47 protein-coding genes and 4 tRNA genes (1 of these 51 only partly in view) are annotated in these 57,671 nt (G+C 54.6%); 16 read left to right on the plus strand and 35 right to left on the minus strand.

What is annotated here, in order from left to right; genetic code table 11:
- Nucleotides 1-130 precede the first annotated feature (130 nt).
- From ACXJJY_RS03085 to ACXJJY_RS03095, 3 genes are all read right to left on the minus strand, one after another.
- Complete coding sequence (locus tag ACXJJY_RS03085) at nt 131-895, minus strand: succinate dehydrogenase/fumarate reductase iron-sulfur subunit (RefSeq protein ID WP_456385245.1); 765 nt, start codon at nt 893-895, stop codon at nt 131-133.
- An 18-nt stretch (nt 896-913) separates the two neighbouring features.
- Nucleotides 914-2,842, minus strand: coding sequence for a fumarate reductase/succinate dehydrogenase flavoprotein subunit (locus ACXJJY_RS03090; RefSeq protein WP_456385246.1), 1,929 nt, complete (start codon nt 2,840-2,842; stop codon nt 914-916).
- 79 nt (nt 2,843-2,921) lie between these two features.
- A complete protein-coding gene (locus tag ACXJJY_RS03095) occupies nt 2,922-3,584 on the minus strand; it encodes a succinate dehydrogenase cytochrome b subunit (protein WP_456385247.1) in 663 nt (220 codons plus the stop codon).
- A gap of 185 nt (nt 3,585-3,769) precedes the next feature.
- Here ACXJJY_RS03095 and ACXJJY_RS03100 point away from each other — a divergent pair, with 185 nt between their 5' ends.
- From ACXJJY_RS03100 to trpA, 4 genes are all read left to right on the plus strand, one after another.
- Nucleotides 3,770-4,738, plus strand: a complete 969-nt coding sequence (locus ACXJJY_RS03100) for a radical SAM protein (protein ID WP_456385248.1) — start codon at nt 3,770-3,772, stop codon at nt 4,736-4,738.
- A gap of 220 nt (nt 4,739-4,958) precedes the next feature.
- Nucleotides 4,959-6,584, plus strand: a complete 1,626-nt coding sequence (locus ACXJJY_RS03105) for a hypothetical protein (protein WP_456385249.1) — start codon at nt 4,959-4,961, stop codon at nt 6,582-6,584.
- Nucleotides 6,585-6,720: 136 nt separating this feature from the next.
- Nucleotides 6,721-7,956 (plus strand): tryptophan synthase subunit beta, encoded by a 1,236-nt coding sequence (trpB, locus tag ACXJJY_RS03110; RefSeq protein WP_456385250.1) that lies wholly within the window; start codon nt 6,721-6,723, stop codon nt 7,954-7,956.
- 204 nt (nt 7,957-8,160) lie between these two features.
- Nucleotides 8,161-8,931 carry a tryptophan synthase subunit alpha gene (gene trpA, locus ACXJJY_RS03115; protein ID WP_456385251.1) on the plus strand — a complete coding sequence of 257 codons (771 nt, stop codon included), beginning with the start codon at nt 8,161-8,163 and terminating at the stop codon, nt 8,929-8,931.
- Nucleotides 8,932-8,980: 49 nt separating this feature from the next.
- Here trpA and ACXJJY_RS03120 read toward each other — a convergent pair whose 3' ends face one another.
- Nucleotides 8,981-11,107, minus strand: a complete 2,127-nt coding sequence (locus ACXJJY_RS03120; RefSeq protein ID WP_456385252.1) for a hybrid sensor histidine kinase/response regulator — start codon at nt 11,105-11,107, stop codon at nt 8,981-8,983.
- Nucleotides 11,108-11,306: 199 nt separating this feature from the next.
- Here ACXJJY_RS03120 and ACXJJY_RS03125 point away from each other — a divergent pair, with 199 nt between their 5' ends.
- Nucleotides 11,307-13,103, plus strand: coding sequence for a M3 family oligoendopeptidase (locus ACXJJY_RS03125; protein WP_456385253.1), 1,797 nt, complete (start codon nt 11,307-11,309; stop codon nt 13,101-13,103).
- Here ACXJJY_RS03125 and ACXJJY_RS03130 read toward each other — a convergent pair.
- The 3 genes from ACXJJY_RS03130 to ACXJJY_RS03140 form a co-directional block, all read right to left on the minus strand.
- On the minus strand, nt 13,100-14,002 hold the full coding sequence (locus ACXJJY_RS03130) for a DMT family transporter (protein WP_456385254.1): 903 nt from the start codon (nt 14,000-14,002) through the stop codon (nt 13,100-13,102). The genes ACXJJY_RS03125 and ACXJJY_RS03130 overlap by 4 nt on opposite strands.
- A gap of 92 nt (nt 14,003-14,094) precedes the next feature.
- Nucleotides 14,095-14,913 carry an inositol monophosphatase family protein gene (locus tag ACXJJY_RS03135; RefSeq protein WP_456385255.1) on the minus strand — a complete coding sequence of 273 codons (819 nt, stop codon included), beginning with the start codon at nt 14,911-14,913 and terminating at the stop codon, nt 14,095-14,097.
- A gap of 11 nt (nt 14,914-14,924) precedes the next feature.
- A complete protein-coding gene (locus ACXJJY_RS03140) occupies nt 14,925-15,491 on the minus strand; it encodes an HDIG domain-containing metalloprotein (RefSeq protein ID WP_456385256.1) in 567 nt (188 codons plus the stop codon).
- A 520-nt stretch (nt 15,492-16,011) separates the two neighbouring features.
- On the opposite strand from ACXJJY_RS03140, the gene ACXJJY_RS03145 reads away from it, so the two are divergent.
- Nucleotides 16,012-17,343 carry an ammonia-forming cytochrome c nitrite reductase subunit c552 gene (locus ACXJJY_RS03145; RefSeq protein WP_456385257.1) on the plus strand — a complete coding sequence of 444 codons (1,332 nt, stop codon included), beginning with the start codon at nt 16,012-16,014 and terminating at the stop codon, nt 17,341-17,343.
- 134 nt (nt 17,344-17,477) lie between these two features.
- Here the strand turns inward: ACXJJY_RS03145 and ACXJJY_RS03150 are convergent, their stop codons facing one another.
- From ACXJJY_RS03150 to zwf, 14 genes are all read right to left on the minus strand, one after another.
- On the minus strand, nt 17,478-18,050 hold the full coding sequence (locus ACXJJY_RS03150) for a tetratricopeptide repeat protein (RefSeq protein ID WP_456385258.1): 573 nt from the start codon (nt 18,048-18,050) through the stop codon (nt 17,478-17,480).
- Nucleotides 18,043-18,198 (minus strand): CcmD family protein, encoded by a 156-nt coding sequence (locus tag ACXJJY_RS03155; RefSeq protein WP_456385259.1) that lies wholly within the window; start codon nt 18,196-18,198, stop codon nt 18,043-18,045. Before ACXJJY_RS03155 ends, ACXJJY_RS03150 begins: the two co-directional genes overlap by 8 nt.
- Entirely contained in the window at nt 18,195-18,881 is a 687-nt protein-coding gene (locus ACXJJY_RS03160) for a cytochrome c biogenesis protein (RefSeq protein WP_456385260.1), read from the minus strand. The genes ACXJJY_RS03155 and ACXJJY_RS03160 overlap by 4 nt, the downstream gene beginning before the upstream one ends.
- Nucleotides 18,882-18,920: 39 nt before the next feature.
- Complete coding sequence (locus ACXJJY_RS03165) at nt 18,921-19,589, minus strand: heme exporter protein CcmB (RefSeq protein WP_456385261.1); 669 nt, start codon at nt 19,587-19,589, stop codon at nt 18,921-18,923.
- Complete coding sequence (ccmA, locus tag ACXJJY_RS03170; RefSeq protein WP_456385262.1) at nt 19,586-20,305, minus strand: heme ABC exporter ATP-binding protein CcmA; 720 nt, start codon at nt 20,303-20,305, stop codon at nt 19,586-19,588. Before ccmA ends, ACXJJY_RS03165 begins: the two co-directional genes overlap by 4 nt.
- Entirely contained in the window at nt 20,298-20,819 is a 522-nt protein-coding gene (locus ACXJJY_RS03175) for a hypothetical protein (protein ID WP_456385263.1), read from the minus strand. The genes ccmA and ACXJJY_RS03175 overlap by 8 nt, the downstream gene beginning before the upstream one ends.
- Complete coding sequence (locus tag ACXJJY_RS03180; RefSeq protein WP_456385264.1) at nt 20,816-21,286, minus strand: cytochrome c-type biogenesis protein; 471 nt, start codon at nt 21,284-21,286, stop codon at nt 20,816-20,818. The genes ACXJJY_RS03175 and ACXJJY_RS03180 overlap by 4 nt, the downstream gene beginning before the upstream one ends.
- Nucleotides 21,283-23,241, minus strand: coding sequence for a heme lyase CcmF/NrfE family subunit (locus ACXJJY_RS03185; protein WP_456385265.1), 1,959 nt, complete (start codon nt 23,239-23,241; stop codon nt 21,283-21,285). The genes ACXJJY_RS03180 and ACXJJY_RS03185 overlap by 4 nt, the downstream gene beginning before the upstream one ends.
- The gene (locus ACXJJY_RS03190) at nt 23,238-23,657 is read right to left on the minus strand and encodes a cytochrome c maturation protein CcmE (RefSeq protein WP_456385266.1); all 420 of its coding nucleotides are present in this window, start codon (nt 23,655-23,657) and stop codon (nt 23,238-23,240) included. Before ACXJJY_RS03190 ends, ACXJJY_RS03185 begins: the two co-directional genes overlap by 4 nt.
- Nucleotides 23,658-24,025: 368 nt before the next feature.
- Nucleotides 24,026-24,769: a hypothetical protein gene (locus ACXJJY_RS03195; RefSeq protein WP_456385267.1), complete on the minus strand. Its 744-nt coding sequence runs from the start codon at nt 24,767-24,769 to the stop codon at nt 24,026-24,028.
- Nucleotides 24,770-24,807: 38 nt separating this feature from the next.
- Entirely contained in the window at nt 24,808-25,452 is a 645-nt protein-coding gene (locus ACXJJY_RS03200; protein ID WP_456385268.1) for a bifunctional 4-hydroxy-2-oxoglutarate aldolase/2-dehydro-3-deoxy-phosphogluconate aldolase, read from the minus strand.
- 36 nt (nt 25,453-25,488) lie between these two features.
- Nucleotides 25,489-27,345 (minus strand): phosphogluconate dehydratase, encoded by a 1,857-nt coding sequence (gene edd / locus ACXJJY_RS03205; protein WP_456385269.1) that lies wholly within the window; start codon nt 27,343-27,345, stop codon nt 25,489-25,491.
- Nucleotides 27,346-27,358: 13 nt separating this feature from the next.
- On the minus strand, nt 27,359-28,057 hold the full coding sequence (gene pgl / locus ACXJJY_RS03210; RefSeq protein ID WP_456385270.1) for a 6-phosphogluconolactonase: 699 nt from the start codon (nt 28,055-28,057) through the stop codon (nt 27,359-27,361).
- Nucleotides 28,058-28,234: 177 nt separating this feature from the next.
- Nucleotides 28,235-29,701, minus strand: a complete 1,467-nt coding sequence (gene zwf, locus ACXJJY_RS03215) for a glucose-6-phosphate dehydrogenase (protein WP_456385271.1) — start codon at nt 29,699-29,701, stop codon at nt 28,235-28,237.
- A 577-nt stretch (nt 29,702-30,278) separates the two neighbouring features.
- Between zwf and ACXJJY_RS03220 the strand changes: the two genes are divergently transcribed.
- Together ACXJJY_RS03220 and ACXJJY_RS03225 are read left to right on the plus strand one after the other, a co-directional pair.
- Complete coding sequence (locus tag ACXJJY_RS03220) at nt 30,279-31,172, plus strand: ABC transporter substrate-binding protein (protein ID WP_456385272.1); 894 nt, start codon at nt 30,279-30,281, stop codon at nt 31,170-31,172.
- Nucleotides 31,173-31,182: 10 nt separating this feature from the next.
- Nucleotides 31,183-34,221: a PAS domain S-box protein gene (locus ACXJJY_RS03225; protein WP_456385273.1), complete on the plus strand. Its 3,039-nt coding sequence runs from the start codon at nt 31,183-31,185 to the stop codon at nt 34,219-34,221.
- Between the two features lie 18 nt (nt 34,222-34,239).
- Here ACXJJY_RS03225 and ACXJJY_RS03230 read toward each other — a convergent pair whose 3' ends face one another.
- From ACXJJY_RS03230 to ACXJJY_RS03260, 7 genes are all read right to left on the minus strand, one after another.
- On the minus strand, nt 34,240-35,625 hold the full coding sequence (locus tag ACXJJY_RS03230; protein WP_456385274.1) for a sigma-54-dependent transcriptional regulator: 1,386 nt from the start codon (nt 35,623-35,625) through the stop codon (nt 34,240-34,242).
- A gap of 32 nt (nt 35,626-35,657) precedes the next feature.
- Nucleotides 35,658-37,151, minus strand: coding sequence for an ATP-binding protein (locus ACXJJY_RS03235; RefSeq protein WP_456385275.1), 1,494 nt, complete (start codon nt 37,149-37,151; stop codon nt 35,658-35,660).
- 42 nt (nt 37,152-37,193) lie between these two features.
- Nucleotides 37,194-38,051 carry a 16S rRNA (cytidine(1402)-2'-O)-methyltransferase gene (gene rsmI, locus ACXJJY_RS03240; RefSeq protein ID WP_456385276.1) on the minus strand — a complete coding sequence of 286 codons (858 nt, stop codon included), beginning with the start codon at nt 38,049-38,051 and terminating at the stop codon, nt 37,194-37,196.
- Between the two features lie 23 nt (nt 38,052-38,074).
- On the minus strand, nt 38,075-39,550 hold the full coding sequence (locus ACXJJY_RS03245; RefSeq protein ID WP_456385277.1) for a GGDEF domain-containing protein: 1,476 nt from the start codon (nt 39,548-39,550) through the stop codon (nt 38,075-38,077).
- Between the two features lie 157 nt (nt 39,551-39,707).
- Entirely contained in the window at nt 39,708-40,121 is a 414-nt protein-coding gene (locus tag ACXJJY_RS03250) for a secondary thiamine-phosphate synthase enzyme YjbQ (protein WP_456385278.1), read from the minus strand.
- Nucleotides 40,122-40,137: 16 nt separating this feature from the next.
- Complete coding sequence (locus ACXJJY_RS03255; protein WP_456385279.1) at nt 40,138-41,307, minus strand: MBL fold metallo-hydrolase; 1,170 nt, start codon at nt 41,305-41,307, stop codon at nt 40,138-40,140.
- A gap of 516 nt (nt 41,308-41,823) precedes the next feature.
- Nucleotides 41,824-41,911: transfer RNA gene (locus ACXJJY_RS03260), tRNA-Leu, on the minus strand.
- Between the two features lie 263 nt (nt 41,912-42,174).
- Here ACXJJY_RS03260 and ACXJJY_RS03265 point away from each other — a divergent pair.
- The gene (locus tag ACXJJY_RS03265) at nt 42,175-43,161 is read left to right on the plus strand and encodes a potassium channel family protein (protein WP_456385280.1); all 987 of its coding nucleotides are present in this window, start codon (nt 42,175-42,177) and stop codon (nt 43,159-43,161) included.
- On the opposite strand, the gene ACXJJY_RS03270 is transcribed toward ACXJJY_RS03265, so the two are convergent.
- Genes ACXJJY_RS03270 through ACXJJY_RS03280 form a run of 3 tightly spaced genes read right to left on the minus strand, consistent with a single transcriptional unit; the run spans nt 43,136 to nt 46,256 of the window.
- On the minus strand, nt 43,136-44,320 hold the full coding sequence (locus ACXJJY_RS03270) for a pyridoxine 5'-phosphate synthase (RefSeq protein ID WP_456385281.1): 1,185 nt from the start codon (nt 44,318-44,320) through the stop codon (nt 43,136-43,138). The genes ACXJJY_RS03265 and ACXJJY_RS03270 overlap by 26 nt on opposite strands.
- A gap of 6 nt (nt 44,321-44,326) precedes the next feature.
- Nucleotides 44,327-45,370, minus strand: coding sequence for a PhoH family protein (locus ACXJJY_RS03275; protein WP_456385282.1), 1,044 nt, complete (start codon nt 45,368-45,370; stop codon nt 44,327-44,329).
- A gap of 1 nt (nt 45,371) precedes the next feature.
- A complete protein-coding gene (locus ACXJJY_RS03280) occupies nt 45,372-46,256 on the minus strand; it encodes a thioredoxin domain-containing protein (protein WP_456385283.1) in 885 nt (294 codons plus the stop codon).
- 347 nt (nt 46,257-46,603) lie between these two features.
- Here ACXJJY_RS03280 and ACXJJY_RS03285 point away from each other — a divergent pair.
- The 7 genes from ACXJJY_RS03285 to ACXJJY_RS03315 all read left to right on the plus strand — a co-directional run bounded on the left by ACXJJY_RS03285 (nt 46,604) and on the right by ACXJJY_RS03315 (nt 53,076).
- Nucleotides 46,604-46,689, plus strand: a tRNA-Leu gene (locus ACXJJY_RS03285).
- A 129-nt stretch (nt 46,690-46,818) separates the two neighbouring features.
- Nucleotides 46,819-48,159, plus strand: a complete 1,341-nt coding sequence (gene tig / locus ACXJJY_RS03290) for a trigger factor (RefSeq protein WP_456385284.1) — start codon at nt 46,819-46,821, stop codon at nt 48,157-48,159.
- Between the two features lie 87 nt (nt 48,160-48,246).
- Nucleotides 48,247-48,846 (plus strand): ATP-dependent Clp endopeptidase proteolytic subunit ClpP, encoded by a 600-nt coding sequence (gene clpP / locus ACXJJY_RS03295; RefSeq protein WP_456385285.1) that lies wholly within the window; start codon nt 48,247-48,249, stop codon nt 48,844-48,846.
- A 2-nt stretch (nt 48,847-48,848) separates the two neighbouring features.
- Nucleotides 48,849-50,120: an ATP-dependent Clp protease ATP-binding subunit ClpX gene (gene clpX, locus ACXJJY_RS03300; protein ID WP_456385286.1), complete on the plus strand. Its 1,272-nt coding sequence runs from the start codon at nt 48,849-48,851 to the stop codon at nt 50,118-50,120.
- A 299-nt stretch (nt 50,121-50,419) separates the two neighbouring features.
- Complete coding sequence (gene lon, locus ACXJJY_RS03305) at nt 50,420-52,825, plus strand: endopeptidase La (RefSeq protein WP_456385287.1); 2,406 nt, start codon at nt 50,420-50,422, stop codon at nt 52,823-52,825.
- Nucleotides 52,826-52,915: 90 nt separating this feature from the next.
- Nucleotides 52,916-52,991, plus strand: a tRNA-Val gene (locus ACXJJY_RS03310).
- Between the two features lie 8 nt (nt 52,992-52,999).
- Nucleotides 53,000-53,076, plus strand: a tRNA-Asp gene (locus ACXJJY_RS03315).
- A 333-nt stretch (nt 53,077-53,409) separates the two neighbouring features.
- On the opposite strand, the gene ACXJJY_RS03320 is transcribed toward ACXJJY_RS03315, so the two are convergent.
- From ACXJJY_RS03320 to ACXJJY_RS03335, 4 genes are all read right to left on the minus strand, one after another.
- Nucleotides 53,410-54,171 (minus strand): tyrosine-type recombinase/integrase, encoded by a 762-nt coding sequence (locus tag ACXJJY_RS03320; RefSeq protein WP_456385288.1) that lies wholly within the window; start codon nt 54,169-54,171, stop codon nt 53,410-53,412.
- Nucleotides 54,172-54,238: 67 nt separating this feature from the next.
- Nucleotides 54,239-54,571: a helix-turn-helix domain-containing protein gene (locus ACXJJY_RS03325; protein WP_456385289.1), complete on the minus strand. Its 333-nt coding sequence runs from the start codon at nt 54,569-54,571 to the stop codon at nt 54,239-54,241.
- On the minus strand, nt 54,568-55,884 hold the full coding sequence (locus ACXJJY_RS03330; protein ID WP_456385290.1) for a hypothetical protein: 1,317 nt from the start codon (nt 55,882-55,884) through the stop codon (nt 54,568-54,570). The genes ACXJJY_RS03325 and ACXJJY_RS03330 overlap by 4 nt, the downstream gene beginning before the upstream one ends.
- A gap of 305 nt (nt 55,885-56,189) precedes the next feature.
- Nucleotides 56,190-57,671: the 3' portion of a secretin GspD/PilQ domain-containing protein gene (locus ACXJJY_RS03335; RefSeq protein WP_456385291.1), read on the minus strand. 63 nt of this gene lie beyond the right edge of the window; only the last 1,482 of its 1,545 coding nucleotides appear in the window; its start codon lies off the right edge, out of view — the gene reads right to left on this strand; its stop codon occupies nt 56,190-56,192.

The raw sequence follows: 57,671 nt of genomic DNA on the forward strand, positions 1-57,671 counted from the left end.
TCAAGTATTGAGGGGGCGAGCTGGAACCGGGAGAGCCGGCAGTGTGACTGGTGTCTGTCCAAAAATGATTTTTCGGAGTCTTTGCTTACCTGATCTCGGGTGAAAATCCTCATTTTTGGCCAGACACTGACTAATCGTCTGCGGTAAAGGCTGCGCGCAGGTATTCACGATTGAGCCTTGCGATGTTGCGTATGGAGATGCCCTTGGGGCAGACGTTTTCACATTCGCGTTCATTGCTGCAGTTGCCGAACCCTTCCCGGTCCATGGCCTCGACCATGGCCAGGGCCCGGCTTTTGCGCTCAGGCTGCCCCTGTGGCAGCAGGGCCAGTTGGGAGATCTTGGCCGAGACAAAGAGCATGGCCGCCGCATTGGGACAGGCGGCGACACAGGCTCCGCAGCCGATGCAGGCGGCGGCGTCCATAGCCTGCTCGGCTCTGTTCTGGGCTACCGGGAGGTTATTGGCGTCCTGGGGAGAGCCGGTGTTGACCGAGACAAAGCCGCCGGACTGTATGATCCGGTCAAAGGCGGACCGATCCACCACCAGGTCCTTGATCAGCGGAAAAGCTCTGGCCCGGAAAGGCTCGATGATAATGGTCTGGCCATCCTGGAAGTGACGCATGTGCAGTTGACAGAGAGTGGTCTCCTTTTCAGGACCATGGGCAATCCCGTTGACAACCGCTCCGCACATGCCGCAGATTCCCTCGCGGCAGTCATGGTCAAAGGCTACAGGCTCTCTCCCTTCAAGGGTCAACTGATCATTGAGCACATCGAGCATTTCCAGAAAGGACATATCCGTGGAAATGTTTTGCAGCTGATATGTTTCCAGTGCGCCTGGCTGCTCTGGTCCGGCCTGGCGCCAGACCTTGACCGTGAGATTGATTTTTTTTGCTGCCATGGTGGTTGTGTCAGGTTGTTATTTGTAGCTGCGCTGTGAGGGTGTCACGTTTTCAAAGTGCAGCGCTTCCTTGTGCAGGGCCGGCCTCTTTTCCTCGCCCCGGTACTCCCAGACCGCGACATGGGAGAAATGCTCATCATCCCGCTTGGCCTCGTGCTCTTCGGTTTGGCTCTCCTCGCGCAGGTGGCAGCCGCAGGATTCCTCCCGAGCCAGAGCATCCAGGACCATGACCTCGGCAAACTCGAGAAAATCCGCTATCCGGCCTGCCCGCTCGAGAGACTGGTTGAGTTCCTGTCCGCTGCCTGGCACCAGCAGGTTGTCCCAGAATTCTTCCCGGATTTCGGGGATCAGCTCCAGGGCCCGGGTCAATCCTTCCCTGTTACGGGCCATGCCGCAGTAGTCCCAGAGAACCTTGCCGAGCCTGCGGTGGTAATAGTCCACCGGCTGGAGCCCGGAGCGGCGGGTGTTGTGGTTTTTCAGCAGGGCCTGGATACGTTTCCGGACCGAGGTTTCGGCCGTATCGTATTCCGGACGATCACTGTCCACAGAGAACATGCCCTGCTGGCCAAAGTAGTTGCCGATGGTGTAGGGCAGGACAAAATATCCGTCCGCCAGTCCCTGCATGAGGGCTGAGGCGCCCAGCCGGTTGGCCCCGTGATCCGAGAAATTGGCCTCGCCGAGGACAAAGAGACCAGGGATCGTGGACTGGAGCTCGTAATCCACCCACAGACCGCCCATGGTATAGTGGACCGCCGGATAGATCATCATCGGTTCCTTGCTGGGATCCTGGTCGGTGATCTTCTGGTACATATGAAAGAGGTTGCCGTATTTCTTCAGAATCATCTCCAGACCGTCGCGTTCGATGGCGTCGCGGAAATCGAGATAAACGGCCAGCCCGGTTTCACCCACGCCCCGGCCCTCGTCACAGACCTCCTTGGCATTGCGGGAGGCTACGTCCCGCGGCACCAGATTGCCGAAACTCGGGTACTTGCGCTCGAGATAATAGTCCCGCTGGTCTTCCGGGATATCGTTCGGGTTTCTTGTGTCGCCGGGCTTTTTCGGAACCCAGACCCGGCCATCATTGCGCAGGCTTTCACTCATCAGGGTGAGCTTGGACTGGTAGTCTCCATGGACCGGGATACAGGTCGGGTGGATCTGGACAAAACAGGGGTTGGCAAAACCGGCCCCCTTCTTGTAGGCCCGCCAGGAAGCGGTCACATTGGAGGCCATTGCGTTGGTGGAAAGGAAAAACACGTTGCCGTATCCGCCGGTGGCCAGCACCACGGCATGGGCTGAGTAGCGCTCCAGTTCTCCGGTGATCATGTTACGGCAGATGATGCCCCTGGCATGGCCGTCCACCACGACCAGGTCCATCATTTCCCGGCGGGGATAGATAGTGACCTTGCCAAGCTTGACCTGCCGCATCATGGCCGAATAGGCCCCGAGCAGCAACTGTTGCCCTGTCTGGCCCCGGGCGTAGAAAGTGCGCGATACCTGGGCCCCGCCAAAGGAACGGTTGGCCAGCATGCCGCCATACTCCCTGGCAAAAGGAATACCCTGGGCCACGCACTGGTCGATGATGTTGTTGGAAACCTGGGCCAGCCGGTAGACGTTGCCCTCCCGGGCCCGGAAGTCACCGCCCTTGATGGTGTCATAGAACAGGCGGAAGATGGAGTCGCCGTCATTCTGGTAGTTCTTGGCCGCGTTGATGCCGCCCTGGGCCGCAATGGAGTGGGCTCGCCGGGGACTGTCCTGGAGACAGAATGATTTCACGTTGTAACCGAGTTCTGCCAGCGAGGCGGCAGCCGAGGCCCCCGCCAGGCCGGTGCCCACCACAATGATATCGTATTTGCGTTTGTTGGCCGGGTTGACCAGTTTGTACTCAAACCGGGCCCGGTCCCATTTTCCGGCCAGTGGTCCTGGTGGGATTTTCGCGTCAAGCTGCATGGTTACTCATCCGATGGGTGTCCGTGATTGACTGCTATAAAAACAAAAAACAGCAAAAAAACAGGATACAATGGTATAGTTACGCAAGTTGGCCAAGCCAGTTCCTGTTGCTGATGAGCAGCAGGACAATAACAAAAAAGATAGAGATTATGAGTCCGCATCCGATCCAGGCGCTGACACGGATCAACCGGTCGTAGCGGGGATGGTTGAGGCCAATGCTCTGAAACATGGACCAGAAGCCGTGGCTGATATGCAGGGTCAGGGCCAGCAGGCCCAGGCTGTAGAGTACGGTGTAGGCGGGGTTGACCAGGATGGTGGAGACTATGTCGGCAATGGTTGTGTTCCGGTGGTCGGTGAAGTGGACATTTTGCAGATGCACCCAGATGAAACCCAGGATCACCAAGCCGGTGTAGGGCATGGTCCGGGAACCAATGGTTCGGCCTCCGGCGGAGTGCTGTGCGACGTAGCGGCTCGATCGGGCCTTGATGTTTTCCAGGGCCAGGGCCAGTCCGGTCACCACGTGGAGGGAGAAGACGGTAAGGAGAATGATTTCAAAAACAGAGATAAACGGGCCCAGGGCATGCAAATGTTCGGCATAGGAGAGAAATGCGTCCCTTCCCCAGAAGATGGAGCTGTTGCCGGCAGCGTGGACGAGCAGGAATCCGCCGAGCAACAGTCCGGTTGAGGCCATGATGTATTTTTTGCCAACAGAGGTGTTGCAAAAAGAAGTAAACCACGACATAGACTGTGCTTTCCTGATGAATGGTTGTATGAAAATCGTTCTCCGGCACAACGGTGTCAGGAAAGGATTTTCATGGTCGAAGTCTCAGCGTATCTCGTTGCGGCCAAACCGTTTCGTTCTTCGGTACGGCCCTGCCTGGTGCCTGGATTTTGCCTGCAATGTATATAAGAACAGGTGAGATGACAATGGAAAAAACAGGAAAAAAATCAGCTCGTCCCGGGGGCAGGCACAATGTGGTTGACGGTCGGAGCAATCGGGCCTTGAGCCTTTTGCAGCCATGTTTTGTTTGTCCACGAAGTTGTGGGGTCAACCGGCTTGATGATCAGGTCGGGCTCTGCCAGGTTGGGCGTTGTGCCCGGGTAGCCAGTTTTGGACCTCATTTTGGCGAGGAAGCACCCCTGGTGGGGCGTAACGGCTCAGGGACCATTTTTTTCGAAGGCTGTAACCTGCGCTGCGTATTCTGCCAGAACTATGATATCAGTCATATTGAGGACCAAGGTCTCTCTCCGGACAGCGAAGTCGATGATCGGCAGTTGGCCCAGATCATGCTCAGGTTGCAGTCCATGGGCTGTCATAATATCAATCTGGTGACCCCGTCCCACGTGGTGCCCCAGATCCTTGCCGGGCTGGAGACAGCCCTGGCGGAAGGACTCGATATTCCGATTGTATACAATACATCGGCGTATGACAGCCTCGAAACTCTTCGGCTGCTGGACGGGATAGTCGATATCTACATGCCAGACTGCAAGTTCTGGTCTCCTGATTCCGCCGGCACCTATGCCGGTGCCCGTGATTATCCCGATATTATGCGCCAGGCAGTGCGGGAGATGCACCGCCAGGTGGGCGATTTGGAGATCGGTTCCGACGGCCTGGCCTGTCGAGGCATGCTGGTCCGCCACCTGGTCATGCCGGGCATGCTTGATGAAACCGGTGCTATCCTGTCCTGGCTGGCAGATGAAATATCCCCTGCCACGTATGTCAATATCATGGACCAGTACCATCCCTGCGGCCAGGCGCAGCTGTATCCGGAAATAGACCGGACCCTGCAGCCCGGGGAGTATGCCAAAGCCCTGGAGCTTGCCCGCAGGGCCGGACTCACCCGCCTGGACCAGCGTGATTTCAAAACTCTTTTAGAGCGGCTGGGTATTTTGTGAAGCAGAGCTGCAAAAAAAGGCCGGGACTCAATTAGGGATGAATTACTGATGGTTTTGGTCTATTATCAGGCCGTTGAAAAAAACATCTGCCCCAGGTGCAGGATTGTTGAAGCCAGGCCCGGGTACGGGTTTCAACAGCTTGTTACGCCTGGAAGCAAGAGGCAGGTGTCACCGGCACAGTGCTGGAGCAAGGGAATCTATAACCTGCAAACAGAAAAAAATGACTGAAGAACAGACGCTGCGTACATCGGTCACCCCGAACGGAACATTCAGAGTCGGTGTTCACCGGCCCTCCTACAGTGTCGTGAATCTGCGAGAGCAGGATTTCATCGCTGAACTGGGCACCATGCCCGACGGGAGCAGTCTTGATAATGCGGTGAACTTTCCTGATGGCGACGTGCACGAGGGGGCGGCTCGCTGGATCTATGAAATTCCCAACGCACTCTTTTTCCGTGGTGCAACCTATATAGATTCAGGATGGGCCGCAGCCCGGGCGGTGAATCCCTCCTCCATAAGGATCAAAAAGCCGTCTTCCTGTTCACTGCTGGCAGTTCTCGGGCGGCATCTCAAGCCCGATCAGGCCCGCCGAATTCTCGGAGAACTGCCCCGTCCGGTTCTCTATGACCTGGCAGCCAATTCCACGGATCCGGAAGAGCTGGTAATGCTGGCCGGATTTTGCTGCCGGATGACCTTTGACAAAAACGGACAGCCCGCCGGTCTTGTCTACAGAAAAAAAGACGGCACTGTGCGGGCTGATATCGATGATTTTGAACTCTTTGAAACCATTGCCAACAATCCCTGTCTGCCGGACCGGTACAAGGAGATCATGGTCCTCAGGCCTGGGGTACAGGGGAGCAGTGAGATAGTAGGTGAGTTTCGCCAGGGTTCCACCCATGTCTTTGAGTACCTGCGTCGTAACAGTTATATTCCCTGGGGTCATTTTGCCGCAAATATGGCCCATGACGCCATTCGTTACCGCACCAGTGAGCTTTCCCTGCAGGATATGCAGGGGTTGCGGCATCTTTACTACCAGCGGACCTTTTGTGTGCTCGCCGATCGGCTGGGTCTGAATCTTCCCCGGCGGCGCAAATCACTTTCAGTGGATGAACTGGAAACCTTGCGCCAGAAGATTCTGCGCATGGCCCGACTGCTGCCCGAGCACCCGGCGACTCTCTGGGGCTGGAATTTCGGCTATGACTTTTCGGGCTCCGGCTACCGGCTGCATGCCTCGCATCAGATGATTCATCAGCAGTACGCCATGGTTCCGGAAGAAGTGGAACAGTCCGGCGGCGGGACTATGGCCGCCTACAGCGCCGGAGACCTGGTGGCAGACGCCGCCGGTTATTACCGGGCCGAACATGGCAGTGATTTCTTTACCGACTATCTGCGCTGTCTTTTTGCCAATGGGCGCACCGATGGCGGACAGGGACCTGATAACCTGATTGTCTGGCAGGATGAAAATGTTTTACTCTTTGTGCCCAAGGCCCAGGTTTCCCAGTGGGAGCTGCAGCTTATGGTCGTTGCCGACACGGACGAGGGACCGGTGGGTAATGTGATCGAGGCCCGGACTGCGGTCCGCCAGTCCATAGACTCTGCTATCCTTGTGGCCCAGAGGATCTATGCCGGGCTTGGGGCCCGGATGGTAACCTCCATTGAGTATGCCAAAAGGCTGGGTCGTCAGAACGGGCAGCGGCTTCTTTACAGTTTTCTGCCCAAGCTGCCCTGGTCCATGGGTGCTTTCAGCGAGGCCCAGCTTCGTTTTATCTGTGGACACTTCCCTGAAGACTTTGCAGTTGCCTGCCGTCTGCAGCTGGACAGGTTTGTTGATGATATAGAGCAAGAATGAGGTTGTGGCTGTTCTTGAACCATATCGCTTTCAGTACTGTTTTGTCTGCGCTGCCAGTCGTTTGGGGACCAAGAATGATCGCAGGGCAGGATTATGATTCGGGCTCTGTTTAACTTCATCTTTTGGAATGATTTCTATGAAAAAAGGATATTTTGGCCAGTGGGGAGGTGCGTTTATCCCCGAGGTTCTGCATCAGACGTTTGAAGAACTCAACCGGGCCTACGAGGCAGCCCGCGCCGATAGGGATTTCTGGGAGGAGTATGTGGCCCTGATGGGTAATTACTCATGCCGACCCACGCCGCTGACCTTTGCCGAAAATCTCAGCGATTATCTCGGTGGAGCCCGGATCTATATCAAGCGCGAAGATCTCAATCACACCGGGGCCCATAAGGCAAATAATGTCATGGGCCAGGGTTTGCTGGTCCGGCGTATGGGTAAGAAGCGGGTTATAGCCGAGACCGGGGCCGGCCAGCACGGTGTGGCCACGGCCACCATGGCGGCCAGGTTCGGTTTTGAATGCACCATTTACATGGGCGAGGAAGATGTGGCCCGCCAGCGGCCCAACGTGTTCTGGATGGAAAAACTGGGCGCCGCAGTGATCCCGGTGACAGACGGGGCCCGGACCCTCAAGGACGCCATCAACGAGGCCTTCCGTGACTGGGTCACCCGGATGGATGACACCCACTATGTACTCGGTACGGTCTGTGGCCCCCATCCCTTTCCGGAAATGGTCGCCTGGTTCCAGTCCATCATCGGCCAGGAAGCGAAAAAACAGATTCTCGCCCAGCACGGCCGAATGCCGGATCGGGTTTATGCCTGTGTAGGGGGTGGGTCCAATGCCATGGGCATCTTCCAGGGATTTCTGGACGAGGACGGGGTGGAACTGGTCGGGGTCGAGGCCGGGGGCAAGGGCGTGGACACGGACATGCATGCCGCCCGGATGAAAGGTGACCGGGCCGCTGCCGGGGTGGCCCAGGGCTACAAGACCATGTTTCTCCAGGACAGTGACGGGCAGATGCTCGATACCCATTCCATCGCCGCCGGCCTTGACTATGTGGGGATCTCTCCCATCCTGGCGGATCTTGGCGAAAAGGGACGGGTTCGTTTCGAGGCCGCCACCGACGAGGAGGTCATGGAAGCACTGAGCCTGACCATGCGGACCGAGGGAATAATCCCGGCCCTTGAGTCAGCTCACGCCTTTGTGCAGGCCATCAGGGAGGCGCCCGCCATGGGACGGGATCAGGCTATCATTATCAACATGTCCGGCCGGGGAGACAAGGATATTTTCACCATTGCCCATGCCTTTGACGATCCGTCCTGGAAGGAGTTTATCATCGGCCGGGCCGAGAAATATAAAATAGACAGAAAATGATGGCCTCCGGGTTCGGCCTGCCGGCTGACTCGGGGTAAGCTGACCACGTACCACGTGCAAGTTCCGGGTACGTGAAATCGCATGGTTACCAACCATGTGACGAAAGAAGACTCAGGGTGTTTGCGCTGGTGACGTCCGGAGTCCGGGACACGGGAAGGGGAGTGTATCCTTGATTTTCTTAATCAAACTATTTCATAGATGACCATGACCTTACAGGAAGATATAGAAAAACGGCTGGAGAAGAAAAAAATACTGCTGATGACCCATCTGGTTCTGGGGTACCCCTCGCTTGAAGTGAACCGGCAGGTTATCGCCCAGATGGTGGAAAACGGTGTCGACTGCATCGAGTTGCAGATTCCTTTTTCCGAGCCAATGGCCGATGGACCTGTGATTCTCAAGGCCAATCAAGATGCCCTGGCCGGCGGTATACGAGTTGCCGACTGCCTGGCCTTTGCCAGGGAGATGGTCGCGACCCATCCCGGGGTGAATTTTCTCTTTATGACCTATTATAATATTGTCTTTCGCTACTCCACCCCCGCATTCCTGAAGGAGGCGGCCGATATGGGGATCCGGGGCTGCATTATTCCGGACCTTCCGCCGGAAGAAGGCGGGGAGTATCTGGAGATGTGCCGTGAACACCGGCTGGCGCCGATCATGTTTTTTACCCCCACCTCCACCGATGATCGTATGCGCGAGGTCGCTGCCCGGGGAGAGGGCTTCGTCTACTGCGTGGCCCGGCGCGGGGTGACCGGAGCCCATACCGAGATGGATGCAGGGCTGGTCCGCTACCTGGAGCGGTGCCGGGCGGCAACGAACCTGCCTCTGGCTGTGGGCTTTGGGATCGGCCGGCGCGCAGACGTGACCATTCTGGAGGGAAGAGCGGACATGGCGGTCATCGGTACTGCCACTATCCGACTGGTGGACGAGAAGGGACCTGCCGCAGTAGGTCCCTTTATCCGAGACATGGTGGGATAAGCAACCGCTGTGTGTCGATCCTGAACGGGCGCCGGGCAGTGGGGGCAGTTCACGTATTTTCTTTTTCAAGGGCCGCCTGGACCGCCAGTCCCAGTTCATCCAGGTCAAAAGGTTTGCAGAGAGCGGCTCTGAAGCCGTGTTCCCGGTGTCGCGACATGACCGCATCGTGGGAATACCCCGAGGCAACTATCAACCTGGCGTCAGGGTCCAGAGCCAGTATCTTTTCCGCCGCCTCCCGGCCGCCCATACCTCCGGGTATGGTGAGGTCCATGATAACCGCATCGATTTTCCGGCCGGATTCCAATGCATTCCTGTACAGTTTCACCGCGTCCAGGCCGTCGCGGGTCAGTATTGCTGTATAGCCAAGCCTGTTCAGCATCAGTTTGCAGATATCCAGGATCATCTCCTCGTCGTCCATGACTAAAACAGTGCCACTGCCCGTGCTGGCCCGCAGGGGAGCCGTTTCCTCGACCGGGACCGCCTCGGGGCGGGCAGGCAGGAGAATTGTAAATGTCGTTCCCTTGTCCATCTCTGAGCTGACTGAAATGTGGCCCCCGTGTCTCTGGATTATGGAATGGACCACTGCCAGCCCAAGGCCGGTACCATGACAGCGGGTTGTGAAATAGGGATCAAAGATGCGGTTGATGTTTTCCGGATCAATGCCCTGGCCGGTATCCGTCACCTGAATTCGGATCCAGGGCCCGGATCCGTGGCCTGGAACATTGAGCTCTTCTCCATCCGGTACATTGCCCGCGGAGATGGTGATCGTTCCTTCTGATGTCATGGCCTGGCGGGCATTGAGGACGAGGTTCTGGATCACCTGGCTGAACTGATCCCGGTCGATGTTGACAGGCCAGAGATCCGGATCCAGGTGAAAAACGCAGTCTGTTTTTGAGCCGTGGAGGACAAAGTCAGCTGATTCGATGATCAGGCCTTCCACGCTGGAAACCTCCTTGACCGGCGCCCCACCCTGGGAAAAGACAAGGAGTTGTCGGGTCAGTCCCCTTGCCCTTACAGTGGCTTTCTGAGCATTTTCCAGCCGGGTCCGAATCTGATCTTGCTTCATGTCCTGGTCCAGGCCCTGCAGGACCAGGCTTATGTTGCCCAGGATGGCGCCCAGGAAGTTGTTGAAGTCGTGGGCAATGCCGCCAGCCAGAACTCCAACGGATTCCAGTTTCCGGGCGTTGAGCAGGTCCTGCTCCATCTTGAGCTGTTTTGTGACATCCCGGAACACCATTACTGCTCCGGTTATGTCACCGCTTTTTTCCTGTATTGGAGCACAGGAAGTCGATATCAGGCGGCGGGTTCCGTCCCTTGCGACCAGGACCGTTGATCTGTCGAGCTTGATTGTTCTGCCTGTTTGCAGGACTTCTGTCACCGGGTTTGGACGGGGGGCGCCACTTTTTTCATCCTGAAGATGAAAGATTTTTTCTAATTTCTGGCCCTGGGCTTTCTCCATGCTCCACCCTGTGAGCTCTTCGGAGGCGATATTCTGCAGTATGACCCGCTCCTGACAGTCGACAGTGATAACCCCTTCGCCGATGGAGCGCAGGGTGACCAGCAATTGTTCCTTTTCCCGGGCCAGGGCCAGTTCAGCCTGTTTGCGCTGGTCGATGTCACGGATCACGGCGATCATATGGGCCTGGCCGCCGTAACGGGCAAGTTTGAGGCTGATATCGCTCCAGAAGAATTCACCATTTTTGCGGCGGGAAAGCCATTCGAAGTTCTGCGGCCCGTGTTTCAGGGTGCGGGCAACCCATTTTTTGGCCGTGGATTTATCCCAGGGCGGTTCCCCCTGGCTGATGTCTGTGGCCTTGAGGGATTTGATTTCGGCCCGACTGTAGCCATACATGTCGAGCATGGCCTGGTTGACTTCCAGTATCCGACCGGTACGGTGATCGTATATGATGATGGCGTCACCCGGGGCGTTGAAGATTTCGCGATATTTTTCTTCATTTTCCAGCAGGACACTGTTGGTATGACACAGTTCGTCCACCTTGGCCTGCCAGCGCTCTTTCATTGTTCCCAGAAGATAACCGGCCACCGACCCGACGACCATGGGGACCAGGTAACGGTACAGGTCTCCTTCATGACCGGTTCCGGCCAGGGCAAGGCGCCCAAACAGCGGGACGAGACAGCCACCGACAACCGCGTATTTTTGCTTCAGATTCAACATGGTCGGATCAGAGGCGTAAGCAGGGAAGAGGTTGGAGTCTTATTTTGAATTATCAGTGTATATGATTAAAAGATCAAGTAAGAGTTATGTGCTCGTGGCGGGATATTGGCCCTGATTTTGGTTAGAAGGGGTTTTGCCCGGGTAAAATTTTTTTGGTCATGAAATGGAAAAATCTGGAAATACTGGTGAGGAAGAATTGATGACAGCAGGAAACAGACAGGAAAAACAAAGAAACGATGCAGGAACAGACAAGGTGCTCTGGTCTCTGGAGGACCTTTATTCCGGGATGGACGATCCGGTCCTGGAGGAGGACATGGAGCTGTGTCGCCGGGAAGCGGACACTCTGGCCCGGAAGTATGGCGGCGGGGTTGCAGGGCTCGATGACGGTGGACTGCTGGAGCTGATCACCCGGCTCGAACAGCTTGACGAGCTCCTCGGCCGGCTGGCCACCTACAGTTTTCTTTCTTTCACCACCCGCACCGGCGATCACCGGGCCTCGGCCCTGCTGCAACGGGTAGAGGAGCTGACAGCCGCGGTTGGGCGTCAGACCATTTTTTTTCGCCTGGAGTGGAACCGGCTTGACAGGGAGCAGGCCGAGACTCTGCTTGGCTCGGATCTGCTGGGCAAATATCGTCACTACCTGGCTACGCTTCGCAGGTTTGCCCCCCATCAGCTGGACCAGGCCCGGGAGGAGCTTCTCCAGGAGCTTGCCCCGGTGGGGCGCAGTTCCTGGAACGTTCTCTTTGAAAAACTGCTTGGCCAGATGACTTTTGGTGATCGTTGCCGGACCGAGGAAGAGGTTTTGAGTGACCTTTACCAGCCGGACAGGGAAATTCGGCGCCAGGCAGCGGCCGAGATGACCGAAGGGCTGCAACGCCACCTCCACATCCTGACTCATATCTTCAACACCCTGCTGGCGGACAAGATGATCCATGACCGTCTGCGGAGTTATCCCACCTGGATCAGTTCCATGAATCTTGAAAATGAATTGCGCGATGAAACCGTAGACACGCTGGTCGAGGCAGTGACCGGCCGTTATGGCATTGTCCACCGTTACTATGAGATGAAAAGGGAGATACTGGGATTGGAACGACTCTATGATTATGATCGTTACGCCCCGGTGCCAGGTCTGGATGAAAGGGTGATCCCCTGGGATGAGTGTCGACGCATTGTTGTAGACTCATTTGCCGCCTTTTCGGCTGAAATGGCTGCAATTGCCGACCGGTTTTTCCAGGAGAAATGGATTCATGCACCGGTTCTGCCTGGCAAGCGGGGCGGCGCCTTTGCTCACCCCTGTGTCCCGGATGTCCACCCGTATGTCATGGTCAACTATCTGGGTACGCTGCGAGATGTCTCCACTGTGGCCCACGAGCTGGGCCACGGGGTCCACCAGTACCTGGCTGCCGCTCAGGGATATTATAACAGTGATACGCCGCTGGTCCTTGCCGAAACCGCGTCGGTGTTTGCCGAGCTGCTGGTTTTTCGGGCCCAGCTCGAGCTGCTGGAAAGCCGGCAGGCAAAGCGGGCCTTTATCTGCCAGAAGCTCGAATCCATTTTTGCCACTGTGTTCCGCCAGGTGGCAATGAACCGGTTCGAGGATGCCATGCACAGAGGGCGCCGCGAGCAGGGGGAGCTCTCGTCCGACCAGCTGTCCGCCTACTGGCTTGCCACCCAGAAACCCATGTTCGGTGACAGTATCCGGCTGCGTGAAGAGTATGGGATCTGGTGGTCCTATATTCCCCATTTTCTCGGCACACCGGGTTATGTCTACTCCTATGCCTTCGGTGAATTGCTGGTGCTGGCCCTGTACGGTCTGTACCAGGAACAGGGGGAAGGGTTTGTCGACAGGTATCTTGAGCTTCTGTCTGCTGGAGGCAGCCGCAGCCCCTACGAGCTGCTGCAGCCTTTCGGGATAGACCTCGATGACCCGGATTTCTGGCGCCGGGGGCTGGATATCATCGAGCAGATGCTGGAAGAATTGCCATCCGTTCGTTAATCGCTTGCCGGCTGATTCCCGGATTCCCGTACTCTATCCTGGCGCTGGACCACCACCATGGCCGGGATGATCAGCAGGATTCCGGCAAGGGTGCGCAGTGAAGGAAGAGGGTGTCCGGACATGTATTCCAGCCCGATCACCAGCGGCGGATAGAGATAGCTGTAGGCCATGACCCGGGTCGGGCCGATAAAAAGCACCGCGTACTGTGAGAGGAAAAAGGTGATGATGGTGCAGAACACGGCCAGATAGACAATACCGACCCAGACCGACAGGTTGATCTGACTCCACTCCACCTGAAACAGCCGGTTGCCTCCCAGTACCAGCAGCCACCCGCAGCCGGTGACCAGGATCCAGAAGGTCATGAGCGCCATGGACTCGCCCCGGTGCAGGAGTTTGACCAGCGGGGTATACAGGGCCATGAACAGACAGCCGATGAAAAACAGCAGGTCGCCCTGGTTCATTTTCAGGCTCAGGAAGAGCGTGAGGTCCCCCCGGAAGATGACCCATATGGCGCCGACAGTGGCCAGGGCCAGGGCCAGCAGCCGGTTACGGCCGAGCCGTTCCCGCAGAATAACTGCGCTGTACAGGCCGGAAATGCCGGGAACCAGGGTAAATATAACCGAGGTGTTCAGGGCGGAGGTGGAACGCAGGGCCTGGAACATGAGCCAGAAAAAACCCACCAGGGCGCCGCTGATAATGGCGTAGCGGCCTAAATCGGCTGGTCGGGGCAGAGCCAGGCCGAATTTTATCTGTATCCAGGGCGCAAAGAGCAGCGCGGCCAGGAAAAATCGCAGCAGGGTCAGGACCGCTGGATCCATGCTGTTGGCGATGGCGTCGCCCACGGTAAAAGAGGTGGATACCAGGGTGGCACACAGGATCATCAGGAGATGGATTGCCACAACAGTAATCCGCGGCTTTGTCGGGGCGTAGAAAAAATCGGTTTCCTGCCCGACGGCAGCAGTACCTTCCGGCCGGCATCTGTTCTCTTTTTTCACGCAATCAACTTGCCCAGCTGTTCGTGCAGCACGCCGTTGCTGGCCAGAATACTGGGCAGAAAGGGCGAGTAGTCGTTGCCGGCAAAATCACTCACTCTGCCGCCTGCCTCGGTCACAAGCAGCCAGCCTGCCGCCGTATCCCAGGGCTTGAGATCCATTTCCCAGAAGCCGTCCAGGCGGCCGCAGGCCACATAGGCCAGGTCCAGGGCCGCTGCGCCGGCCCGGCGGATATCCCGGACTCTGGGCAGGATGGCCCGGAGCTGGGCCAGAATCTGGTCCAGGGCGGCATGGATGTCGTAGGGAAAACCGGTGGCCACCAGGGCCTCGAGGAGAAACCTGGTGTCGGTCACCGCAATGGGCTGGCCGTTGAGCCAGGCTCCGGCACCTTTCACGGCGCAGAAGAGCTCGTCCTGCATGGGGCAGTAGACTACTCCGACCAGAGGACTGCCACGGTCGAGCAGGGCGATGGAGGTCCCGAAAAAAGGGAAACCATGGGCAAAGTTCGTTGTCCCGTCCAGGGGGTCGACGATCCACTGCCGGCCCTGCTCGTCCTCCGGCGTATCGGCGGCCGATTCCTCGGCCAGTACGGCAATACCGGGCGTGTCTTCCTCCAGGGAGGCAAGGATGGCGGTTTCTGAGGCGATATCGGCCTCGGTCACCAGGTTGATGGTTCCTTTCATCTCGATAGTGTGGGGCTTGCCGTACAGCTCCCGAAGTATGGAACCGCCGGTCAGGGCCGCGCGGCAGGCGGCCCGAACCAGGCTTGCCTGCTCCGGATCCTGTAACTGTTTTGTGACTTTCTGGATACGATTCATGTTTTTTCCGGTTACAGGCCCAGGTCATCGGCAACTTCCTGCATGGCGGCCAGGGCCAGATCACAAAAACGGGGCACCTCGAGTCCGAGCTGTTCGCACTCCCGGATGATTTCCCGGTTGGCTCCCCTGGCAAACGCTTTTTCCTTGAAACGTTTACGGACCGATTTGGGCTTGACAGAGGCAAGTTTCTTGTCCGGATAGACAAGCGCCGTGGCAATGACCAGGCCGGTTATGGTTTCTCCGGCAGCCAGGGCGTGGTGAAACCTGGCTGTCCGTTTGTCGTTATGGGCCTCTTCGTTATGCAGACGGATGGCTTCGATGATCTCCGGGTCCACGCCACGTTCACTCAGAATCCGTACTGTTTCGGACGTGTGGGTGGACAGGTCGGGATGGATTTCTGCGTCCAGGTCATGGAGTAGTCCGGCCAGGCCCCATTTTTCCTCGTCTTCTCCCAGTTCCCGGGCCAGAGCCCGGAGTACGGTCTCGCTGGCCAGGCAGTGTTTGTAGAGATTGGGATTTTGCAGGTGGTCCCGCAAAAGGCCCAGGGCTTCGTCGCGGGTTATACCGTATTTGCTCATTGTTCTTTGGCAGACAAATTTCTTGGTTGTGACGTTTCAAGGTGGATTGGCGGTTCCTGGCAGAGGATAGCTCCGGCAAGCGGTCCTGGTTGCGTCTGCATAATAGAGAGCTTGGGGTCCGGTGTCAACCGGCATGTCAACCAGCCAGCTTCCTGCCGTATTCTGGCCAGGCCATTTCATGCCCGGGTGGCCTGGTCTTGGTGTACGCGTTCATGCTTCATCCCTGTGAAACAGTATTGTCTTTTTTTACATAAATGTTACACGTTGTGGTATCCCGAGCGGGTGGTGCAGGTTTGATGAATCGGCTTGTTTCGTAAAAACAAAGGACTGTCAGGAGGATGGCGTTGCCTGCGGTGATGGGTTGTTCATGGGCACGGTTATTGCCATCTATTGCTGGAGACTTGAGAATGGAAAGGTTTGTCATCCTTCAGGGAGTGTTCAGACGAAATTGAACAGTAAAAGGTGCACTGGTGGAAATCGGGTTCCAACGCACCGCAATCATGCAGTAAAGGAGGTATGTGTGAAAAAGTTATACGCGTTTGGGGTCATGGCCCTGCTGGTAACCGGTCTGGCTGGAGCAGCTCTGGCCGAGGCTGACAGGGAGAGTTGTGTCACCTGTCATGAGGAAGAGAACAGGGGATTGTATGAACAGTGGCAGAACTCGGCCCATGGCAGAAACGGGGTCAGTTGCTATGATTGTCACCGGGCTCAGGAAGGGGATGTGGATGCCTTTGAACATGAAGGGGCCCTGATCGCCACCCTGGTAACCCCCAGGGATTGCTCGTCCTGTCATCCCAGGGAGGCTGAACAGGCCATGAACTCCTATCATGCCCATGCCGGCGAAATCCTGGAATCCAAGGATGCCTTTCTGGCGCACGTGGCCGGTGGTAAGCCGGCAGCCATTGTCGGTTGCGAGTCATGCCATGGTGGCAAGGTCAAGATCGACCCTGGGGCAAACAATAAATTGTCCCCGGACACATGGCCCAACTCGGGAATCGGCCGGATCAATCCGGATGGCTCCAAGGGGTCATGTAATGCCTGTCACTCCAGGCATTCCTTTTCCGTGGCCCAGGCCCGGCAGCCCGAGACCTGTGGCAAGTGCCACCTGGGACCGGATCATCCGCAAAAGGAGATCTACGAGGAGTCCAAGCATGGAATCGCCTATTACGCCAATGTCGGCAAGATGAACCTGGAAAGCGATTCCTGGGTGGTGGGCAAGGATTACTACGAGGCTCCCACCTGTGCCACCTGTCACATGTCGGCCACCGAGGGGCAGGCCATCACCCACGACGTGGGCGACCGGATCTCCTGGACTCTGCGGCCGCCCATTTCCAGATACAAGGACAACTGGCAGAAAAAACGGGACGCGATGAAGGAAGTCTGTACGAGCTGTCACCAGGGTAACTTTGTCGACGGTCATTACTACCAGTATGATGCCCTGGTCAGGCTTTACAATGAGAAGTTTGCCATCCCTGCCACCGAGATTTACAACCTGGTCAAGAAAAAGGGGTTACTGGAGCGCAAAGACCTGGCCTTTGGTAACGATATCGACTGGGAATACTGGGAGCTGTGGCACCACGAGGGAAGACGGGCCAGAATGGGCGCAGCCATGATGGGTCCGGACTATACCTGGTGGCACGGTATCTATGATGTGGCCCACAACTTTTACTTCAAGTTCATCCCTTCGGTGCAGAAACTTGGTGATCCTGAGGTCAACAAACGGATCGACGATTTGCTGACCCGGGACGGAATGCATACCTGGTTGAACAAATCCACCACTGAACTCAAGCAGGCCATTCGCTCCGGCGAACTGCAGAAAGTGTACGAGAATTTGTTCAAGAAGGATTCCTGAACAACCTGGGCGATCCTTTCGTTGTCTGTAAAAACAAAAAAACAAAAAAACAAAAAAACAAAACAGGGCCATCCCGTAAGGAGGATGGCCCTGTTTGCGTTTTCCTGGCTGGAGCGGTCTGTTTTCAACGCCTGTTATGGAGCCTGACCTTCCAGGGCCGCTATTTTTTGCTCTACTCTCCTGTTCAACTCAGGCGAGGGACTGGCAGCGAGGATCCGGTTGAAGACCTCCAGGGCCTGTTCCGGCCGGCCGGCGAATTCATGGATCAGGCCGATATAGAACAAGCTGTCCAGGTGAGTCGGATCGATTTTCAGAGCCCTTTGAAAGTTGACCAGGGCCTTGTCCAATATTTTGGTGTTCAGGTAGAGAAGGCCCAGGTCGTTAGCCACATGGGCGTTGGCCGGATCGATCTGCGCGGCCCGTTCAAATATTTCGATGGCTTCCTGGTACCGGCGGCTGTCGAAATAGAGGTCGCCAAGGCCGATGAGGGCCTTGATCGAGTCCGGATTGTTGGCCAGTATACTTTCATAGACCTCTATCTTAGAGGCCAGATCCTGCCCTCCGGACACTTGAGGGGTGTTTTGGCTGTTTGGCTTTGAAGATTGTCTGAGAGTGGTGTTGAGAATGGCGAACAGTATCATTATCCCAATCAGAATCCAGAAAAAGAACTGGACCACCTGCTCCTTTGTAGTGCGAAGATCACTCATCACCCACCTCCCGGCGCCGGACCATTTCTTCCAGGGAGGCCACTTTCCTGGCCAGTTTGTCTTGCTGGCTGTTGACATACAGCAGGTATCCGAACAGGCCGCCCCAGATGATCACATAGGTGGCGATAAGAAACGCTTCGTTGTTCATGTTTTCTCTCCATATAGTTGTTTTTCGAGAAGTTGTATTCTGTTGTGCATGGACAATGTCCGGCTGCGCTGGTAGAGAAGCAGAATCCACAGCATGATAAAGGCAGTCAGGGTTACCAGCAGGGCATGGATCATGGCCGGGGCCATGTCTATGGAATCAGCCCGGATAACCACCGGATGGATCGAGCGCCACAGTCTGGCCGACATAAAGACGATGGGGACATCGACAAATCCGATAATGGTCATCACAGCAAAGAATGTTGCTCGTTTATCTTGCCTGTCCACTGAGAATCTCAGAATGAGGCAGGAAGCGTAAATAAACCAGAGAATGAGCGATGTGGTTAGCCGCGGATCCCATGTCCACCAGGTATTCCAGACCGGCCGCCCCCAGAGCATGCCGGTTACCAGGACCAGGGTGGTGAAGACCAGGCCGATCTCCACGCTGGCCGCCCCCAGAATATCCCATTTCATGTCCCTGCGGACCAGGTAGAAGATACCGCTGACAAAGGCGCACAGAAAGGAGAGAAACCCTGCCAGGGCGCAAGCGAGGTGAAAATAGAATATTTTCTGGATCGACCCCATGATCCGTTCTGTCGGAGCATGGATGAAGACCATGTAGATGGCAGTGGCGAAGACCACGGCTGTCAGGATGATGTAGATCCTATCCCTGAGAGATGTGTGCATGGCGACTCTCCTCCTGCGGCAAAAAACAGATATTCATGGTTACTCCGTTATTATCTGGCCAAACAGCAATACACCAAGGCCGGTAAAGATGAGCCCGTAGGCGGCCATGACATAGAGCCAGGACTGGTACTCGGACACAGCCGCACCGACAAAGATCATACCGGTGGTCTTTACTGTAATGCTGACGAGCGGGATGATCACAGGATAGAAGAGCAGGGGTAAAAGAGCTTCGTTTCTGGCGGTTCCCGCTGTGATGACGGAGAACAGTGTTCCGGTAGCTGTGAATCCGATATTGGCCAGCGTAACGACGACGGTGAACATCGGCAGCGAGTGGAGGGGGATGTCGCCGTATAGAATGAAAAAAAGAGGAATTATGGAAAACTCGGCCAGAAGCAGGAGGACGAGGTTCACAACCATCTTGGCTCCGAACAGGTATTCCGCGGCCAGGGGACTGAGCAGGAGTCCGTCCAGGCATTGATTCTCTTTTTCCCGGCTCATGGTTCTGGCCAGACCAAGGACAAAGGCGAAGGTAATGGACACCCAGAGAACTCCGGCCCTGGTTTCCGGGGCGACCTCTGAACCAGGAGAAGTGGCCAGGTTGAGTACCACCAGGAGCAGAAATCCGAAAAAAAACATGGAGACCAGTGATTCCGGCCGCCTGAGTTCTGTCCGCAGATCCTTGGTGACGATCAGCCACAGTCCATTCATGGGGAGGTGCCTCCCTGGACCCGTTCCTGGTAAAGCTTGGCAAAACCTCGCAGGTCCATGGTCTCGCGATCCTGAAAGTAGACCAGCCGGCCGCCGGCCAGGATACCAACAGTGGTTGCGGCTTCCAGGCCCTGTTCAAGGCTGTGGGTCACCATGATTATTGTTCTCTGCCTGCTTTTCAATACGGTCAGCTGTTCCATCAGCAGGTTTGCCGCATGGGGGTCAAGGCCGGTGAAAGGTTCGTCCAGGAGCAGGAGGGAAGGGTCGTTGACCAGGGCTCTGGCAATGCTGAGCCGTTGACGCATACCTTGGGAAAACTTTTCCACCGGCGAATGTCGCCGGGGATAGAGACCCATCATCTCAAGCAGTTCGCAGGCCCGTTGTTCCGGTTTGTCCACCTGGTAGAGCCTGGCGTAGAAGATCAGGTTCTCCAGGGCACTCATGTGGTTATAGAGCAGTGACTGGTGCGAAATGACACCGAGCTGCCTGCGGAAGGCGTCCTGGTCTGCTCCGAGATCGAAGCCGGACACCTCCACTTCTCCCGAAGTGGGGACAGCCAGGGTGGCGAGGATACGCAGCAGGGTTGATTTTCCAGCCCCATTGGGACCAAAGAGACTCAGAAAGTTACCCCGCCGGAGGGTGAAGTTCACCCTGTTCAGTGCCCTCAGCCCTTCGTAGTCCTTGCAGAGTTCACGGACCGTGAGAAACTCATCCATGTTTGCGTGCCCTGTCTGCAAGCTGTTCCAGAAGGGATTCAAGGATTTCGTTATATGCCGCATGGCGGGACGTGTACTCGTCATCATTGATTTCACCGATGTCCCAGTCGTTTTCCAGGATATCGATTTTTTCCCTGAGTACCGTGATCTCGAGAACCAGTTTCTTCCACTGGTCGTCTGAGAGCTGTTTTTGCTTTTCGTCCTTCTTTTTCGGAACAATCGGGAGCTCGGCAGCTTCATTTTCCAGGTTTTCGAGCCTCTGGATGCTCCGGGCAGCACCTGCACCGTAATGCCGGCGCAGTTCCTGGTAGTCCTGGTCATTGATTTTGTTCGATGCGTGTTCAAACTCAATATCCTTTATGGCCCTAAGGTATGACTGCTTCTCGGTTTCCAGTGCCCTGCGGGCATCTCCGTGGCCTGTTGTCTCCGGCCATGATTCCTTTGCGCGCAGCAAAGGAGTAAGGCCATAAAAGGTGATCAGCATGGTGGTAAGGATGAAAAAGGCCATGCTCATGTGTCGTCCTCCAGTTTTTTCAGTTCGTCTTCAACCCTCTTTTCCATGTCACGGTACAGGGTCTCGTCCTTAGTCTTTTCCATTCCTGTTTTTTTGTCTCTGTGTCCTGCCGCCGCCCATCTCAAAATAAAAAGAGTGGCCACGGCAAGGCCAATGATGAGAGCGACAAAGGGGGCTGCCCAGGCCACCAGATTGAATCCTTTCCGGGACGGAACAGTGAGGATATCTTCGCCAAACTTATCAACAAAGAAGTTGAGAATGGTTTCCTTGTCCTGGCCGAGGGCCAGTCGTCGGTCTATCTCGGCCCGCATCTGGTCGCCGCCGCTGCATCGATCAATGTTGAGGGGTTCGCCCGGGCAGGCGTAACAGATCAGGTTCTTTTCCACTTCGCTCCTGGTCAGGGCATGGGCAGCGGATACCGGGCCAAGCAGGGCGATGAGCAGCATAAACGGGATCACGGTTTTCATTTGTTCTGCCTCCTTGCCAGGGGAGGAATGATGGCCATGACAGCTCCCAGAACCATCAGCCCGCTGCCGATCCATCCCCAGAAAAGAAGCGGGTTGACCGCGGCCCTGATGGTAATTTCATGGTTTTTGCCAATCATCGGCATGGTCAAGTACAGGTCCTCGAGCGGGGTCACCCGGAGGCTGACCTCGGTGGTCGGTTGGTCGGCGTTGATGTAATACCTTCGTTCGGTCATGAGGTCGCCAACAGGATTGCCGTTTTTCATCACTCCAATAGTAGCCGCATAGACGGTCCGGTTTCGTTCCTGAAAGGTGGTGAAATCGTTGTAGGTGAGCTGGTAATGTCCAATGTTCATCGACTGCCCTTTTTCCAGGGTCGTCTCTTTTTCCTGTTTAAAGGCGGTGGATCCGGTGATGCCGACAACCATCAGCACGACACCGAAGTGCACGATGTAACCTCCGTAACGCCTCCGCAGCTTCCAGATAACGCTTGGAAAGGCGATGAGCAGCCCTTCGCCGGTCAGTTTTTTCCTGGCCCTGGCCCCGCCGATGAATTCCAGCAAAATGGTGGCCGAGACAAAGATAGCCAGGGTAAAGGCGGTCAAAGGGTAGAATTCCCGGATGCCCAGGGATGCCAGCGTAATGCCTCCTGCCAGGGCCATGGCGAATGGCAGCATGAAGTTTTTCTTCAGATTGTCCGGAGAGGCTTTACGCCAGCTGATCAGCGGACAAAGTCCGGTGATCAGAAGCAAAAGGAGGAAGAGCGGGGTGTTGACCTGATTGAAAAAAGGCTCACCCACTGTCAGTTTATTTCCGGTTACCACTTCAGAGATCAGGGGAAACACGGTGCCAAACAGGGTGGAGAACGCAATGGCCAGCAGGATGACATTGTTGAAGAGAAAGGTGGACTCCCTGGACAGTAGCGACTCCAGCGAGTGTTTGGAACGCAGGTCGGAATAGCTCTCAGCGATCAGGGAAATACTGCCCAGTGCGACAACCACCATGAAGACCAGAAAGTATCCACCCAGGCCGGTGGCGCCGAAATCATGGACAGACTGAAGGATGCCGCTGCGGACCAGGTAGGTGCCGAAAATACAGGTCAGGAAGGTCAGGACAATCAGTGACATGTTCCATACCTTCATGATATTGCGTCGTTCCTGGATAATGGCCGTGTGGATGAAAGCCGTAGAGATCAGCCAGGGGATAAACGAGGCGTTCTCCACCGGATCCCAGGCCCAGAAACCTCCCCATCCAAGTTCAACGTAGGCCCACTGGCCACCGAGGATGATCCCGATGGTGAGAAAAATCCAGGAAAGGATGTTCCACCGCCTGGTCTTTTTCAGCCAGTCCGGGTCGAGCCGGCCAGAGATCAGGGCGGCGATGGCGTAGGCAAAAGGGATGGTGAAACCGATGTAGCCGAGAAAAAGGGTGGGCGGATGGAAGATCATTCCCGGATTCTGGAGCATGGGGTTTAGCCCCTGGCCGTCCTGCGGGGTAAAGGAGAGGAGAGCAAAGGGAGACGAGATGGTGGTAAGGAGAAGAAGAAAGAAACTCACTGTCCCTGCCAGGATGAGATAGATATAGGGGGTGTTTTTCACCATAGTCTCTTTCCGTGTATTCCAGGCCACCAGAGCGATATAAAGACTAAGAACCCAGGCCCAGAAGAGAAGAGATCCCTTCTGCCCGGCCCAAAAGGCGGTTGCCTTGTAGAAGAGAGGTAGAGCCCGGTCCGAATAGGAGGCCACGTATTCCACCTGGAAGTTATCGTTCATAAACAACCAGGCCAGGGCAAAGGCTGCCATGCTGGTGAAGACCGCTATCCCGATCAGCGCCCTCCGTCCGGACTCGATAAATCGCAGATCATTGCGCATCATGCCGGTTAACAGCAGTACCATTGCCAGCAGGCAGACGGCAAAGGCAGCGGTTTGTGACAGGGCACCAAAAGTTACCATGTTCATTCTCTTTCCTCTTCCAGTTCACTTTCGTATTTTGACGGGCATTTGGCCAGCAGGGTTTCGGCGTGAAACGTATTGGCATTTTTCTCGTAGCGGCCCTCGAGGATCACCTCCACATCTTCCTTGAAGGCATCGGGTTTCACCCCGTTGTATCGGACAAGCATGGTTTTGCTGTCATCCACCATGTCTTTGACCGCAAATGTAAGCAGCAGGTTTTGCTGATCATAGGAGATAGTGCCATCGACCACGTTACCGCTGATCCGCACTCCCCGCTGCCGGGGTTGGGAATCGTCGGTGAGCACTTCGGCCACGGTCTGGTAGTACATCCCGGTGTCGGATATGGATTTCATGATAAGGAAGCCGACCCCTGCGAGGATCAAGGTCAGGGCCAGTATTGTTTTCCTTGAACTTTTTTTCATGGATATCTGGGTTCCTTCATGGGTGCTGTCTTTCCGGCTCCAACCCCCTGACATGAATCATCCCCGGCCACGAGATGGAGACTCCGGCCGGGGATAAGGAGGAGTAGGAGGGTTGCCGGTCAATGGCATAAGTTCCACAGGGGATATGGCAAGAGATATGCCATTGTAACGGGCAGAACATAAAAGGGACTGGAAAATGTCAAAGATAAGCCGGGGAGCAGGGTCCGTCAGGGGATCCGAAGGATGGGAGAGAAGCAGAAAAGGGATGGGTTAGACAGGTTCTTGAACTTCATCGTTGGCGATGCGGGACAGTTTGGGACAGTGGCGGGACAAAATGTCCCGGACAGCATCCCTCGGGTGGTGGTACTTCAGGAAGATTGCTGCCCTGGTGGCGATCCTGGCCGGGAGGCCCATTGCCTGGCAAGCTGCCGGGTCAGGTGGAAGAGGGCTGCCAGTTCCTCCACGGAATCGACGGTTCGCTGTCCCTGGCCACTGTTGTGAACCACCAGCTGGTTGCCCTGCACCTGGACCACAATCCGGGCCCTGATTACAGCAGTCTGTGCACGCAGCAACCGACGCACTTCCGGGCAGAGCGCGTTGACCGTCTGGTCGGGGTCCGCGGCAAAGACAACAAAGCGGTTGTCAAAGGAGCTCTCCCCGGTCAGCATCGGGGCAAGCCCTCCGCTGCCGGCGACTGCGCGGGAAATTTTTGCTGCCAGCCGGTTTTCAACCTCGGTTATCATAAGGTGTGAGACTGTGAAAGGGCGGTTCTGCTCGGCCAGGCAGATGGTGTAGAATCCACCGCGCGAGGTACTGGATATCTTCATTTGGTCAAAGAGATAGAAACGACCGGACGGATCGGTGCGCAGAGCGGCCTGGACCACTGGGTTTCTGGCCATCCCGATAGCGCCGAAGGAGCGGATCTTTGCACGCAGGTCATGGCTCTTATCGACCCTGGGGTCAAAAATGAACCCATGGTGGTTGCTAAATGTTTCCAGAAGCACTGTCCGCTGCTGTTCATGGTTTGCTGAGGCCCTGGTAAGGGCGTAGATGAAGCAGGCAATGAAAGCGAACAGGCCAAGTCCGGCGATGAGAACAATGAGCGGGGGCATGAATCAGGCAGTAGCTCAGTATCAGGGAGAGGTGGGGGTCAGGTAGTGCTGGCCGCTGCCAGGGTCTGGCGGATCAGCAGGGTGATGCCCTCCCAGTCCCGGTCTGCCAGGAGCTGGCCGGGCACGATCCAGGATCCGCCGACACAGGTCACTGTTTCCAGGGCAAGATAGTCGAGATAGTTCTCCCCTGTTATACCGCCGGTGGGGCAGAACCGGACACCGGGAAAGGGGCCGGCCAGGGCGCGGAGCATGGAGATGCCGCCGCTTTTTTCGGCAGGAAAAAACTTGAAGGTGTCGTAGCTCATCTCCAGGCCCTGCATCAATTCCGAGGCTGTGGCAATACCGGGGATGAGCGGTATGTCGCCCTGGTTCGCAGCCCTGAGCAGGGACGGAGTCAACCCGGGACTGATGGCAAATTTTCCTCCGGCCCTGGCTACTGCCTCCAGATCGGCTGGCGAGGTCACGGTCCCGGCTCCGACCAGAGCCTCTGGAACCTCTTGGCCGATGCATTGGATGGCTTCCAGCGCCACGTCACTTCGAAGGGTGATTTCCAGGACCCGGATACCTCCCCTGACGATGGCTTGGGCCAGGTGCACGGCCGGTTCGAGGTCATGGATAACCAGTACGGGGATCAGCGGACCTTCTTCAAGAATTGTCCGGGGTGATATGTTCCAGTTTTGCATCCTGTCTATGCCTCGTTTGTGTGTGTGGGATGATGGTCAGTTGTCCTTGGGGAAGACCACGTGACAACTTTCATGGACATAAGTGAACAGTGAGGTTCCACCCTCTTCGGCACCGAGCAGGTCGCGGCGCAGGGGCGCAAATATCTGGCGGCCACAGCCATACCGGTGCGCCTCCAGGTTCGGGGTGGCGAATTCCCGTGCCTTGAGCTCCCGGTCGTCCACCAGCAGCTCGAGTCGACTGTGGCGGGCATCCATGCGGATGGGGTCTCCGTCACGGACCTTGGCCAGTATCCCGCCGCAAAAGGCCTCGGGGGTGCAGTGGATGGCAAAAGGTACCTTCCCCGATGCTCCCGAAAGCCGGCCGTCGGTGACGAGACCGACAGTGAAGCCGCGATCCATGATGATGGAGAGAAAGGTGATAAGTTTGTGCAGCTCCGGCATCCCGTTGGCCTGGGGGCCCTGGAAGCGGACCACCGCCACCAGGTCCCGGTCCAGCCTGCCGGCGTGGAAGGCCTCTTCCAGTTCCTGCTGGCTGTCAAAAACCATGGCAGGGGCCTCGATCAGGGTATCTTCGCCACGGGCAAGGGAGGATATTTTCATGATTGCCCGGCCCAGGTTGCCGGAGAGCACTTTGATTCCACCCTGCCTGGCAAAGGGCTTGTCGACTGTTGCCATGATCTCGGGATCAGAGGATTCTTCCGGTCCCTCCTCCCATATCAGGCGGTCGTCGCGAAAAACCGGACGTTTAGTATACCTGGAGAATCCGAAACCGGCCACCGTCTGAACATTGTTATGGATCAGGCCGTTTGCCAGCAGCTCACGGACCAGCAGAGCCATGCCTCCGGCCTGCTGGAAGGAGTTGATGTCACCGGGACCATTGGGATAGATTCGAACCAGAAGAGGCACTACCTCCGAGAGATCACTGAAGTCGTCCCAGTTTATGCGGATCCCGGCGGCCCTGGCTATGGCCACAAGATGCATGGTTTCGTTGGTGGAACCGCCGCTGGCCAGCAACCCTACCATGGCGTTGACCACGGATTGTTCACTGATTACCCGGCCCAGGGGTATATACTCCTCACCCAGGTGGGTAATTTCGGTTACCCTTCCGGCTGCGGCCTTGGTGAGTTGTTCGCGCAGGGGCGTGCCAGCGCAGACAAAGGAGGATCCGGGCAGGTGCAGGCCAAGCATTTCGGCCATCAACTGGTTGGAGTTGGCTGTTCCATAAAAGGTGCAGGTCCCGGGGCTGTGATAGGCCTGAAGCTCGGCCGCAAGCATCTCCTTGCGGCTGATCCTGCCTTGGGCATAAAGTTCGCGGATCCGTGCCTTTTCCCGGTTGGGCAGGCCGGAAGGCATGGGGCCGGCCGGGACCAGGACCACAGGAAGGTGGCCAAACTGGAGTGCACCCATGAGCAGGCCGGGCACAATCTTGTCGCAGACTCCGAGCAGCAGGACGCCGTCAAAAACATTATGAGACAACCCGATCACCGTGGACAGTGCGATTACGTCCCGGCTCATCAGACTCAGGTCCATGCCGGGTTCTCCCTGAGTGACACCGTCGCACATGGCTGGCACCCCTCCGGCAACCTGGGCCACCCCTCCGGATTCAGCCACGGCTTCTTTGATGAATTCTGGATAGCGGCCATAGGGCTGATGTGCAGAGACCAGGTCATTATAAGAGGTAATGATGCCGATGGCCGGCACTTTGTCTTCAAGCAGCTTGGCGCACCAGCTGCCCCTGCATCCGGCCAGGTCATGCGCAAGATTGCTGCAGGGCAGTCTGGCCCGAAATACTCCCTGCCCCCGAGCCGCCTCTATCCTTTTGAGATAGGCCTCCCGGCTTGTCCTGCTGCGTTCGATGATACGGTTGGTTACCTGTAGAACGGTCGGATGCATGTTTCTTTCCGGATTATGGTGCCCAGCAGATGGTTACTGGAGTATGGTTTTGTTTCAGAATGTAGCGGATGGGCATTTCACCGGCCGGTCCGTCGGCCATGGCTTTCTCCAGGGTCCGGTATTTTTCAGGTCCGGTGAGATGGAGAAAGATCTGGTGCGTATCAAGAATGGCCGGCAGGGTCAGGGTCATGCGCTCGTGGGCCGCCGAGATCGGGGTCACAGCCATGCAGCATCTCCCTGATTTCATATCTGTCGCTGCGGCCAGGGTATCGGCTCCGGGAAAGAGCGAGGCCGTATGACCGTCGCTGCCCATTCCCAGTACGAGGACATCAAAGGGCCGGGGAACCCGGACCAGGTGTTTTTCGCACCCGGCCTCTCCATCACGGGCGTACAGGGCCTCGTTCTTCAGGCCGACGAAGGTGGCCCTGGCGGCCCGGTCACGGAGGAGATGGGTCCGGACCAGGTGTTCGTTTGAGTCCATACTGGCTGGTTCCACCCAGCGCTCGTCCACCAGGGTTATAATCACCTGTTTCCAGGGGATATCCAGGCGCGCCAACCGCTCGAACAGAGGTACAGGGGTGGAACCACCGGAAACCACAAGGCTGGCAAGGCCACGCGCTGTCATGGCGTTGACGAGAAGATGGCCGATGCGGCCGGCCAGTTCGCCCGCCAGGGTAGCTGAATCGGGAAATTTTTCCACGGGATGTTGCATTGCCTCACCTTTACTGGAGGATGTCTTAACAGGTCGTTGAAAAACTACGGCGCTTGATGATACTGCGTCAAAATTCGGCTTAAAATGGACATGTACTCCATCTACACTTGCTTTTTCACCTCATTTTTCCTTGTCTCGTCTTCGCTCGTTACGTTTTGCAACAGCCTGTTATAGGGGTTACTCTTCCCACTCCCTGCCATCACGGGCCAAGAGCGCCACCGAGGCAACCGGGCCCCAGGAACCGGCCGGATACGGTTTGGCCGGTTCATTATATTGGGCCCAGGCACCCTGGATGGAGTCGATCCATTTCCAGGAAAGCTCAACTTCGTCGCGATGGATGAAAAGGGCCTGGTGGCCGCGCATGATCTCAAGCAGGAGCCGTTCATAGGCATCGGTAATACGTTCAGCGCTGAAAGCTTCGGAAAAGCTCAGGTCCAGCATGGTGCGCTGAAGCTCAATTCCTTCACCAATTCCCGGGACTTTATTGAGCATCTCTATCTCCACTCCCTCGTCTGGCTGAAGACGGATGATCAGCTTGTTGGGTGGCAGTTTGCGGTAAGAATCGGAAAAGATGTTATGGGGCAGACGCTTGAAGTTGATGACCACCTCCGAGCGCTTGGTGGCCATGGCCTTGCCGGTACGCAGGTAAAAAGGAACATCTGCCCAGCGCCAGTTGTCGATGTCCACCCGGATGGCGACAAAAGTTTCAGTGGTGGAATTGGGATTGCCTCCTTTCTCTTCCAGGTAGCCCGGAACAGGTTTGCCCTTGATGAAACCGGGGCCGTACTGGCCGCGAACCACCTTGTTCTCAACGTTTTTCCGGGTGATCGGCCGGAGTGCTTTGAGCACCTTGAGCTTTTCGTTGCGCAGGCTGTCTCCGTTGAGGTCGACCGGAGGCTCCATGGCCACCAGGGTCAGGATCTGCATCAGGTGATTCTGGACCATGTCCCGGAGCTGGCCGGCCTTGTCAAAATAGCCCCATCGCCCCTCAATACCTACCTGTTCGGCCACGGTTATCTGCACGTGGTCGATGGTGTTGTGGTCCCAGTTGGTGGTGAAGATGGAGTTGGCAAACCGCAGGGCGAGGAGGTTCATCACTGTTTCCTTGCCCAGGTAATGGTCGATTCGATATACTTGTCTTTCGGTAAAGACTCTGGCCACTGCGTCATTGATCGCTCTGGAACTTGTCAGGTCCCGTCCAATTGGTTTTTCCAACACCACCCTGCTGGTCGGGGTGGTGAGGCCGGCATGATCCAGGCCGGTGCAGATGTTGCCATAAAGAAAAGGTGAAACGGAAAAATAGTGAATCAGGATCCGTTGTTCCTGGTTCACCACTTCCTTGAGTCTTCGGTACTCCTCGGGTCGATCCAGGTTGATCAGCACATACTGCATCCGTCCAAGCAGCCGGGCGACCACCTCGGGCTCGAGTGGCTCGTCGACAAAGGTTTCCAGGCTCTCCTGCATCTTTGCCATGAAGGTTTCCAGGCTGAGCTCGTGGCGGGCCACGCCGATAATCCTGGTTTTATCGTCAAGCAGCCGGGCCCGGTCGAGCTGATAGAGAGCCGGGATCAGTTTGCGGCGGGAAAGATCGCCAAGGACTCCAAATATTGTGAAATCACAAGCCTCTTTTTCCCTGTTCATCATTTTTCCCCTGTGGGTTCCCCACCTTTATCCAGAGCCTTGCATTGGTGAAGCTGGTTTCGACAACTTGTGATCGGGCACAATTATTGTTAAAGCGATAAGATATCCATGTTTGTTGCAATGCATTGGCCGCTCTGGCTGTCTTTTCCCGGCAGCCAGGTGCCGACAGATATACTATAAGACAGGTACACCCTTTGGGCCACTCAATATTCAGGAACAGGTTCGGCTGTATTTCTGCCGGCAGGACTTTCTTTTTCCGTTACTGTTGCTTCGTCTGGGGATAGGTATTATAGACTCAATTTTTGAGAAGGATAACCAGAACCTTTGGACCCGACACAGAAAGGAGCTGTGATTTTCCATGATAGGTATTTTGTCAGAAGATTGTTGTCAGTGCAGGCCGGGTAAGAAATTTTTTGATCGATTCCCGGGACTGGACAGCGCCGAAACAAGGTTTGACGACACTGCATTGTTCCGGAGGCTGACATCTGGAGGACAGCTCTTCCTTCTTTTTTTCATCCTTTTGTTCTTGTTCACTCCGGTATCCTCATGGGCGGCAAAACAGTACAAGGTCCTGGTGGTCATGAGTTATGAACAGGACTATCCCTGGGCTCAGGCCATCCGCCGGGGCATCGACCAGGTACTGGCCGGGAACAGCGAGATACGGTATTTTTACATGGATACAAAGAAAGATATTACAGGAGGTCGGCAGAAAGGCAGGCAGGCTTTTGAGCTGTACCGCCGGTGGCGCCCGGACGGAGTGATAGCAGTTGACGATAATGCCCAGTCAATGTTTGTCGTGCCTTATTTGCTCGACAAGGTGGATACTCCGGTGATGTTTTGCGGGGTCAACGCCGATCCCCAGCGCTACGGTTATCCTGGCCGCAATGTTTCCGGTATTCTCGAAAGGCTCCATATCCGTGAATCCATCGTCTTCGCCAGCCAGCTTGCCAGGGTCCGTACCGTTTGCTTTCTCATGAAAAAAAGCCCGGTGGCTGCCCTGGTGAGAAACCAGGTGGACCAGGAAAAGGAAACATATCCGGCCAAGACCCTGGGTTTTTATCAGCCATCAACCCTTGATGAAGCCCTGATACGGGTAGATGAGCTCAAACAGCGTTGTGACCTCCTTTTCCTTGAAACTCTGGAAGGTATAGCCGATGCAGCCGGAAAGCCAATGACCAGTAAAGAGGTTGTTCCCCTGGTTGTCAAGGCCTTTGGCGGACCCACCGCCGGGGCTGATCTGTATTCTGTGCAATACGGGGTGCTCTGCTCGGTGATCAAGAGCGGGGAAGAGCAGGGGGAAACCGCTGCTACCATGCTGCTTCAGGCCATGAGCGGAGCCCCGGTCGCAGAGATTCCCATCACCAGAAACTATCGCGGAAAACGGGTTCTCAACGTGACCACCATGAAGAACCTGGGTATCAGGGCCAGGCCCATGCTCCTGCGCGGGACGCAGCTGATCCGGACAACAGATTAGGAGGGGAGAGATGTTGGGGTATCAGTCTCCTGGTTCCATGTCGATCGCGTCCAGGATTCGTTTGTTCAACCGGGTGATAGGTCTGGCGTTTCTGCTTATGGTTCTTGTCATGATCCTGTCACTGTCCTATACACGACAGGTCCTGGTGAACAGTGTAACAGGGAACCTGGAAACCGTGATAAAAAACGCCCAGGTCAGCCGCGACCTTGCCAGGCTGATCGCTGAAAGCAATCTTCTTTTCCACACTTTTTACGGCCAGAGAGAATATCTCAAGACCAAGGGGGATCAGCTACTCCAAATGAGCGGGCAAATCGTCCATCTCTCCACTGATCCGGAGCTTAAACGCGCTGCCAATCATCTTGGAGATCATATTCGATCCATCCTCTCCCGCGCCGCGGAACTCAACAGTCTGCTCGATGAAAAAAAACGTCAGGAGCAGGCAATTTTCAAAGAGATCGACATGTTGGACGAGATCATTGCCGAACAGACCATTAACCAGATCTTTGCCGGCAGGGACACCTCGTTCACAGAGCAGCTTTCTGTCCAGCTTCTGGACTACCGTTACCGCCTGCTCGAAACAGGAAAAAAGTTCTCCGAGCTGGCCAATGGGTACAGGGTGCCGGAGGAGGAGAAAAAAGACCTGCGCAGAAAGCTCGACGAGCTGATCCGTGACCTGCAGATAATGGCGGTTGCGTGTCGAGAAACTTCGGAACACGGTAGTCGCCTTCTTGAACAAGTGACAACTTATCGCGACCTGTTGGATCGCTATCAGCAGAAGTGGGGCGACTTTGAGAGGGAGATAAAAGAGTTCAGCGAAGCCCGAGCTGCGTGCCTGTCTCTGCTTCGGAAAATGGACATGGAGATTGCCGACAGCACCCGGGATGCAGACCGTCATATAACAGGATTTTTTCTAGGTACCGGGGTCTTTCTGCTGGTTATCGCCCTGTTGGGAGTGATCAGTGTAATCATAGCCACTAAAAGGTTTCTCCATTCGACCATCAATGAACCCATGGAGAAGGTTCGGGAAGCCCTCACCGCTTTTACCCGGGGCGATCTTGCAACCCGTGTCAAAATGCATCGCTTCGACGAGTGGAGCCAGATTGAAAAGATGCTCAACACCATGGCCGAAGAACTTCTCGCCTCCCGGAACGATCTGCAGCAGTCCGAGGAAAGATACCGGGAAATATTCAACTCTCCCAGTGATGCCATCCTCATTCATGATGTCCAGACCGGCGAGATTGTCGATGTCAACCAGGCTATGCTTGAGATGTTCGGCTACACCTACGAGGAAGCTCTGGCCCAGAATTTCGGGACTCTCAGCGTGAACGAGCCGCCATACACCTTTGATGATGCTTTTGAAAAGATTACCCGCAGCATCGAATATGGCCCCCAGCGTTTCGACTGGCGTTCCAGGAGGAAAAACGGGGAGCTGTTCTGGTCCGAGGTGGGGCTCAGATACAGAAAGTTTGCCGGTAAACGCTATGTGGTGGCTGTTGTCCGGGACATTACCGAGCGCAAGAAGGCCGAAGAACTTCTGGCCGCAGAAAGAGAACGGCTGGCCGTCACTCTGCGTTCGATCGGCGATGGAGTCATTGCCACAGATACCGATGGATCCATAGCATTGCTGAACAGGGTGGCCGAGCAACTTACCGGCTGGTCCAGTGACGAGGCCCGAGGTCGGCCGGCTTCAGAGGTATTCAATATAGTGAATGAGAAGACCGGGGAGCCGTGTGAAAATCCCATCCAACGGGTTTTGGAAACAGGAAAAATCATCGGGCTTGCCAATCATACAGTACTGATTGCCAGGGATGGCACCAGGCGGAGTATCGCCGACAGCGGAGCACCCATCTGTGACAGTCAGAGTCGAATTATCGGTGTGGTTCTGGTCTTTCGCGATGTCACCAGTGAAAAGCGGATGGAAGAGGAACTGCTCAAGGTTAAAAAATTGGAATCAGTGGGTGTTCTGGCCGCAGGGATTGCTCACGACTTCAACAATATCCTTGCCGCTGTTCTGGGCAACATCGATCTGGCGGCCAGGCTGGTCTCGGGAGAGGAAAAGGCCAGTCGGCTCTTGTCTGAGGCCAGGAAGGCCACCAGCCGTGCCTCCCGGCTGACCCAACAGCTTTTGACTTTTGCCAAGGGTGGTGATCCGGTGCGGGAGACTGCAACCCTGCCCCAGCTGATCCGGGAGGCGGCGGATTTTGTCCTTCATGGCAGCCAGGTTTCCTGCGAGTACGACATCCCTGACGATCTCTGGCCGGTTTCAGTTGATGTGGGTCAGATAAGCCAGGTAATCCAGAACATCATCATCAATGCCCGTCATGCCATGCCCGAGGGTGGGTTGATCAAGGTCAGCTGTGCCAATGTGGAGGATGTGGGAGCCGAGACATTTTTGAGTATTCCTCGGGGAAGATTCGTCAAAATAACTGTCAGGGATCATGGTACAGGTATTCCCTCGGAAATCATCGACAAGATATTTGACCCCTATTACACGACCAAACAGGAAGGGAGCGGTTTGGGGCTGGCCATCTGTCACTCGATCATCACCAAGCATGACGGGTACATCCAGGTACACTCCGAACCTGGTCAGGGTACGGTTTTTGATATTTATCTTCCCGCCTCTGAGCAGGTGGGCCCGGAAGGCAGAGAAATTCCAGACACTGTCTCGGCGGCCACAGGGGCTCGAATAATGGTGATGGATGACGAGGAGATGCTGCGCAGCCTGGTTGCATCACAGCTGGCCCATCTCGGCCATGAAGCCATTCTGGTCCGTGATGGTGAGGAAGCTGTCCGGCGCTATAAAGAACTCCGCGAGGCTGGCACCCCTGTGGATCTTGTTATAATGGATTTGACCATTCCCGGGGGAATGGGAGGTCGGGAGGCGTTGCGCCGTATTCTCGAGGTCGATCCCGAGGCCCGGGTTATAGTGGCCAGCGGCTATTCAAACGATCCGGTCCTGGCGAACTGCCGCGAGTATGGTTTTGTTGCCTCGGTGGCAAAGCCTTTTGATCTCAAGGAACTGCAAACTGTCATCTCGTCCGTTCTCTGAGGAATTGCCGGGTGACGATCATTCGCTGCCAGGCTGTTTTTTTTCATCGGGCGTCTGCTGTTTTTTAAGTTTTCGGAGGATGGTTTTCCGGTTGATCCCCAGCAGGGTGGCTGCTTTTTGCTTGTTCCCCCCGCACCTGTCCAGTACATGGCGGATGTAGTGCTCTTGCATCTCGGCCAGCGGCCGGATAAGTTCCCCGGCAAAAAGGCCGGATTCCCTGCCGGATGTCAGCATTTCCCGGGGCAGATCCTTGAGGGAGATTACCCCGTCCTCGGCCAGGAAAACACATCGCTCGATTACGTTTTCAAGCTCGCGGATATTGCCTGGCCAGGGATAATCGAGAAAAAAACGCATGGCTTCCCGAGAAACCACGGCCTTGTGTCCATCCTTTTCGTGGCGGCTTAAAAAAGCATTTATCAAGAGGGGAATGTCCTCCCGGCGCTCTCGCAGCGGGGGCACTTCGATCTTGAATATGTTGAGCCGATAGTAGAGGTCTTCCCGGAACCTGCCCTGTTCCGCCTCTTTGCGCAGGTTTCTGTTGGTTGCGGCAATGATCCGCGCATCCACGAATATGGAACGATTGGAGCCCACCGGCCGTACGTGGCGTTCCTGGAGGGCTCGGAGAATCTTGGCCTGGACCGCCGGCGGCATCTCTCCTATTTCGTCAAGCAGAATGGTGCCACCGGCCGCTTCCACGAACAGTCCCCTCTTGTCTGCTGTCGCACCGGTAAAAGCCCCCCGGACATGACCAAACAGTTCGCTTTCCAGTAACCCTTCGGGAATGGCGGCGCAGTTGACCGCCACAAATGGAGCCTCCCTGCGATTCGATGTCTGGTGTATGGTCCTGGCAATGACCTCCTTTCCGGTACCGGTTTCACCCTCGAGCAGGACATTGCCTGCCGAGTCGGCTATTCGTTCGATGAAGTGAAAAAGCCGAAGCATGGCCGGACTTTTGCCAACCAGGTCATGAAGCCGGCACCGGTCCCTGGAGATCAGCTCCAGTTCCTGGATTTTCCGGCGCATGGTCAGTTCGGCGGCCGCCCGGTTGACCGCGATGAGAAGTTGCTCCATCTTGAAGGGCTTGATGATATAGTCGTACGCCCCTTGGTTTATCAACCGTATTGCTTCGTCAATGTCGCCAAAGGCGGTGATCAGGATGACGAAGGGCTTGATCATATTCAGGGCACTGATCTCATCGAGCAGGGCCTCTCCGCCCATGACCGGCATTTTCAGATCGGAAACAATAATGGGACAGGGTGTTTTTCCCAGGATATCTAAGGCTTCCCGGCCGTTGGCAGCGGTGTTGACACCATAGCCGTGTTCAGCAAGGACCTCGCGGACAAGCTCACGCATGTCCTGATCATCCTCGACCACCAGTATATCTGTTTTCGTGTGGCTGGCCATGACAGTATGAATCCTGTTGCGGCTTCCTGTTCTTACGCCGCGGCAGAAGTGGTAGTGGTCCGATGCGGATGTGCCGGAAGGTGAATGATGAAACGTGCTCCCCTGCTCACCTCACGGTCCACGGTGATGCGGCCCTGGTGTTCCTGGATGATGCTGGCCACCATGTAGAGGCCCAGACCGGTTCCCTCGCCCACTTCCTTGGTGGTGAAAAAGGGATCGAAAATCCGTTCAGCCAGATCAGCGGGAATGCCCTCGCCGTTGTCCTCGTAGGTGAGGATTAGCTCGCCGGGTTCTTCAGTCTCAGCCGTTCTGCTTGAAACTTTGATGGTGCCGCCGGTCTTCATCGAGTGAAAGGAATTGAGCATCAGGTTGACAAAGAGTTGCCGTAATCCATCGCTGTCAGCGGTCAGTTTTTTGATGCCAAGATCCAGCTCCAGCTCTACGACCGGATGATTTTTACGCTGCTTGAGTCGGCAGAGAGTAAAGGACTCGGTGATGAGCGTTTCCAGCTCGACCTGCTTGAATTGTGCGGTTGGCTTGCGGGAAAAGGCGAGCATCTGCTGGATGATCTTGGTAATCCGTTCTGCCTGGCGGATGATAACCTTGAGGTTTTCTGTCCTGGCCTCGCTGTCTCCTCTTTTCTGGAGAAGATATTCGGCCCGTCCGCTTATCACATTGAGCGGGGTTCCTATTTCATGGGCCAGGCCGCTGGCCAGCTGGCCGATGGAGGCAAGTTTGTCCTGGTGCCTCAATCCTCTTTCCAGGTTGATTTTTTCCCGGAAGAGCTGTTCCTTTTTGCGATTCTGTTTTTCGATATTATGGGCCATGCGGTTGAATTCTTCTATGAGTTCATCAAGCTCTGCGACTCCGCTCTTTCCGATTCGCAAACCCAGATCGCCATGGCCCAGATTTTTGGCAGCCTCTTTGAGCCGACCGATGGGCAGGGTGATGTTCCAGTGGCAGACCAGGTAGAGAATCAACCCGAGCAGCAGGGCTGTCAGGACGATAAAGACGATGAATTTGCGGACCAGTCCGGCCAGGGTATTGTTGATGCTGTCCAGTGACAGGAGGATCTCCACTCCGCCATGCAATGTGCCGCTGCTGTTTTTGATGGGGCTGATCACGGAAAAGTATTCGTGATTACCTTCTGTGATTATTTGCTCGCTTTCTTCTCTGGAGAAATCCACTGGTTTGCGATCCCGCTGAATGGCATGGCGGGTGACTCCGTGTTCAAAGCTGAGATCGACCAGCTTTCCCTGGCTGTCGTATATGTTGATCAACAGATTGTTGACATCCCGATGGGGAGGGATCACTGCATGGATCAGCTCGGCAAGACGCTGGTGCTGGTCGGTGATGTGATAATATTTAAACGTTGTTGCCAGGGTTCTGGCCAGGATCCGGGCCGTCATTTTGGCTTCTTCCATGAGATGTATCCGCTCGTCCCGCACGGATATGCATCCAAGGCCGATGGAACTGAGGATGATCAGAGAGGAAATGTAGAGAAAAAGCCTGGTTGATATTTTCATACTGCCGGACGCCGGGTATCGGAAACTGGATGGTTTCTGTTTTCAGCTATTTTTGTTTTCGTTCCAGATGGACAGGGCTTCCTGATACAGGCGGGATCGGGAAATGCCAAGATCGGAGGCGATGATCCTGACCGCATCCTTGAGCGAGGCCCCTTGGGTGTCCCGGTACCAGCGGAGCAGGTCAGCCGTATTTTCCGGTCTGTCCTCGGCTGTGACGGCGTCGGGCTGGATAATGAACACCAGCTCTCCCCGGACCCGACTGGGCAGAGAATCAAGGATTTTTTTCAGGCTGCCATGCAAACACTCTTCATGGAGCTTGGTCAGTTCCCGGAACAGAAGGACCTGCCGGTTACCAAGCATGGTCAGGGCGTCGGCAAGGCACTCCTTGATCCGGTGTGGTGATTCATAGAAGATGAGCGGACAGGACATGGACCTAAGTTGCCGGAACAGCTTCTTCCGCAGTGTTTTTTTTGCCGGTGGAAAGCCTCCAAAGTAAAAAGAGCTTTCATCAAGTCCTGCTGCGGACAGGGCCGTGGTCAGGGCTGAGGGGCCTGGGACGGGTACCACTGTGATGCCGGAATCCCTGGCCAGCCGAACCAGAACGCTGCCGGGATCGGAGATCCCCGGGGTGCCGGCGTCCGACACAATGGCAATATGTTGGCCCTGGCACAGTTTTTCCAGGAGGATTTTGGCCTTGTGTTGCTCCTTTTCACGGTAATAGCTGGTCAAATTGGTTTGAATGGAAAGATGATTGAGCAGCTTTCTGGTGTGTCTGGTATCCTCGCTGGCAACAAGGTCGACCTCGCCAAGTACCTGGATGGCCCGGCTGGATATGTCCTGGAGGTTGCCGATGGGCGTGGCAACCACGTAGAGAGTTCCCGGTTGGGTAGGTTTTGTCATGGTGTGGTTTTTCAGTCACCGGGTCAGTAATCCGGCCCTTCCCACATGGAGGATTCGAAGCGCACGATACGGTTGCGCCCGGTTTCCTTGGCCCGGTAAAGAGCTACGTCGGCAAATTTAACCGCCTCCCAGAACGCCGAAGTGTCATCGGGAAAAATGCTTATGCCGACGCTGATCGTTTTTTTCAGGACAATGCCGCCAAAACGAAACTGGTTTTCTTCAACTTTTGTCCGGATCTTTTCTGCAACTTTAACGCCATCATCGGGGCAGCAGTCCACCAGGAGGATGAGAAATTCCTCACCTCCGTAACGGATGACCAGGTCTGAGCTGCGGACGCAGTTCTGGAGGATATGGGCTATACCTGTCAGTACCGTGTCGCCGGCTTCGTGACCATGCTCGTCATTGACCTTTTTAAAATAATCCATGTCGCACATAAGGATGGCCATGTGGGAGTCCCGCCTGCGGATTCTGGCAATGAGCGGGTTGATGTTTCCTTCAAGAAATCTACGGTTATAAAGGCCGGTCATGGTGTCGCGGATAGCCATCTGATGCAGGTTTTCGGCCAGTTGTTTGGCGTGTAGTACCGGAAGTGCTTCGCGCAGGTACTGCTGGGCCCGTTGCAGGCTGCGTTTGAGATAGATTTCCCGTTCCGGGCTGTTGACAAAGGGAAAAAGAAACTGCACCACGCCAAGGATCTGGCCTCCCACCATCATCGGCACGCAGGTGTGAGTCATGATATCGGCCAGAGGAAAGACAGGGCAAATACCTGGGTAACCACTGGACATCACCACCTCTCCGGTGCGTTTGGCCCGGCAGGTATTGGCGGCTGTCATCTGACAGGTGTCGTTTTCCAGCTCCAGGGGCCAGCTGTAGACCGGCATAATGGCCTCGCCATTTTCACGTATTTCCCAGATAATGAAAGTGGAAAGTCCCAGTCGGTCGCGGAAGACGTAGGCCAGGCGCTTGTATACCTCATCGGCGGTCTCATCGGCCTCAATGGTTCGCCTGAAGAGAGATACATTACGGATATCGGCAATCAGGCCGTTGACGGTTTGGGCGACAGTGCCGATCTCGTCGTGGGATATGATCGGAATTTCGGATACAGGAGAACACTCGCTGTTATCACCGGTGGATTTGCGCAGGGCATTCAGCCGGGCCGTCATGTCATGCAGGAGGCTGACCAGAGCCTGAACACAGAGAAAGCTGGTGATAGTCAGCATGATCATCACCCCGGTCACCAGAAGGGCGCCGGTGAGCAGGTAGCTGTCAAAGGCATTGACGATCTGACTGATTTCTGGAGATTCGACCTGCTGGGCGATCACTACGAGCTGTTTTTTCAGGTTATTGACAAAGTAGTAGTTGTACAGACCGACGAGCAGAAACCCGAGCAGAAAACTGCTGAGTATCAGGATGAACTTGCCATAGACTGACAGGTCAAAAAAAGGCTGCCAGAGACGTCGCCAGAGCGAAAGCTTACTTTCTTTGTCAGGAATGCTCATTAAGTCATGCAAGGTGTAATGGTTGTCGGCCAGCGGGTTTCATTCAGATCAATTCCTATTATAGAGAGTGGAACAGATAATACAAGGGGGGATGATTTTATTTTAAAAATAACGGATTAACTATTGGGTAGAGCGAAAAAGAGAATAGGAGGGGGTACTATGCTGTGGGATCTGCCAGGGTGGTGCAGACGATCCGACGGATGCGGCGTGGGCCGTCGAATTCGCAGAAAAATATATTCTGCCATTTGGAAAGACCAAGCTTTCCTTCAATGACAGGGATAGTTTCCGAGGGACCGACAAGTCCGGCTTTGAGATGGGCGTCACCGTTGCCATCCTGGCGGTCATGCTCCCACACACCACGGGGGATAAGGTTACCCAGAAGAGTCACCACGTCGTTTTGTACCGATTGGTCCCAGTTTTCCTGGATCATGATGGCACCGGTGGCACCCTGGGCGTAGACGCTGACCAGGCCGTCATGGATACCGGAAGCACGGATCGCCGCTTCAACCAGAGAGGTGATGTCCACCAGAGTTTCACGACGATCCGTGCTGATTTCGATGAGTTGCCGCATGGGACTACTGGTATTCTCAGGCTTGTTTTTCTTTTTCCGCCTGGGCCTTGGCATAAGCGGAAGCAGCACATTCGTTTTTCCCGAGGTCCAGTTCCTCGGCCCGTTCTTCGTCCACCTGCTCAAGGTTTGCATTGACCATCCGGATGGTTTTGTACTCGTCCGGCTGGGGCCGCATGTTTTCCTTGATGAAGGCGATAAAGTCGTCTTCGTTGTCAATGCTGTAGATGGAGTCATTTCGTTTGATTACATCGCCGAGCGGCATGGCAAACTGAAGATCGTCGTTGGCCTCGTCCCAGCTGATGTAATGGCCGGGCAGAACAACCAGGCCGTGATCGAGTTCTTTGATGAGGTTCATGGATTTGAAAAGCATCTTTGCCCAGGGTTCCGCCTGTCCACCAAGATCGGGACGCCCCATGGATTCGATGAACACCATGTCTCCGGAGACCAGGAATCTGTCGTCGATGATAAACGAGGTGGACCCCGGGGTGTGACCGGGAGTGAAAAGAACCCTGACTTCAGGGCCGCCACTGGAAAAGGTGTGCACCTCTCCATCCTGCAGGCTGATATAGTTATTCTTTGAATCCTTGAAATCAGCGTCGTTGGCCAGGAACTCGGCTCCGGACTGCCCGGCTATCATCCGGCTGCCGGCGATATAGTCGGCCTGCAGATGGGTTTCAAAGGTCTTGATGACCGTGCAGTCATTTTCCTTTGCGAACTGGAGGTAGAAATCCACGTTTCGGGACGGGTCGAAAAACATGATTTCCCGGCCGGAAATCAGACCGTAACTGCACGAGGCCTTGCCGGGACGGATAAACTGGTAGAGGGAGTAGGAGTTGTTTTTCTCCACCAGCTTTGGCACCAGCAGATTACCCCAGGTTTTAATTCCCCCTGCCAGGTACCCCACATCCCTGAATCCATGCTTTTCGAGAATTTCAGCCACATATTTTGCCGATCCTTCCTTGGCGCAGACAATCCTTATCGGCTTGTCTGTCGGAATCTTGGCTACGCTTTCATCTTCAATCTCCATAAAATCGTAGTAAGAGACGTTGATCATGTCGAAAGGATAGGGGCTTTCTACCTGAAAACGGGTGAAATCCTTGTCGTTGCGCACATCAAGAACGGTTATCTCTTTCCTGTCGACAAGCCATTCAAAAAGCTGGCTGGCACTATAACTTGAAATTGTCATACTGTATCCTCCGAAATTTGTCGGCAACCGGTTGTCTGTGAGACGTTTTGTCAGTAAGAATGGTTCATTTTGACTTCCACCGACACCCCGCATCGGAGCTTGAAAAGGATATCACCGCTTTGTCCTGGAAAAACATGTCTCTGGTAGAGGTTGTGAGAGCCTGTTTTTTCACGGTCATTGTTAGAATTGCGATGTTATCTGCCGGCTCATCCATTTTTTGAATTTTGATGGTAACTCATATGGTATTTTGTAGAAGTTGATAAAAGGATATGGAAAATCCATATCCATGTCCAGAAAAAAGGTGGAAATCAAAAACAACAGGGAGGAAAAGAGCAAACAGGTCCATGCAGTGGGCAAAAAGAGAGAAAACAGGCGGGGACGGATCTTTGTACCATCTATCCTGACACAGGGGGAATATCAGTCTGGAACAATGGAACAGTATGGAATAAAAAAACCCGCAAACCATTGCTGATTGCGGGTTTATCGGAGCTTAACGGAAGCTCCTGAACCATGTCCTGGTGCCCGGAGCGAGAATCGAACTCGCACAGTGACTAGCACCGAGAGATTTTAAGTCTCTTGCGTCTACCAGTTCCGCCATCCGGGCGCGTCATCTGAAATCCATTTCCGGTACGGGTGGATTCTCTGGTTTCACAATGCGGGATGATAATGGTCGTCCTCGTCCGGCAGTTGAGAAACGGGCGTACTTTACACGCGCGGCCCTGGTTTGTCAATTGAGCAGACGGCAAAGGTCTTATGTTTCAGGATGTTACTGGTACCCGCAGGGTAAGATATGCTATACTTACGGGTGATGGGGCAAGGGTTTATGTGGTGAACGGATGATAATTTTAAAGGTAACCGTTCGATTTTATGCAGAAAATTATTAACATTGTTTTCATGTTGGTGCTGCTCATGCTTGGCGGTGCCTTTGGTTATATGCTGTTTGAGCATACAGGTTTCTGGGAGGGGATGTATCTGACGGTGATAACTATTACCACTGTCGGCTATGGAGATATTGTGCCTGTATATCCCGCCGGAAAGGTGTTTACCGTGTTTCTGGTTTTTGCCGGGGTCGGTCTTGTTTTCTATGTCTTTGGCAAGATAACCGAGAATATGGTAGAGGGCGGTTTTCGTTCAATCATGGAGAAGAGGAAGATGAACAAAAAGATTGCCCGGTTGCGGGATCATTACATTGTCTGCGGTTTTGGCCGTATCGGTCAGGTGATCTGCGGGATTCTCAAGGAAAACAACCGGCCTTTTCTGGTGATTGAGCGGGATGAGGAGGTCATTAAGGAAATTGAAAAGGAGGGGTACATTGAGCTTCACGGCGAAGCCTCGGACGATGATGTCCTGCTTAAGGCAGGAATCCAGCGGGCCAGAGGGCTTATTGCCGTGGTTTCCTCGGACGCGGATAATCTCTACATTACCCTGACCGCGCGCGGTCTCAATCCTGATCTGTTTATCCTGGCTCGCTCCAGCGGTGCCCACGGCGCTGAAACCAAGCTGATGCGGGCCGGGGCTTCCAAAGTGATCTCTCCCTATTACATCGGCGCCAGGCGGATGGCCCAGCTTATCGTCCGCCCCACGGTTATCGATTTTATCGATCTGACCATGCATGCCGGTGAACTGGGCCTGCGGATGGAGGAACTTTTGGTGACAGAGAAGGCCTCCTTTAAAGGAAAAAACCTGATGGAATCGGGCATTCGCCAGAAATATGACGTGATTGTGGTCGCTATCAAGCGGGCCGGCGAGAAAATGCTGTTCAATCCCGGCCCGGATACGGTTCTGTTACCCGGAGATATTCTGGTGGTTCTGGGCCAGTACGAGCAGATCAGCGCTTTGGAAAAGGAGGTCTGATTCGCTCAAGCATTTCCCGGACGGCCTGATCAAGGCCGACAAACACAGACCTTGTTATGATCGCATGGCCAATGGAGAGTTCCTCGATGGTGTCCAGGGCGGCGATTCTCGGGGTTGTCAGATAATTCAATCCATGGCCGGCATTGACCCGCAGCCCGGAAGCAAAAGCAAGCTCCGCGGATTCTTCTATGAGGCGGAATTCCCGGTCTCTCTCTGACTCTGTGGTCGCATCGCAGTAGCGTCCCGTGTGCAGTTCGACAAAAGTGGCTCCCACGTCAATGGCCGCTTCGATCTGGACCGCGTCCGGGTCGATAAACAGGGAGACCGGGATCCCGGCTTTCTCCATTTTGGCTATACATTTGCGAATTTTCTTTTCATTGCCGATTACGTCCAGGCCGCCTTCGGTGGTCAGCTCGCGGCGTTTTTCCGGGACCAGGGTTATCATGTCTGGTTTGATATCCAGGGCAATGCCGATGATTTCCCTGGAGGCGGCCATCTCCAGGTTGAGCTTTGTCTTCACCGTCTGCCGAAGGAGCCGGACATCGCGGTCCTGAATGTGGCGGCGGTCTTCTCGCAGGTGCACCACAATGCCCGAGGCGCCGGCCAACTCACAGATGCCGGCGGCCAGCACCGGGTCAGGTTCGTTGATTCCGCGCGCCTGACGCACGGTGGCTACATGGTCTACATTGATGGCAAGATGAGGCATGGTATCACTCCTTGACTCGTACAGTTGATGGATCAGTTGCAGTTCCCGGTCCCACATGGCTTCTGCCTCGGACTCAGAGCGTTCATGGTCCCAGCCCAGCAGATGCAGAAGACCATGGACGATCAGCCGCGTCAGACGCTGGTGCAGGGTGGTACCTGTCTCTGTTGCCTCCCGGGAGGCAGTATCCACAGAGATGATGATGTCTCCAAGTTCATCCGTCGGGGTCAGGTCGGGTGGCAGCTCTTCTCCTCCGGCGGCAAAGGAAAGCACGTTGGTGGGACCTGTGCGGTGGCGATAGCGGGTATTGTAACCGGCCATGGTTTCGTCATCGACAAGGATAATGCTCAGGTTCTTTTTTTCACAACCGAGTTCTTGCAGCAGCCAGCGGGTCCGTCCGGATAGAAGAGCTGTGCTGACCGGCGCCTGGTGATAGCACTGTATATGGACTGGCATGGGATATTATTCGGCCTGGAGACTGGTGGATTTTTTCTTTTCTTTCTTCTTGCCTGACCGGGCCGCAATCCGGATTTCCTGGTCCTCGTAGGCCTGGATGATTTCCTGAACCAGCGGGTGCCGGACCACGTCGGACTTGGCAAAACTGCTGAAGTGTATGCCGCGGATACCTTCCAGGATATTCTGGGCCTCTATCAGGCCTGACCGGGCCGAGCCGGGCAGGTCGATCTGGGTGATGTCTCCGGTAACCACGGCCTTGGAATCAAAGCCGATTCTGGTGAGAAACATTTTCATCTGTTCCCGGGTGGTGTTCTGGGCCTCGTCCAGGATGATAAATGCATTATTAAGTGTCCTGCCGCGCATGAAGGCCAGTGGCGCGATTTCGATAATCCCGCGCTCCACCAGTTCCTGGGCCTTTTCCTGGCCGAGCATGTCGTTTAAGGCGTCGTAGAGTGGCCGCAGGTAGGGGTCCACCTTCTGGGCCATGTCGCCGGGCAGAAATCCCAGCTTCTCGCCCGCCTCCACCGCCGGCCGGGTAAGGATGATGGATCGGACCTGTTCGCTGGCCAGGGCTGACACCGCCATGGCCACGGCAAGATAGGTTTTTCCGGTTCCGGCCGGACCAATGCCAAAGACTATGTCATTGTGACGAATGGCTTCGATGTAACGTTTCTGGTTGACGCTTTTTGGTGAAACCACTCGGTTTCGCGAGGTGATGTACACCTTGTCGAGAAAGATCTCTTCAAGCTGGGTCCTGGGTGAGGATTCCAGGATTTTGACCCCGAAGGCGATATCCTGGGTAAAGATGGGATAGCCTTTGCGGATCAGTTCGTAGAGCTGCTCCAGGACCGAGGCGGCCAGCCCGACCGCATGGCTGCGGCCTTTGACCTGGAGAAGGTTGCCACGGACGTGGATGGAAACCCCGGTGGCCTGTTCCACGGTTTGCAGGTTCCGGTTGAGGTCGCCAAACAGGACCTGGGCCGCGGCGTTGTCGCTGAAGTCCAGGTCCCGGGTTGTCTGATTGTTTTTTTGTGTGACTGTAATCTTCAAATCAGTTCTGTCTTGTTTCTTTTTCTTCTTTTCTCGCAAGTTCCCTGTCGATCATTTTCTGGATGGCCAACACACTGCGGCTGTTTGATCTGATCAGGTGGCCATTGATGAACATGGTCGGTGTTCCGGATACACTGGCCTGCTGTGCGTCCCGCATGTCCTTTAAGACCCGGGCCCTGGTTTCTGCAGAATTCATGTCCTTTTCGAATTTTTTCATGTTCAGGCCCAGTTCTTCAGCCATCTGCATGATGCTGTCATTGTCCAGGTTTTCGGCTGCGAACAGTTTGTCATGCATCTGCCAGAATTTGCCCTGGTTCTGAGCGGCTACTGCGGCCCGGGCAGCGGGTTCGGCATATTCATGGATGCGGATCAGGGGCAGATGTTTGAAGGCGATTTTCAGGGTCTCAGGGTTGTTTTCAAGCAACTGCTCGAGTACCGGCTGCACCTTGGCACAGTATGGGCACTCGAAGTCAGAAAAAAGGACCAGGGTGACTGGAGCATTTTTCGGCCCCAGGAAAGGTGCCCCGCTGATGTCGATGTTTTGGGTGAAACTGACGTCAATGGCCGTGAAAGATTTTCCGTCCCTGCTGATTGTGTACAGCATTTCTCCCCTGGGGGCTATGTCGATATCGCTGATATTCTTGTCCACGGGGATGGCACCCAGTTTTTTTCCCTGTGCAGTGTAGACATGGACTTTGTGATCGTTCCCCAGGACAAAAACTTTTTTGCCGTCCAGGGTGTGGACTAAATCGAGCGGAGTGGTATCAAGTTTCCAGTTGGTCCTGATTGACCAGTCCACTTCGCCCGCAGTTCCTGATCTCTGCTGCAGGGCATGGGCCTGGACGGGCAACACCAGAAGGGCGCAAAGTGTCAAAGCTTTTTTCATGTCGAGTCCTTTGTATTTCTTTGTATTTATTTGGGAGAAAATCGAAGTTTTCAGTAAAAATTTAACTATAAGACAGAAAATACTGCTTGGCCAGCAGGAAAAAAAGGAGCTCGGTCCCTGCCGGTAATCGTTGACGGGTCGGGGAGCATCCGGGAGAGGACAATGACCTGTGGTTCAGCATGACACACACGTCCTCCCAGAGATTCGTCCATGGCCCGGTCGTTGGGACCGGTTCCTGGAGATGAATTTCTAACTTATAGATTTAGCAGGAAATACATATTTTTATGTCTCCCTCTCTCTTGACGATCATCTCTTAATTGGTTAATAGTCAATGTTTGACATTTAACGCGAGAGTGGCGGAACTGGTAGACGCACTGGACTTAGGATCCAGCGCACCGAGTGCGTGGGGGTTCAACTCCCCCCTCTCGCACCAGATAAATGTAACCGGTGTCAGGTGTGCCATGCACCCGGCGTAACTCATATTGAGCCCGAAGGAAACCCGCTTGAATCAAGCTGAAATCTGACTGCCGATGGCAGGTAACATGAAAAAGGAATTTGGTCCATGGACGTTGTCGTAGAAACCGTATCTGATCTGACCCGCAAGCTCACTATTACTCTTCCGCAAGAGGAGGTTCAGAAAGAACTGGACAAGGCGTATCGCAAGCTGAACAGGGAAGTCACGCTCAAGGGGTTCAGGCGGGGCAAGATTCCCCGGGCCGTGCTTGAGAAAAATTTCAAGGACCAGGTGCAGGCCGATGTGGGCGAGCAGCTTGTCCAGGCCACCTATTTTGATGCCGTCGAGCAGGAAAAGATCGATCCCGTTGTTCACCCCGATATAGTCAAGCATGATTTTCCCGAAGATGGAACCTTTACGTATGTGGCCATGGTGGATGTACGTCCCGAATTCGAAATGAAGGAGTACAAGGGTATTGAGGTGGAAAAACCGGCCACCGAGGTCTCGGACGAGGAGGTTGAAGCCGAGCTTGAGGAGCTGCGCCGCGAGCATGCTGTGCTGCGCTCCGCCGACGAGAACTATGCCATAGCCAGGGATGATATCGCCATTGTTGATTTCCAGGGTTTCCATGAAGGCAAGCCTATGAAGGAAGTCCATAACGAAGATTATTCTGTTGATGTCGGCTCCGGCCGCCTTGGTGAGGATTTCGAGGAAAAACTCATCGGGATGAAAAAGGGCGAGAAGACCCTCTATGAGGTGGATTTTCCGCCTGAGTATCCCAACCCGGTACTTGCCGGTAAAACAGTGGAGTTCAAGGTTGATGTCAAGGATGTCAAGCAGCGTATCAAGCCTGAACTGGACGACGAGTTCGCCAAGGATGTCAGTGGTGAGTACGAGACCCTGGAAGACCTGAAGAAGGGAATCCGCGAAGAGCTGCAGAAGAAGAAGGAAGAAGCGCTGGAAGGCGACCTGGATGACCGGATCATGCACAAGCTCATCGAGCTCAATGAGTTTGACGTTCCCGAGAAGTTGGTCCTTTACGAGATCGAGGAGATGATCAAACAGACCGAGGAAAATCTCAAGCGGGCCGGTCTGACCCTGGAATCCGCCGGTATCACCCGTGAGGAACTGGTGGAGAAAAATCGCGAGGTGGCGGTTAAGCGGGTTAAGGGTGATTTTCTGCTCAAGAAGATCGCTGAACTCGAAGATATCAAGCTGGCCGATGAGGATATCGAACGCGGCTACCAGCGCATCGCTGACCAGTACAACATGAGCGTGCCGGAAGTGAAACAGTTTTTCAAACGGCGGGAAGAGATTCTGCCGTTTTTGAATGAGCTTCTCAACGAAAAGATTCTGCAGTTTCTGCGCGATAATGCCACCTTTATCGAGCCCAGCGAAGATGCTGCGGCCGAAGAAGGCGGAGAGCCGGAATCGGGTGATGATGCCTGATGCGATATTGTCTGTTGTTCCGGCACCAGATCAAAATCAATAAAATATCAGTCAGGCCGGCGGTCTGATTTCGAGGAGTATGAGCCAATGAACCTGGTTCCAATGGTGGTTGAACAGAGCCCGCGCGGTGAGCGGGCTTATGATATCTATTCGCGCCTGCTCAAAGAACGCATTATTTTTCTGGGCACGACGGTAAGCGACGATGTGGCCAGTCTGGTCATAGCCCAGCTGCTCTTTCTGGAGGCCGATGATCCTGACAAGGATATTACCTTTTACATCAACTCGCCTGGTGGCTCGGTGACTGCCGGGCTGGCCATCTATGACACCATGCAGTATATTCGCTGTGATGTTGCCACGCTGTGCATGGGGCAGGCTGCGTCCATGGGCGCGCTGCTTCTTGCTGCCGGTGCAGAGGGAAAACGGTATGCCCTGCCCAATTCCCGGATCATGATCCATCAGCCCATGGGTGGATTCCAGGGGCAGGCAACAGATATCGATATTCATGCCCGGGAAATTCTTCGCATGCGTAAGGACCTCAATGCCATCCTGGCCAGGCATACTGGCCGGACAGTGAAAAAGATCCAGAACGACACCGAGCGGGACAACTTCATGAGCGCTGAAGAGGCCCGGAAGTACGGGATCATTGACAAGGTGCTGGTCCGTCGTGAACAGACGGAGGAGGACTGAATATGAGTGACGAGTTTGTTGACGGGCATGGAATAGCATGCTCCTGCTCGTTCTGCGGGAAAAGCCAGGATGAGGTAGGCAAGCTCATTGCTGGTCCCAATGTCTATATCTGCGATGAGTGCATAGAACTCTGCAACGAAATAGTCCGTGACGCCACCGAAGATGAGGGTCAGGGTGGCAAAGGGGCTGTGCGGGTTCTCAAGCCAAAGGAGATCAAGGCCTATCTCGATGAGTACGTGATCGGCCAGGAGTTCGCCAAACGGGTTCTGTCGGTGGCGGTCCACAACCATTACAAGCGTATTGAGTCCCAGGCGGGTCTGCAGGATGGTGATGTCGAACTTCAGAAATCAAACATCATTCTTATCGGTCCCACGGGCAGCGGTAAGACCCTCATGGCTCAGACCCTGGCCAGAATCCTTAATGTCCCCTTTACTATAGCAGACGCAACCACCCTTACCGAAGCCGGCTATGTGGGTGATGATGTGGAAAATATCCTGGTCAACCTGCTTCAGGCGGCAGACTATGATATTGACCTGGCCGAACGGGGTATTATCTATATAGACGAGATAGACAAGATTGCCCGTAAATCGGACTCCCCTTCTCTCACCCGGGACGTCTCAGGTGAAGGCGTACAGCAGGCCCTGCTCAAGATTATTGAGGGTACTGTTGCCTCTGTTCCGCCCAAGGGGGGACGGAAGCACCCCCAGCAGGAACTGGTGCGGATAGATACTTCCAATATTCTGTTTATCTGTGGCGGCGCTTTTGTCGGCCTTGATTCCGTGATCAAGAAACGGACCGGGACCAAGGCTATAGGCTTTGGTGCCAAGGTGGTCAGCGAAAGCAAAAAAACCATTGGCGAGGTGCTCGCCGGGATACAGCCCGAAGACTTGCTTAAATTTGGTTTGATTCCCGAGCTGGTCGGCCGGCTGCCGGTCATCGCAACCATGGAGGAACTTGAGCAAGAGGATCTGATCCGGATACTCAAGGAGCCTCGGAATGCGCTGACCAAGCAGTATCAGAAGCTTTTCGCCTTTGAAAACGTCAAGCTCCGGTTCACTGAAGGTGCGCTTAAGGCCATTGCCAGAAAGGCGTTGGACCGCAAATCCGGTGCCCGGGGCCTGCGATCGGTCATGGAAGAGGCCATGCTTGAGGTCATGTATGAGCTTCCATCCGAGGAAGGAGTTGCCGAGTGTGTGGTCAATGAACAGGTCATCACCAGTGGTGAATATCCTGTTGTTTTATACGACTCTCAGACAACCAAAAAGAGTGCGTGATACTCTCTGGTTCAAGTTAACGGTGTGCTGGCTTTGCGCCGCTTTCCTGCCTTCTTCCGAGCAAAGACAAAACCGTAGCCATCTCGACTTGTGACTTGTTGCCGGACGCCTGATCCGGAAGATGAAAATCAATGGTGTTTCCGATATCCGGCCTGCAGGTTAAGCGCTGCACGAATATCCGAACTGTGGTGCCCAGGGCTGTGGCTGGATAACCTGTCCGGTCCGGCCCCTTCCCGGGCTTGCGTACCCGTACCGCAGGCTGATCAATATATTGAACTCAACTTCTTGAAACTTTATAAATGAAAGAGACGATACGTATGCCCTATCCCCTGATGCCCCTCCGGGACATTGTTATTTTTCCCGGCATGGTGGCTCCTCTTGTGGTTGGACGTAAAAAGTCCATCCAGGCTTTGGAAGATGCCATGGAGAACCGGACCCCGGTTTTCCTGGTGACCCAGAAGGATAGTGCTGTCGACGATCCCCGGGAGGAACATCTGTACACTGTCGGTACCCTGGCCTCGGTCATGCAGCTGTTGCGCCTGCCCGACGGCACTATCAAGGCGCTGGTGGAAGGCAAAAAAAGGGCTCGGATCGTTGATTTTGATGAGACCGGTGAGTTCTATTCGGTCCAGGTGGAAGAAGTTCCGGATAAGGACGGAGAAAGTTCTGAGGTTATTGCCTATGCTCGTGAACTGCGGCGTTCTTTTGAGCAGTATACCCAGGTGAACCGCAAAATCCCCAAGGAAGTCCTCAGCGCGGTCAACAAAATTGAGGATCCTGCCCGGCTGGTGGATACCATTGCCACACATCTTCCGCTGAAAACAGAAGAAAAACAGACCTTTCTGGAGACTGTCTCTCTGCCCGAGCGTATCAGCCTGGTTCTTGAGACCATCTACCGTGAGATGGAACTGGCCGAGCTGGAGAAGACAATTCACGCCAAGGTCAAGAAGCGGATGGGCACAACCCAGCGCAACTACTATCTGAGCGAGAAGATCCGCGCTATCCAGGAAGAGATGGGCCAGGGGGATGTGGCCGATGACCTGGCCGAGCTGGAGCAGGCCATAACCGAGAAGGATTTGCCTGAGGCTGTACGCGAGAAGGCGATCAAGGAGATCAAAAAGCTCAAGCAGATGCCGCCCATGTCTGCTGAAACTACGGTGGTGCGCAATTATATCGATACTATCCTCAGCTTGCCCTGGTCCGAGAAGAGCGAGTCCGAGATCGATATTGTTGAGGCTGAAAAGATTCTTGATGAGGATCATTATGGGCTCAGTAAGCCCAAGGAGCGGATCCTTGAGTATCTGGCGGTACAGGCCCAGGTCAAGAAGATAAAGGGTCCGGTTCTCTGCCTGGTGGGGCCGCCGGGTGTGGGGAAGACATCGGTCTGTAAATCCATCGCCCGGGCCATGAACCGGAAGTTCATTCGTCTGTCTCTGGGAGGGGTCCGCGACGAGGCCGAGATCCGCGGCCATCGCCGTACCTATATAGGCGCTATGCCCGGAAAGATCATCCACTCCATGCAGAAGGCCGGGGTGATCAATCCCGTCTTCTGTCTGGACGAGGTGGACAAGATGAGCGTTGATTTCAGGGGCGATCCATCGGCGGCACTCCTGGAAGTTCTTGATCCGGAACAGAATTTTGCCTTCAATGATCACTATCTGGACCTGGATTATGACCTGTCTGAGGTTTTTTTCATCACCACGGCCAACAATCTCCACGGAATTCCCCTGCCATTGCAGGACCGGATGGAGATCATCAGGCTTTCCGGCTATACAGAGGAGGAAAAACGCAATATTGCACTGGGGTATCTGATTCCCAAACAGCTGGTGGCCAATGGCTTCAAACCGGGTGATATCCAGTTCAGCGATAATGCGATTCTCGAGATCATCCGTCGCTACACAAAAGAGGCCGGGGTGCGGAATCTGGAGCGGACCATTGCCGCCATTTGCCGTAAGGTGGCGCGAGACCGGCTCAAGAAAAAGACCCTGGACAAAACGTACCGTATCTCCAGGCAGTCGGTAACCCGCTATCTTGGAGTGCCCAGGTATCGCTACGGTCTTGCCGAAGAGCACCATGAAATCGGTCTGGCCACCGGCATGGCTTGGACCGAGGTCGGGGGCGAGCTGCTGCAGATTGAGGCCACCCTGATGCCTGGTTCCGGGAAGCTTACCGTCACCGGTAAGCTTGGTGATGTAATGCAGGAGTCAGCGCAGGCAGCTATGTCTTATGTCCGATCCCGGGCCATACGCCTCGGCCTGGAACCTGATTTTTACCAGAAGATAGATATTCATGTCCATGTGCCCGAGGGTGCCATTCCCAAGGACGGACCCTCTGCCGGTATCACTATCGCCACCTCCATTGTCTCGGCTCTGCTGAAGATTCCGGTGAACCGGCAACTGGCAATGACCGGGGAGATCACTCTCCGGGGCAGGGTTCTGCCCATCGGCGGTCTGACAGAGAAGCTGCTGGCTGCTCGTCGGGGTAATATCACCCAGGTGCTGATTCCAGCTGAAAACGAAAGGGACCTCAAAGAGGTGCCTCAGAAGATCCGCAACAGCCTGAATATCGAATTGGTATCACACGTCGACGAGGTGCTCCAGAAAGCCCTTCTTCTCAAGGAAGGAGAGGAGCTGTTTCAGGATGTATCTCTGGAGTCTATTTATAATGACTTCACGGTCTCAGCCCATAACACTCCTGCCCAGTGAGGTGGAAGAAATAATTGGCAAGAGTTGTCCTTGGCGACCTTTTTTCCTTGACGGACAGACTCTATCCTGATAAATACACCACATCATTTGGGGCGGATAGCTCAGTTGGGAGAGCACCGGCCTTACAAGCCGGGGGTCACAGGTTCGAGCCCTGTTCCGCCCACCAAATATACTGGGGTCGTAGTTCAGTTGGTTAGAATGCCGGCCTGTCACGCCGGAGGTCGCGAGTTCGAGTCTCGTCGGCCCCGCCAGTATAATCAGGGACTTAGCTAAAGCTGCTAAGTCCCTTTTCTTTTTCAGGAGGGCCTTCAGGTGGGCCTTTTTCAGGAAACCAAAGTTAACATGGGTTGCCTGACATGCTCCACCCGAATCGAGCCAGTATCCCAATAACGCTGATACCTGTCCGGGTCAACAGTACGATCACGCCAAGCCTTAACAGCAGAACGGCGAGATCGGAATACATGCGCCTGAGCCCTATCTTCAGAACAACCCCAACCATTACCAGTGAAACAAAAATAGAGTGTCCTGGGCGGTTCATGTCCACTGGACCAGCACAGCAAATATCCATTCTTCATAAATAGACCTCATTCTAAAACTTCCAGGGCTGACCGGACACTGGCCAGCCGGTGAATGTAACGTTCCGTGGTGGTCAATTTCTTGTGTCGCAGGATGGTTTGAATATCGATCAAAGAGACATCATTCTTGACCAGGATAGACGCAGTCAGGTGACGAATCGCATGGAGGCCGAACGGCTTGACATTGGCCAGCCGGCAGAGACGAGGCATCCATTTCTGACGGGCAATATATGGAATCCCTGTATCCGGATTGGGAAAAACCCATTCGGAAGATCCGGAACTGGATAAATGGTTATCCAGCTCAAAAGACAGACGCTTAGTCATGGGGAGCCAGTCATATTCCAAAGATCCATCCCGGCGCTTGCGGGTGTACAATCTGATCTGATGCTGCTTGAAATCCACATCTTCCCTGCGGAGGTAGAATATTTCATTTCGCCTGGCGGCAAGGTGGAGAAAGCAAAGAAGCATGAGGCGATCCTGTTCAGACTCCGCAACATCATATACTTTCCAGAAATCAGACTCAGGAGGAACATACCTGGGTGACCTGGTCTCGGGGAAGCGATCAACCAGGAAAGGATTGGACCCTGGAAAATCCGGAATGTATTTCTGTGCCCAGTTCCAGGCGGCGATCAAATTTTTGCGATCTTTGTTCGCCGCATTGCCAGAACGTTCCTGAGCCTGCTGTTGCAGATGAAAAAGTACCGCCCCCTGGTGCAACTCCCCAACTGGTAACCGGGGATCCACCGAGGAAAAAAGGAGACGAAACGCCAATTTTTTCTCATGGTACGTTTTTGAAGCATGTTTTGACTTGGAGTAATCAAGGTACCGGGTAGCAAACTCAAGCAACGAGACCGTGGGGATCCTCGAGGTGGTTTCGATTAACTGAAGATCTTCGCGCTTTCTGACTTCCCATTTCTTCGCTTCTGTCTTGCTTTGGTGGAAAGATCGGTATTTTCGTTTCTTGTACTTTATCTGAGCGACCCAGACCTTTTTCTGTTTGTCGAAGTACGGCATCAATCAATCTGTTCTCAAAAAACCTGTACGCCCGGCCGATTCGAATACCGCCAAGCAATTTATAATTACGGTACACTGTCGAAATATCGCATCGCAAAAATTCAGCAACTTCGGCAGCTGACAGAGGACGACCCAGGTGTTTTTCTAATAAAGTCATGACTGGCCACTCATGAGATAAGAAGAAGGATACCCATGAACCTCGCAAAAGCCATGAGGCCAGCATTCAAGCACTTTCTGATTATATTTAGCAATCAGAACAGATTGTCCCCGTTTATCTATCTCATGAGATTTAATGCGGCACCAGGTATCGATGATAGCTTGCAGATGGGTGGTAATATGGTCGATGGTGGGCTTACATCGATCGATAGCAGCGATATTGAGAGCACAACCGACCATCATATCAATGAGCTGATGCTGATCCTTTTGGGGAAGAGGTTGCTTACGGACAACAGGTTGATAAGATAACCAGTCCACGCACTGGACGAGTGACCACCAAGGGTGAATGACAGCGCGATCCTGATGACGGTTTTTTCTGTCAATAACCACCATGGAAAATCGAGCCCAACGGTCAGAACAATATTCCCAGATACCACCGATCTTTTCATGAAGATTGAAAAGATCATGCACACCGAGCTGACGCAAAACCGGACGACGTAGCTGGAACTCGACCCTGGTAACCGGAACATCATCATATTCGTCCTTTCCCCAAACTGATGCGAATACACTCTGTTTAGCACCATGAGACCGAAGCTCATGGGTCTTGTCGTAGATCCGCAAGGCTATATCACCTTCACCGACAGAAAGACCGGTTTCCGAGGCATAGCCGACCTGGTCATAGGGGGAATCACTGATACCGAGGCGACCTTCAGATTGATCCAGACCAATACCGGTAAACTTGACGCGATCAGCAAACGAACGGAACTTATTGGCGCGAGTGATCCAACGGGAATAGTCATGAATACCAAGTTCCTCGATCTCCAGGCCAATACAGTCGACGCAGAGATGAACTTCGGACAAGCCAACCTTGCGGATTTTCCCACCGAAGAGAAACACCAGGTCATTGACGTGTTCAATGACAGCCTGGTATCCGGGGGACCAGCAGGACATGGAGCCTATATCGACCCAGACGTTAGGAGTGGACATATAATCTTCACGGACAGAAACAAAGATATGGACATCGGCACGGGACAGATGGAAGGCGAAGCCGCCACGGCGACCGGTGGAGTGAATGATATACTCATGATCCTGGCGTCCCTCAAAGGTGATCGGGACAGGTGAATGGACCTGTTGCGCTTTATTTTTTCCAGCGCCCAGGACATCAAAAAAAGTTTCATCGGACCACTCAACGTGCAATCCGTACTTGAGCCTGTCAAGACCCCTGGCGAGTTGACCCCCCCATGTTATTCCAGCTTGGGACAACGCATCTAATTTCCCTTTGACATCTCCAGTGAATGTACCTAAATTGCCCATCGTATCACCTCATGTGGTACGTGCCCTGGTCATGCTGGTCCGCCAAGAACAACGATGACCAGGGCTTTTTCAATGTTGAATTCACCAAAAACTGTCTGAAGCCGATCACTCCCGGAATGACCCGATGACTTTCAGAACAATCACAAGCGCCGGTCGTGTGCCGAGCACGAACGGTAATTCACAACCAAAAAACCTGCACAAAGAGCGCAAGAACCGAATTCCAAAATAGGTACGGAGGGAATGCAAGGAATTACCGTCCGTGCTCCGGCCTTGATTAGTCAAGCCATTCTCCACATGATTTTTTTTTAAATTGTTTTGCCAACAACATTGACACGCAGGGAAACAACCAGGTGACGGGTCTCGACCTGGTCAACGTCATAACTGAAGAGGCGACCGATAAGAGGCAGTTCCCCCAGGAAAGGGATGTAATCGGTCGCATGTCCCTGCTCTTCGGTCCTCAGGCCACCAAGAAAAATGGTATCGCCGTTACCGACGAGAACCGTGGAGGAAATCTCTTTCTTGTCAAACACGATATCGACGGCATCCTGACTGAGTTCTGAATCATCGGTGACGTGAGATAGCTCCTGATAGACTTGAAGATGGATGAAATCACCGCCAGGCTCAATTGAAGGAGTGATACGAAATGAAAGGCCAATATCCTGTCTCTTGATAGATGTGCCGGTTTCGGTGCCATCGTTTTTATCGAAATTCGCCCGTTCGAGAAACGGAACATTCTGGCCGACATGGATGGAGGCCGTTTGACCGTTAAGCACAGTGAGGACAGGAGACGAAAGAATCTCGCCGTGGGCCTGGCCTTCTTTGGCTGCAACATCAAGACCGAGGGTCTGGTTGAAGTAATCAAGCAGCAGGCCGGTGTTACGGGTAATAAGGGATTGAGCGATGTTATCGTTGACAACAGCACGCATACTTGAAGAGTCGTAAGCCAGGCGCAGACCCAGTTCCCTGAACTCCCGGTCAGTGAGATAAGCAATAACGGCCTCAACCTTGACCTGGAGGCCGGTACCATCTATATGTGACAAGGTGACAGAAGCCTTGTCAACATGACCTGGAGCACCGGATAAAAGAAGACGGTCAGCGGCAACCTTACGGATCTCCAGATCAGGGTACAGTCCAGACAGAACATTGACCGCCTGATCGACATTCATGGAGTGGATCCAGGCCACCTGGTCAACCCAATCCTCCTGAGGTTTATCCATGGCTGCAAGAACAGCACGAGCGAGAAACTGTTGGTGATCATTGCCATGGACCAGTATGGATCTGTTCCAGTAATCGGGAAACACGGATTTGTCTGCGAAAATGGCAAGGTCGGTCAAAGCCTTGAGAGCAGATCGGACAGAGATATGCTGAAGGCGGATGGATAAAATATTATCCGTCGGGGGCTGATCGATCCGGGGAAGCAGGGAAAGAAATTCTTTCACCACCTCCGGGCCACCGGAGAATGCCACGCAATTGTTGTTCTCGAAAAAGGTAAGGGTGAGACGGGTACCAAAAAGGGAATCAACAGAATCCTTAACAGACTCGGCAGTAGCATAACGGAGCTGATAAACGGCTGACACTCCATACGACCCGGAAGACAGGGAGGATTCCGGTTTTACGCTAAAAAGGCGCAATTTTTTATCCAGGGGCTGGACGGTAAAACCATAGACCGACACAGCACGAATAAAGGCTGACAGCAGATCATCCTTGTAAATACGCTGTTGAGACCAGGTGATAAGAGTATTATCGGGATCAGTATAGACAAAGCCCAAGCCTGTAGTCCGGGCGAC

Source organism: Desulfolithobacter sp. (assembly GCF_054025815.1).

Coding starts and splice junctions, on each gene's coding strand:
- clpX (WP_456385286.1), top strand. CDS start 48,849: ATGAGTGACGAGTTTGTTGACGGGCATGGAATAGCATGCTCCTGCTCG.
- ACXJJY_RS03085 (WP_456385245.1), bottom strand. CDS start 895: ATGGCAGCAAAAAAAATCAATCTCACGGTCAAGGTCTGGCGCCAGGCC.
- ACXJJY_RS03185 (WP_456385265.1), bottom strand. CDS start 23,241: ATGAACATGGTAACTTTTGGTGCCCTGTCACAAACCGCTGCCTTTGCC.
- ACXJJY_RS03095 (WP_456385247.1), bottom strand. CDS start 3,584: ATGTCGTGGTTTACTTCTTTTTGCAACACCTCTGTTGGCAAAAAATAC.
- ACXJJY_RS03155 (WP_456385259.1), bottom strand. CDS start 18,198: ATGAACAACGAAGCGTTTCTTATCGCCACCTATGTGATCATCTGGGGC.
- ACXJJY_RS03235 (WP_456385275.1), bottom strand. CDS start 37,151: ATGAAAATATCAACCAGGCTTTTTCTCTACATTTCCTCTCTGATCATC.
- ACXJJY_RS03270 (WP_456385281.1), bottom strand. CDS start 44,320: ATGCCAGTCCATATACAGTGCTATCACCAGGCGCCGGTCAGCACAGCT.
- ACXJJY_RS03135 (WP_456385255.1), bottom strand. CDS start 14,913: ATGAATCGTATCCAGAAAGTCACAAAACAGTTACAGGATCCGGAGCAG.
- trpB (WP_456385250.1), top strand. CDS start 6,721: ATGAAAAAAGGATATTTTGGCCAGTGGGGAGGTGCGTTTATCCCCGAG.
- ACXJJY_RS03140 (WP_456385256.1), bottom strand. CDS start 15,491: ATGAGCAAATACGGTATAACCCGCGACGAAGCCCTGGGCCTTTTGCGG.
- ACXJJY_RS03250 (WP_456385278.1), bottom strand. CDS start 40,121: ATGCGGCAACTCATCGAAATCAGCACGGATCGTCGTGAAACTCTGGTG.
- tig (WP_456385284.1), top strand. CDS start 46,819: ATGGACGTTGTCGTAGAAACCGTATCTGATCTGACCCGCAAGCTCACT.
- ACXJJY_RS03105 (WP_456385249.1), top strand. CDS start 4,959: ATGACTGAAGAACAGACGCTGCGTACATCGGTCACCCCGAACGGAACA.
- ACXJJY_RS03225 (WP_456385273.1), top strand. CDS start 31,183: ATGTTGGGGTATCAGTCTCCTGGTTCCATGTCGATCGCGTCCAGGATT.
- ACXJJY_RS03265 (WP_456385280.1), top strand. CDS start 42,175: ATGCAGAAAATTATTAACATTGTTTTCATGTTGGTGCTGCTCATGCTT.
- ACXJJY_RS03150 (WP_456385258.1), bottom strand. CDS start 18,050: ATGAGTGATCTTCGCACTACAAAGGAGCAGGTGGTCCAGTTCTTTTTC.
- ACXJJY_RS03100 (WP_456385248.1), top strand. CDS start 3,770: ATGGAAAAAACAGGAAAAAAATCAGCTCGTCCCGGGGGCAGGCACAAT.
- ACXJJY_RS03230 (WP_456385274.1), bottom strand. CDS start 35,625: ATGGCCAGCCACACGAAAACAGATATACTGGTGGTCGAGGATGATCAG.
- ACXJJY_RS03175 (WP_456385263.1), bottom strand. CDS start 20,819: ATGAGCATGGCCTTTTTCATCCTTACCACCATGCTGATCACCTTTTAT.
- clpP (WP_456385285.1), top strand. CDS start 48,247: ATGAACCTGGTTCCAATGGTGGTTGAACAGAGCCCGCGCGGTGAGCGG.
- ACXJJY_RS03255 (WP_456385279.1), bottom strand. CDS start 41,307: ATGACAATTTCAAGTTATAGTGCCAGCCAGCTTTTTGAATGGCTTGTC.
- ACXJJY_RS03195 (WP_456385267.1), bottom strand. CDS start 24,769: ATGCCCCCGCTCATTGTTCTCATCGCCGGACTTGGCCTGTTCGCTTTC.
- rsmI (WP_456385276.1), bottom strand. CDS start 38,051: ATGACAAAACCTACCCAACCGGGAACTCTCTACGTGGTTGCCACGCCC.
- ACXJJY_RS03325 (WP_456385289.1), bottom strand. CDS start 54,571: ATGACTTTATTAGAAAAACACCTGGGTCGTCCTCTGTCAGCTGCCGAA.
- ACXJJY_RS03090 (WP_456385246.1), bottom strand. CDS start 2,842: ATGCAGCTTGACGCGAAAATCCCACCAGGACCACTGGCCGGAAAATGG.
- pgl (WP_456385270.1), bottom strand. CDS start 28,057: ATGCAACATCCCGTGGAAAAATTTCCCGATTCAGCTACCCTGGCGGGC.
- lon (WP_456385287.1), top strand. CDS start 50,420: ATGAAAGAGACGATACGTATGCCCTATCCCCTGATGCCCCTCCGGGAC.
- ACXJJY_RS03160 (WP_456385260.1), bottom strand. CDS start 18,881: ATGCACACATCTCTCAGGGATAGGATCTACATCATCCTGACAGCCGTG.
- ACXJJY_RS03120 (WP_456385252.1), bottom strand. CDS start 11,107: ATGTTGAATCTGAAGCAAAAATACGCGGTTGTCGGTGGCTGTCTCGTC.
- ACXJJY_RS03165 (WP_456385261.1), bottom strand. CDS start 19,589: ATGAATGGACTGTGGCTGATCGTCACCAAGGATCTGCGGACAGAACTC.
- ACXJJY_RS03200 (WP_456385268.1), bottom strand. CDS start 25,452: ATGCAAAACTGGAACATATCACCCCGGACAATTCTTGAAGAAGGTCCG.
- trpA (WP_456385251.1), top strand. CDS start 8,161: ATGACCTTACAGGAAGATATAGAAAAACGGCTGGAGAAGAAAAAAATA.
- ACXJJY_RS03330 (WP_456385290.1), bottom strand. CDS start 55,884: ATGGGCAATTTAGGTACATTCACTGGAGATGTCAAAGGGAAATTAGAT.
- ACXJJY_RS03125 (WP_456385253.1), top strand. CDS start 11,307: ATGACAGCAGGAAACAGACAGGAAAAACAAAGAAACGATGCAGGAACA.
- ACXJJY_RS03280 (WP_456385283.1), bottom strand. CDS start 46,256: ATGAAAAAAGCTTTGACACTTTGCGCCCTTCTGGTGTTGCCCGTCCAG.
- ACXJJY_RS03190 (WP_456385266.1), bottom strand. CDS start 23,657: ATGAAAAAAAGTTCAAGGAAAACAATACTGGCCCTGACCTTGATCCTC.
- edd (WP_456385269.1), bottom strand. CDS start 27,345: ATGCATCCGACCGTTCTACAGGTAACCAACCGTATCATCGAACGCAGC.
- ACXJJY_RS03245 (WP_456385277.1), bottom strand. CDS start 39,550: ATGAGCATTCCTGACAAAGAAAGTAAGCTTTCGCTCTGGCGACGTCTC.
- ACXJJY_RS03180 (WP_456385264.1), bottom strand. CDS start 21,286: ATGAAAACCGTGATCCCGTTTATGCTGCTCATCGCCCTGCTTGGCCCG.
- ACXJJY_RS03220 (WP_456385272.1), top strand. CDS start 30,279: ATGAGTTATGAACAGGACTATCCCTGGGCTCAGGCCATCCGCCGGGGC.
- zwf (WP_456385271.1), bottom strand. CDS start 29,701: ATGATGAACAGGGAAAAAGAGGCTTGTGATTTCACAATATTTGGAGTC.
- ccmA (WP_456385262.1), bottom strand. CDS start 20,305: ATGGATGAGTTTCTCACGGTCCGTGAACTCTGCAAGGACTACGAAGGG.